Origin of the sequence: Sulfitobacter sp. AS92, assembly GCF_038900015.1 — a bacterium.
In the GTDB taxonomy this organism is placed as follows: domain Bacteria; phylum Pseudomonadota; class Alphaproteobacteria; order Rhodobacterales; family Rhodobacteraceae; genus Sulfitobacter.
The window spans coordinates 1-56,424 of sequence record NZ_JBBMQL010000006.1 but is presented as its reverse complement, the minus strand read 5'-3'; the positions used below and the strand labels follow the sequence as shown (position 1 = coordinate 56,424).

Below are 56,424 nucleotides of genomic sequence, written 5' to 3'. Positions count from 1 at the left end.
GCTGGCCCAACACCGCAAAGAGAGGCCAAAGCGGGCAGCAAGCGCCAAAGCGCGGCACGGTGAAACCATCAATCGACTTGGCAAAGGTCACGCTGCCCGACCGATCACAGACCACCAGACCCGCGCCCAAATCGGGCAGAGACGCCAAGCGCCGCAGCACCCGGCCCATGGGCTGGTCAAGCGCCCGCGCCAGTTCAGCCGGGTCATGGCCCCGCTCTGCGACTGCTCTTTCCAACCGATCCAGCGACAAAGCAGCCGCATCCCGCGCGATTTGTCGCAGCACGCCCGCGGCGATATGCTGCGCGGCTTTGGTTTTCAGCGTTTCCGCCCCGGACACCAGCCCAGCGATGGCATCCTCTGGCGCGCGGGCTTGCTCAAGCGGATCAAAGCGATACTCCTGCGCGGTAAGAAACGCCTCAACCTCCGCCTGCGGAGAATGGACCACCTCACGGGTCTCGGCGGCACTGTCGAAATAAGTCACAAGTGCCTGCGCGCTGTCAGACAAACGGCGGCTGTCTTCGTGGATGTTGGCGTGAAAGCGATCGCGCCACTCGGGCTGCAGACTGTCCGTCTCTGCCAGAATCGCAGCGGTCGAGCGGATCGCCGCAGCGGTGCTGAGTAGCTCATGCATAGAGGTAGCAAGCTGCGGGTCATGGGCCAGCCGGTCAGAAAGCGCCTCAACCGTCTGCTCTAGACCATCGATGCGCCGCTGGCTCGAAGCGAGCACCTTGGCCCAGCCGGGGAAACGCCCGGCAAATTCATCGGCGCGGTCGCTTTCTGGTCCCGCCAGCCCTGCATCCTCCGCAGCCTCTCGCAGCGCAGCAATCAGCGCAGCTTCGGCCCCTTCGGTCAGCGCCTGCGGTTCCACCGCCAGCGCCTGCGCGATGTTAAGCAACAACTTACCGCCGATTCTGCGGCGATTGTGCTCGATCAGATTGAGATAACTGGCCGAGATACCGATCTGCTGGGCCAGTTCGGCTTGCTTTAGCCCCGCCATCACCCGCCGCTCACGAATGCGGCTGCCAGTCAGCCCCTCACGCATGAGGCGACCTTAGGCGGTTTTTCGCCCGTTGTTTCAAGGCCTTTCTGCAGCGCAACATCATGTTATTTACAAACCTCGCAGGACTATTGCGAATATATTTACAAAAATATCGTTTTGATCAAGCATGTTATTGATCGGTTTTCAGTTTCCGCGCCATAGTTTCTTTGCATTCTTGCGCGTCGTGGCATCGGGGGGAGGTTCCGCTGCCACGGCTCATAAAAACATGGGAGGACTTCATGTCGTTTACGAAACTGACACGCCGCGGGCTGATTCAGACCGGCGCGGTTGCTGGTGCAGGGTTGGCGCTGCCGACCTATCTGCGCGCCGAAACGCACTCAGGCTTTACCAACGCCCCCACGGGCAGCACCGTCACGCTGGGCTTCAACGTGCCACAAACCGGCCCCTATGCCGAAGAGGGTCTGGACGAGCTGCGTGCACAGGAACTTGCGGTCGAGCACCTCAATGGCGAGGGCGACGGCGGCATGATGAGCACCTTCAGCTCCAAGGCGCTGAAAGGGAACGGCATTCTGGGCAAGAAGGTCGAATATGTCACCGGCGATACCCAGACAAAATCCGACGCCGCCCGCGCATCCGCCAAGGCGATGATCGAGAAAGACGGCGCGATCATGATCAACGGCGGCTCGTCTTCGGGCGTGGCTGTGGCTGTTCAAGGTCTGTGCCAAGAGGCGGGCGTGATCTTCATGGCCGGTCTGACCCACTCCAACGACACGACCGGGAAAGACAAGAAAGCCAACGGTTTCCGCCACTTCTTTAACGGTTACATGTCTGCCGCCGCCCTCGCCCCGGTGCTTAAAAACGCCTATGGCGAAGACCGCCGCGCCTACCACCTGACGGCGGATTACACATGGGGTTGGACCCAGCAGGAATCCATCGCCGCCGCGACCGAGGCGATGGGCTGGGAAACCGTCAACAACGTGCTGACGCCGCTCGCCTCGACCGACTTTAGCTCCTACATCGCGCCGGTTCTGAACTCCGGTGCTGACGTGCTGGTGCTGAACCACTACGGCGGGAACATGGTGAACTCGCTGACCAACGCGGTGCAGTTCGGCCTGCTGGACAAGGAAGTGAACGGCAAGAAGTTCGAGATCGTCGTGCCGCTTTATTCCGAGCTCATGGCCGCCGGTGCCGGTGCCAACGTGCAAGGCGTTATCGGTTCGATGAACTGGAACTGGCAGCTGCAGGATGAAGGCTCCAAAGCCTTCGTGAAATCCTTTGGCGAGAAGTACGGCCGTCCGCCCTCCAACTCCGCGCACACCTGCTATGTGCAGACGCTGCTCTATGCGGATGCGGTCGAACGTGCGGGCACCTTCAACCCCTGCGGTGTCGTCGAAGCGCTCGAAGACTTTGAGTTCGACGGTCTGGGCAATGGTCCGGTGCTGTATCGCGGCGACGACCACCAGTGTTTCAAAGACGTGTTGGTAATGAAGGGTAAGGAAAACCCGACCAACGAGTTTGATACGCTGGAAATCGTCGAAGTCACGCCACGTGCGCAGGTCGAATATGCCCCCGACCACCCGATGTTCGCCGGTGGTGAGCTGGGCGAGTGCAACCCGGGCGCTTGATCTCCTAAGCCTCGCGGGCGCGCCGACCTGGCGCGCCCCTTTCACCACATGAGGCCCGCCCTCATGTGAACGCATCCCTAACAGGTGGGGTCCATGGACGCTGTTCTTCTGCAAATACTCAACGGGCTCGACAAGGGCTCGGCCTATGCGCTGATTGCGCTTGGGCTCACATTGATCTTTGGTACGCTTGGCGTGGTCAACTTCGCCCATGGGGCGCTGTTTATGATCGGGGCGTTCTGCTCGGTCACGCTGCAACGCCTGCTCACGTTGAGTGTTGAGACGGTCAGCGAGACCCAGAAGGATTTTCTGGGCAACCCGCTCAAGGTCAAAACCCCCTATGTCGAGAATTGGTTTGGCACGGAGACGGGACAGGCCATAATCGATTGGTCGGTGCCGCTGGCGATCCTCTTTGCGATCCCGGTGATGCTGCTGATCGGCTTCATCATGGAACGCGGGCTAATCAAGCACTTCTATAAACGCCCCCATGCAGATCAGATCCTTGTGACCTTCGGCCTCGCCATCGTGCTGCAGGAAGTGGTCAAGTATTTCTACGGCGCCAACCCGATCCCCACGCCTGCGCCTGAAGTCTTCAAAGGCAGCTTTGACTTTGCGCCGCTCTTCGGCTTGGACACCTCGCTGGCCTACCCCTACTGGCGTCTGGTCTATTTCGGCTTCTCCACAGTCATCATCGCTGCGGTCTTTGCCTTCTTGCAATTCACCACCTTCGGGATGGTCGTGCGCGCCGGTATGGCGGACCGTGAGACCGTGGGCCTTCTGGGCATCGACATCGACCGCCGCTTTACCATCATGTTCGGCATCGCTGCTGCCGTGGCGGGGCTTGCGGGCGTGATGTATGCGCCGATTAACTCACCGAATTATCACATGGGCATGGACTTTCTGGTGCTGAGCTTCGTTGTCGTCGTGGTTGGCGGCATGGGCTCCCTGCCCGGCGCGGTGCTGGCGGGGTTCCTTTTGGGCATCCTCGAAAGCCTCGCCTCCATGAATGAAATCAAGAACATCATCTACGGTATCGACCAGATCATCATCTACGTCGTTGCCATCGTGATCCTGCTGGTCCGCCCGCGTGGTTTGATGGGTCGCCGCGGCGTGATGGAGGAATAAGCCATGTTCGGACTGGAAAAACGCGATACGCTTCTCTTGGGGGTCGTAATCGTTCTCACGCTCTTCGCCCCCTTCATCCTCAACCCCTTCCCCGCAAACTCGGCAATGGCGCAATTCAACGCGGGCTATCCCGATCTGATGCAGCGTTTTGTGATCTTCGGCATCTTTGCTATCGGGTTCAACATACTCTTCGGGTTGACTGGCTACCTCTCCTTTGGTCATGCGGCCTTTCTGGGGGTCGGTTCTTACTCTGCCGTCTGGATGTTCAAACTACTGAGCTACAACGTCGTGCCCGCCTTGGTGCTGGCCGTGATCATGGCGGGGCTGTTTTCGGCGCTCATTGGCTTTATCAGCCTGCGGCGCTCGGGCATCTACTTCTCGATCCTGACGCTGGCCTTTGCGCAGATGTCGTTTAACCTTGCCTATTCAGTGCTGACACCCATCACCAATGGTGAGACGGGTTTGCAGATCTACACTTCTGACCCGCAGTACCTTCAAGCCGCAGATGCTCCCGCCTTCCCCAATCTCTTTGGTGCGGCGATGAACTCTTCGACGACGCTGTTCTTCGGCGGTTGGACTTTTACCTTTTCCGTTGGCTACTACTTCTGCGCGATCTTCCTGATCCTCGCCTTCTATCTGGCGATCCGCATCTTCCGCTCGCCCTTCGGCATGATGCTGCGTGCGGTGAAGTCGAACCAGCAGCGGATGAACTACACGGGCCTGAACACTCGGCCCTACACGCTGGCGGCTTTTGTGATCTCTGGCATGTATGCTGGCCTGGCCGGTGGCCTGCTGGCCGCGATGGACCCGCTGGCGGGGGCCGAGCGGATGCAGTGGACCGCTTCAGGCGAGGTTGTTCTAATGACGATCCTCGGCGGCGCAGGCACCCTAATCGGGCCGGTGTTGGGCGCGGGGTTCATCAAGTACTTTGAAAACATCTTTGCCAAGATCAACGACAACGTGCTGCACGGCTGGTTTGCCTTCATGCCCGACGGGCTCGAAAACGCGATGGTCGCGATCATTCACCCTTTCGTTGGCAAAGGCTGGCACCTCACGCTGGGCCTCTTATTCATGCTGGTCGTCATCTTCCTTCCCGGTGGGCTGGTCGAAGGCGGGCAACGTCTGGGCCGCGTCTTCCGTCGCAAGGACAAAAACGCGGGCTCGGTCGAGGCCGATGCCGCCCAACAACGCAACGAAGCTGCTGAATAGGAGAGACAGATGGCCATTCTCGAAGTCAAAAATGTCGGCAAGCGCTTTGGCGGGTTGCAGGCGCTGAGCGATGTAAACCTGAGCGTGGCGGAGAACTCCGTCCATGCGATCATCGGCCCCAACGGGGCGGGCAAATCCACCCTGCTCAACTGTCTGGTGGGAAAGCTGATCCCGGATACCGGATCGGTCATGTTCGACGGGCAATCAGTGCTGGGGCGCAAGCCCTATGAGATCAATCAGATGGGCATCTCCCGCGTCTTCCAAACACCTGAAATCTTTGGTGATCTTACGGTGATGGAGAACATGCTGATCCCCTGCCTTGCCAAACGCGACGGGGCATTCCAGCTCAACGGCTGGTCCCGCGTCGTGGGCCAGCGCGACATGATCGACAAGGCCGAAGAGATGCTGCGCGACATGAACATGATCGACAAACGCCACATGCATGCGGCCTCTATGTCACGCGGCGATAAACGGCGGCTTGAGATCGCCATGTGCCTCGCCCAAGACCCACGTTTGCTGCTGCTGGATGAACCCACCGCCGGGATGGCGCGGGCCGATACCAACAACACCATCGACCTGCTGAAACAGATCAAGGACGAGCGCGACATCACCATCGCCATCATTGAACATGACATGCATGTGGTCTTTTCGCTCGCCGAACGCATCACCGTGCTGGCCCAAGGCACGCCGCTGGTCGAAGACACGCCAGACCGGATCAAAGGCCATCCCAAGGTGCGCGAAGCCTATCTGGGCGAGAGCCAAGACGCCGCCTGATCTATCCTGTTGCCGAACCCCAAGGACACCCCGATGAGCACCGACACGCTAAACAAAAACGCCAACCACGCCCAAACCGCCCCGGCCTTCCTCTCGGTCTGGGACATTCACGCCTATTACGGCGAGAGCTATATTGTGCAGGGGGTGAGCTTTAACGTCCATGAAGGCGAAATCCTCGCCCTGCTGGGCCGCAATGGCGCGGGCAAGACCTCGACCCTGCGCGCCATTGCGCGGATCAGTGACCCAGAGTTGAAACGCGGCGAGATTTGGCTCGACCATCAACCACTGCACAACATGGCCAGCCATCAGGCATCGGCGGCGGGGCTGGCGCTGGTGCCAGAAGATCGGCGCATCATCGCGGGGCTCACGGTCGAAGAGAATCTGAAGCTCGCCCAAATCGCCCCGCCCATCGGCTGGTCGCTAGACCGGCTTTATGACCTCTTCCCCCGCTTGGGCGAGCGTAAGAACCAAGAGGGCACCACCCTTTCGGGCGGCGAACAACAGATGCTGGCAATTGCGCGGGCCTTGGCGCGGGACATCAAGGTGCTGCTTTTGGATGAACCCTACGAAGGGCTGGCCCCTGTGATCGTCGATGAGATCGAGAAAACACTGGCGCTGATTAAGTCTCAAGGCATTACCACCATTCTGGTCGAGCAAAACGCCGTGCGCGCGCTGAAATTGGCCGACCGTGCGGTGATCCTCGATACCGGCGGCATCGTTTTTGACGGCACGGCTGCAGAAGTCCTTGATAACGCAGAATTGCGCGCGGAATACCTCGCGATCTGAACACTTCGCCACCACAGCCCGGCGCGGTTCCAAGCTGATACCGCTTTATCTCCCGCCGGGCCGCATCTGCGCGTCAAAAAACCGATCCTACCCCCTAGACAACAGTTGGCTTTTCATGGCTTTGCCCATGCCCTATAAGCGAGCACAATCAATCGCGCAGCGACGGGCTGTCGGCCTGTCGAAATCTTCGAGGATCCAATGACAAAAAACACCCATGACAGTGACGTGGCCTTCATCAAGGCCCTCGCCGAGCTGCTGAACGAAAACGACCTGACCGAGCTTCAGGTAAAACGCGACTACGCCGAGGACGACAGCCTGAACGTGCGCGTAAGCCGCAAGCCGCCCCAGCAGATCATGGCCGCCCCGCAGCAGCAGTATCAGGCCGCCCCTGCCGCAGCCCCCGCGGCGGCCCCGGCCGGCGCGACTGCGAGCGCCCCAGCGGCTGCCGATTCCGATCCAGCGGATCATCCCGGCGCGGTAACTTCGCCGATGGTCGGCACGGTATATCTCCAAGGTGAGCCCGGCGCGCCTGCCTTCATCTCGGTCGGTGCTTCGGTCTCCGAAGGCGACACGCTGCTGATCGTCGAAGCCATGAAGACGATGAACCACATTCCCGCCCCCCGCGCTGGCACCGTCAAACGCATCCTTGTCGGCGACGGCGATGCCGTTGAATTCGGCGCCCCGCTGGTGATCTTGGAATAAGGGCAGATCATGTTCAGCAAAATCCTAGTCGCCAACCGTGGAGAGATCGCCCTGCGCGTCATCCGCGCGGCCCGCGAAATGGGCATCAAGACGGTCGCGGTGCACTCCACCGCTGACAGTGACGCGATGCATGTGCGCATGGCCGACGAATCCGTCTGCATCGGCCCGCCGTCCAGCCAGCAATCCTACCTGTCGATCCCTGCGATCATCGCCGCCTGTGAAATCACCGGCGCCGAAGCGATTCACCCCGGTTATGGCTTCCTGTCGGAAAATGCAGGCTTTGTGCAGGTGATCGAAGACCACGGTCTGACCTTCATCGGCCCGACCGCCGAGCATATCCGTGTTATGGGTGATAAGATCACCGCCAAAGACACAATGAAGAAGCTCGGCGTGCCTTGTGTGCCCGGCTCTGAAGGTGGTGTGGCCTCGCTCGAAGAAGCCAAGCGTTTGGGTGAGGAGATCGGCTATCCGGTGATCATCAAGGCCACGGCAGGCGGCGGCGGCAAGGGCATGAAAGTCGCCCAAACTGCCAAAGACATGGAACGCGCCTTCCAGACCGCGCGGGCCGAGGGCAAATCGAACTTCGGCAATGACGAAGTCTATATCGAGAAATACCTGACCACCCCGCGCCACATCGAGATTCAGGTCTTTGGCGATGGCAAAGGCAACGCCGTGCATCTGGGTGAACGCGACTGCTCGCTGCAGCGCCGCCACCAGAAGGTTTTCGAAGAGGCTCCTGGCCCTTCAATCACTGAAGAAGAGCGCGCGCGGATCGGTAAGGTCTGTGCGGATGCCGTGGCCAACATCAACTACATCGGCGCGGGCACGATTGAGTTCCTCTACGAGAACGGCGAGTTCTATTTCATCGAGATGAACACCCGTCTTCAGGTGGAACACCCGGTGACCGAAGCGATCTTTGGCGTCGATCTGGTGCGTGAACAGATCCGCGTGGCCGGAGGGCTGCCGATGTCCTTCACCCAAGACGATCTAACCATCAACGGCCACGCCATTGAGGTTCGCATCAACGCCGAGAAACTGCCGAACTTCGCGCCCTGCCCGGGCCGGATCACGCAGTATCACGCGCCGGGCGGCCTTGGGGTTCGGATGGACAGCGCGCTTTACGACGGCTATTCGATCCCGCCCTATTACGACAGCCTGATTGGCAAGCTGATCGTGCATGGTCGTGACCGCCCCGAGGCGCTGGCGCGTCTAGGTCGTGCCTTGGGTGAGCTGATCGTGGACGGTGTCGACACAACTGTGCCGCTGTTCCACGCGCTTTTGGCCGAGGAAGACGTCCAGTCGGGCGGCTATAACATCCACTGGCTTGAGCATTGGCTGGAAACCAACCTCGGCAACGCCTGACGCCTGATGTCGGAGCTTACGCCCGAGATACTGCTGCACGGCTATTCCATCGGGATTTTCCCCATGGCCGAACACCGCGACGACCCAGAGATTTTCTGGGTCGATCCGCGGCGGCGTGGGGTGATGCCGCTCAACGGCTTTCACATCTCACGCTCATTGGCCCGCACCATGCGGCACAGTTCGTTTCACCATACGATCAACCGTGATTTCGATGGTGTCGTCGCCGCCTGTGCAGATCGTGAAGACACGTGGATCAACGAAGAAATCGCCGCCCTATACGGCGCGCTGCACCGCGCAGGCCATGCCCATTCGCTTGAAGTTTGGGACGAAGAGGCACTGGTTGGCGGCGTCTACGGCGTCACGCTAGGCCGCGCGTTCTTTGGTGAAAGCATGTTCTCGCGCCGGACCAACGCCTCAAAAATGGCGCTGGCGGCCTTGGTGGACCGCCTCCGCCGTGCAAACTTTATCCTGTTTGATACGCAATTCCTGACCGATCACCTCGCCTCCCTCGGAGCGCAAGAGATCAGCCGCGCCGATTATCATGCGCAGCTTGATGTGGCCAAACGCGGGCGCGCTGCGTTCAGCGCACCGGCCTTAGACAGTTTTCACGATGTACTACAGCGCAGGACCCAGATGTCATAGCGAAAGTGCTCAAGCGCGTGCAGCGCCGGGGCAGCGGCGATCATCCAGCCAGAGAACAGCGTCCCGGAATCGCCGCTCTCGGTAATTTCAAGCGCTGCGTAGGCATTGGCCGCCGGATCACCCACCGGATAGCGGCAATCAACCATAGTGATCTGTAAATTCCCAAGCGACTGGCTGTCACCTTTGATGATCTCTAGATCAATCGTATCGCCGGAAATCTTATCCAACGCCCGCAAGACGCCGCCCGTAGCACTGGCGACCTGAGGGCCCTCTTGTGCATGAAGTGGCGCTGCCAGCAGAAGCGCGGCGATCAGAAACTTTCTCATGAACCCACCCGGATTGCGTGAAATTTGGGGCCGCACGACAGGCGCGGCCGTCCGATCATTCAGGCTGCCAGGCCTCATAGTCTTTGCGCTCAAGCGGCTCAGCCCGGCGCAGCGACCCTGCGGGCGCATAGGCCATCGCGGTGCCGGTGCGATTCTCGACATGCGCCTTTTCCCACGGTTTGTGGATCAGCGGCTTGTCGGTCGGCGGCTCGTCCCATGTGCGGTGCAGCCAACCGTGCCAATCGGGGCTGACGCGGCTCGCTTCGGCCTCACCGTTGAAGATGACCCAGCGTTTGCTGTCATCGGCGTTGCGGTAATAGATATTGCCCTGCGCGTCTTCGCCCACCTTGCTGCCCTTGCGCCAAGTGAAAAGCTGGGTGTTCAACGTCTGGCCGTTCCACCATGTGACGCTTCGCAGAAGTGAATTGAGAATGCCCATCGAGGTCTCCGTTCCTGTTGTTCGTTATATGCACCATGGAGGCATTGGCGTCCAGCCTCGCCGCAAAGGTGCTTGGCCTGTGCGCGGCCTGTGGCTAAGGTTTGGAAAACAAACGAGGGCAGTGATGATCGAGGCGAATAAGACCCCGTCAGTGGCGGCAGAGTGCCACGGCGTTCGGGTGCCGCAGTCGCCTTTCTTGAACGACAGGCGCATTCAGCGGATCAACGCGGGCCGCTATGAGGGGCAAGAGATCGCCGGTGCCCTGGCCGTGATCCGCCCCGGTGACAGGGTACTGGAAATGGGCGCGGGGCTGGGGCTGGTGGGCGCAATCGCGGCACACAAAGCCGAGCCCGAAGCGGTGCTGTCATTCGAGGCGAACCCAAGCTTGATCCCCCATATCCGCGCGCTATACGATTTGAACGGATTAAAAGACAAGATAACCGTTCGAAATCAGTTGGTTATCAGCGCCTCAGATCGGCCAGAGCAGCTGCCTTTCCACCTGCGCAACTCTTTTCTTGGCTCGTCGCTGATCAACAGTGACACCCGCGAGACGACCGAAGTAGGCGTGCCAACCACCAGCTATTCGGAGGTTCGCCGTACCTTCAGACCCGATGTTCTGTTGATAGATATCGAGGGGGGCGAGTTAGAATTCTTACGTCATGCGTCGCTCGATGGTTTGCGCGCAGTGGTGATTGAGTTTCACCCCGAGGCCTATGGCCGCGAAGGCATGCGCGAATGTAAGAGGATCCTAGAACGTGCCGGTTTTCGCAAATGGCCCGATTATAGCACCCGGCTGGTCTGGACCTGTACGTTTGATCCGGCAGAACGCCCGCCCATGCCCGATGGTGGCTGGTCGACAGAGATTACGACTTTAGACAATGCGCTTGTTCAGCTTCCCGAGAGTGACGGCCTTGTCCAGCCGGGCGGTGTGTTGCAGGGCGATGGCCGCCCCTGCCCGCAGGCCGCACTCTGGCGCAACGGGCGCGCGCTGACCACACCGCCGCAGATGCCAAAAGGCCCGGTCGCCAAACTTGAGGGCAACTGGCTTTGGGGGGGCGTCCTGTGGTTGCACTTCGGGCATTTCTTGGTTGAAAGCACCTCGCGCCTTTGGGCGTTGGACCATCTTGACGACGAAATCGACGGCATCCTTTTTGCTCCAAAACGCGCCCGCCATGGCGGACAGGTATCGGGATACCATCGAGAGTTTCTCGATCTTTTGGGCTGTGACAAGCCGCTGATTTGTATCGACGCGCCTGTGCAGGTGGAGCGGTTGATTGTGCCGGGCCAAGGTTTTGGGCTGGGAAGTCTCATCACAGGCACCGCGCCTTACCGCGCGACAATCGCCCGTCGGTTCGCAAAGGATATCGCGTCCAAGGGGCCGGAAAAGCTCTATATCAGCAGAAGCAAACTGTCCGCCGGGCATGGCAAACTGTTGGGCGAAGAGGCACTGGAAACGCAGCTTGCCGCCCAAGGATACACCATATTCCACCCCGAAAAACACGGGCTTCGCGCACAGATTGAGGTCTACAAGGCCGCGAAACAGATCATTGCCGCCGAAGGCTCGGCCTTGCACCTGCTGGCCATGGTCGCCCGCCCCGAGCAGCAAGTTGCCATTGTTGTGCGACGCCCATCCTCCGCCACGCGTGGGTTAGAGCAGCATTTGCAAAGTTTCGCGGGGATCACTGCTGTCACCCTGTGCCATCTCACCCGCTCATGGAAACCTCTCGGGAAGGCCAAGTCCCGGCTCTGGATGGGAGAACTCGACATGCCCGCCTTGCAAGACAGCCTGCAAGCAACGGGTTTTATTGATGGCAGCGGACCACGATGGGCAAATCTAAGTCCTGCCGATGTTCACGCACGGCTCGGCGATCAATTTGAAATCGCGCCAGAGAAAGGCTAGCCCCCAGCATCCTCGCGCAGCATCGCGGTGACTTCGATTTCAATGCGATACTTGGGATCAATCAGCCCACATTCGATCATCGTTGCCGCAGGGGGATGCGCGCCAAAGACCTCGCGCAGCGGCGGCCAACAGCCCTCGAACTCAGCCGCGTCGGGCAGCATGTAGGTGACACGAACCACATGTTCGAAATCACTGCCCGCCTCCGCCAGCGCCCGCCCAATCGTCGCCAGTGCCGCTGCGCATTGTGCTGTCACATCAGCCCCTTCGCCCACGCAGCCCGAGACATAGACCATGCCGCCCGCGACCACTGCGCGGCTGTAACCGATCTTTTCCTCATAGGCACCGCCCGATGAAATCCGCTTCATGACCGTTCCTTTCATGCAAAAGGGCGGACCTATTGGCCCGCCCCCTATCTTTCTAACTCGCGTCGGGTCTTAGCCCGCGCTTGCCGGTTCTTTGCTTTCGCTGTCGGCGTGGATCATCAGGGGCTTCGCCTCCGACATCACAGCCTCTTCGTTGACGACAACCTCCGTCACCGTGTCCAGCCCCGGCAGTTCGAACATCGTGTCGAGCAGGATGTCTTCGAGGATGGAGCGTAGGCCCCGCGCGCCAGTTTTCCGCTCAATCGCGCGTTTGGCGATCGCGGTCAGCGCGTCGTCGGTGAAGGTCAGCTGCGTGTCTTCCAACTCGAACAGACGCTGGTACTGTTTCACCAAGGCGTTCTTCGGCTCTGTCAGAATGGTGACCAGCGCATCTTCGTCCAAATCTTCGAGCGTTGCCAGAACCGGCAGACGGCCGACGAATTCCGGGATCAGACCGAACTTCAGCAGGTCTTCCGGCTCAAGGTCAGTGAAAATCTCACCGATGCCGCGCGCGTCGTTGTCACGCACGTCAGCGCCAAAGCCCATGGCCGAGCCTTTGCCCCGCGCCGCGATGATCTTGTCGAGACCCGCAAAAGCACCGCCACAGATGAAGAGGATATTGGTCGTGTCCACTTGCAGAAATTCCTGCTGCGGATGCTTGCGCCCACCCTGCGGCGGGACGGAAGCCACGGTGCCTTCCATCAGCTTCAAGAGCGCCTGCTGCACGCCTTCACCGCTCACATCACGGGTGATGCTGGGGTTTTCGGACTTGCGCGTAATCTTGTCGACCTCGTCGATATAGACGATCCCGCGCTGCGCACGCTCAACGTTATACTCGGACGATTGCAGCAGCTTGAGGATGATGTTCTCCACATCCTCACCCACGTAACCGGCTTCGGTCAGCGTGGTCGCATCGGCCATGGTGAAGGGCACATCCAGAATACGCGCCAGCGTTTGCGCAAGCAGCGTCTTGCCGCAGCCGGTGGGGCCGATCAGCAGGATGTTGGATTTCGCCAGTTCGATATCGCCGCCCTTTTGGGCGTGGTTAAGCCGTTTGTAGTGGTTGTGGACCGCCACCGAGAGCACGCGCTTGGCCATCGCCTGACCGATCACGTAATCGTCCAGCACGCCGCAGATGTCGCGGGGTGTTGGCACGCCGTCGGTCGCCTTGAGGCCCGAGGCTTTGGTCTCTTCTCGGATGATATCCATGCACAGCTCGACGCATTCGTCACAGATGAACACGGTCGGCCCCGCAATCAGCTTGCGCACCTCGTGCTGGCTCTTGCCGCAGAAGCTACAGTAGAGCGTGTTTTTGCTGTCGTTGCCGGAATTATTCGCCATCTCAAACCTTTCAGGTCTGTCGTGTATGTCCGCCCCGAACTTGGGGCTGCGATATTTGGCCTCAAGCTTAGGCCAGTGATCCCGGCGCTACAATCGCAAAATATGCAGCACCGGGCTCCTTCTATTACTTGTCTTTCTTGCCCTTGGCGGTGGCTGCGGCGTCTTCCGCCTTGCCGCGGCTCTCGACGATCTCGTCCAAATGGCCCCACTCTTTGGCTTCCTCGGGTGTCATCCAGAGGTCACGGTCGAGCGCCTTTTGCACGACATCCAGCGGCTGGCCGGAGTGTTTGACATAAAGCTGGTACATCCGCTCACGGGTCCGCTCAATATGTCGGGCCGAGATTAGGATGTCTTCGGCCATGCCCTGCGAGCCGCCGGACGGCTGGTGGATCATCACTTCGGCATTGGGCAGCGCGAAACGCATGCCCTTTTCGCCGCCGATCGCGATGACCGACCCCATCGAGGCCGCCATGCCGCAAATGAGGGTCGAGACCTTGGGTTTGATGTATTGCATCGTGTCATAGATCGACAGACCCGCCGTCACCTCGCCACCGGGCGAGTTGATGTACATGCTGATTTCTTTGGTCGGGTTCTCCGCTTCAAGGTGCAGCAGCTGCGCGACGACCAGATGGCTCATCCCGCTGTGGATCGGGCCGTTGACGAAAATGATCCGCTCTTTCAGCAGACGCGAGAAGATATCGTAGGACCGCTCGCCCCGGCTGGTCTGTTCAACCACCATCGGGACAAGCGTGTTCATGTATGTATTGATCGGGTCGTTCATGCGTGCCTGCCTCAGTTCGTGTTCGCGGGACCATACCCGCAAAACTGTTACCCAGAGATTAGTCCCCCCGGTATGGGGGTTCAAGGGGGGCAGGCACGTCAGTTTTCTCTAATCGCCTCAATCACTCCGATGCGTCACGCAGGTAGGCGATCAGCGCTTCGATGTCTTCTTCTTTGCGCACGCCAGGGAAGGACATTTTTGTGCCCTTCATGTAGCCTTTGGGGTCGCTTAGAAAGTTGGTCAATGCATCGTGCGTCCAGACCAGACCACCATCGGCTGCCGCTTCCATCGCTTTGGAATAGCGGAACCCTTCGACCGCGCCCGCCGGCCCGTCGACGATACCGTTCAACACGGGGCCGACGCGATTTTTGGCCTTGGCGCCGATCTGGTGGCAGGATTTACATTTGCGAAACGCCTTCTCCCCCGCTTTGATGAGGGCGGGATCAGCTGCGGGCGCTTCGGCGACTTCAACAGGCGCTTCTGTCGGGGCTGTCTCAGGGGCGGGTGCCGCTTCGGGTGTCGTCGCCTCAGACGCCGCCTCTTCAGTCGCGGGTGCTGGGGTCTCTGCTTCGGCCTTCGCGGCGGCTTCCTTGGCGGCGGTTTCCTCGGGCGTTACGTCCAAAACGGCGGCGCGCATGGTGATTTCGACCGATGGCTTACAGTCGGTCATACACGGCTCGCCCTTAAAGGCGGCAAACTCTACCTCCTCACGATCGTCGGGCTTGAAGGCCTCTTCGTTTGGCAAACGCGCCTCGTTAAAGTTGTCTGACGAGAGCACAAAATCATCATCCACCTCGTCGTTGAGATAGAGCAGATAGGCCGTAATCGCATAGACCTCATCATCGGTCAGCGACTGCGCATCGCCAAAGGGCATTGCGCGGTTGATGTAATCGTAGACCGTTGAAAGGTAAGGCCAATAGCTCCCGATCGTCTTCACGGGTCGAGCGTTGGATAGGCTGCCCTGCCCGCCTGCCAGCACCGGCCAGCGGCCCGTACCTTCGCCAAAGACACCATGACAGGCCGAGCATTTTTCGGTGTAGATGCCGTCACCCGTCATCACATCGCCGCTGCCCTCGGGCAGGCCCAAACCGTCGGGCCGCACGTCGATATCCCAAACAGAGACCTCTTCGGGCGTGGCAGATCGACCAAGGCCCAGAGGCTCGGCAGCAAGGGGGCTGGCCATGGTGCTGGCCAGCAGCGCAAGTTTAAGAAATCTCGACATTTTCGGCCTTTCCGTCAGCGTCAACAGCCCAAGTCTGGATGCCATTGTTGTGGTAGATCGAATTCTCGCCCCGGATCGCGCGCAGGGCATTTTTGGTGGGTTGGACATAGCCGGTGCTGTCATGCGCACGGCTTTGCAACAGCAGCGGTTTTCCGTCCCATTCGAAATCATAGTAAAAGCGGTGCAGCGCCTTGGGCGTGCTTGGCCCGTCCATCCGCGCCTCGTGCCATGTGATGCCGCCATCAAGGGTCACATCCACGCGCGGAATGGTGCCGCGACCCGACCAAGCCAGACCCGTCAGAACAGTCGGCCCTGCGCCGTGGGTGATTGGCGCCTGTGGGCTGGGACTGGTGATGACCGATTTCGCGTCCATCTCCCAAGTAAAGCGCCGTGCCACGCCATCGGCCAGAAGGTCGGTGTATTTGCTTGTCTCTTCGCGGTGGTGCCAAGGCTGGTCGCCGACTTCGAGCCGCCGCAGCCATTTGACCCACATGTTGCCTTCCCAACCCGGCACAACCAGACGCACGGGATAGCCCTGTTCAGGCCGCAGCGCTTCGCCGTTCATTTTGAAGGCGATCAAACAGTCGTCCAGCGCCTTTTCCATCGGAATCGAGCGGCTCATTGCGGCGGCATCGGCGCCCTCGGCTAGCAGCCATTTGCCTTGCGCCTTGATGCCAGCCTCTTCCAGCAGCAGGCGCAGCGGGATGCCGGTGTATTGGACGTTGTGGATCATGCCGTGGGTGAACTGCACGCCGTTCAACTGCGAACCGCGCCATTCCATCCCGGAATTCGCCGCACATTCAAGGAAATAGACGTGGTTTTCGCGCGGGAAGCGCATGAGGTCTTCCATGGTGAAGACCAGCTCGCGATCAACCAAGCCGTTGATCATCAACCGATGTTCCGCCGGATCGACCTTGGCCACACCAGAGTGGTGCCGCTCGAAACACACACCGTTGGGGGTGATGGTCCCGTCAAGCGCATGGATCGGGGTGAAGTTGATCGAGCTCACCGGATCGGCGGTCAGCCATTCCACAGTGCGGCGCTTTACATCGGCCTCATAGGGCGATGGAATGCCATAGGGCGCAACATCAACGCCGTCGCCCAGCTCCTGCATCCAAGGTTTGATCGCAATCGCAGGGTCTGTTTCAGCGCCCGCGCGTCCCGCCAGCGTCCCTGCAGCCACCGCCCCTGCCCCTGTTAGAAAGGCACGGCGCGATGGCCCATTGTGGTTGTCGTCAGTCATGTCGTGGCCCTCACATATTCAAATTCATTTTATTGAATTTGTTTGCGCGTGAGAACCCCTATTCTGCTTTTTCTCAGTCCGGCAGAACGATTTCCACCGGTGTGCGCGCACCATCGGAAACCGTTCCCAGTTTCGAGATATGGCTTTCCACCACATCCCAAATCGGCGGCCCTTCGGTGCCCTCGTTGACCGAGGCCCAACCCGCGACCACATAGTTCCGCGATGGATCAATCGGCTCGCCCGAACTGAGCAGGGTCATGTCGCTGATCCGCTCGCCCTGCGGTTTGGCGATGTCCATCTTGAAACCCATGCCGCCGACGCGCACCATGTCACCGCCCTGCTGATAGTATGGATCAGGGTTGAAGAGGTTATCGCCCACGTCTTCCAGCACGACTTTCAGGAATTCTCCTGTCATTTCAGTGCGGTACGCGTTGGGATAGGTCATGGAGGTGACGTTAAAAATATCTTCGCGCGTGATGTCTTGGCCCGGCAGGATCGACGGCCCCCAACGGACACCGGGGCTGAGCGCGATCTCGGCGTCGCGCTCACTCAGCAGCGCGTCGCAGATCAGGTCGTCCCATGTACCGTTGAAGTTGCCGCGACGGTAGAGCAGCGCGTCGGACTTGCCGACCACATGGGTCAGATCATCCAGATACGGCGCGCGCTGTGCGTCGATCAATTTGGTGATCTCAGCATCGGGCGTGATCAGATCCGAGAAGATCGGGATCAGCTTGTGCCGGATCCCCATCATTTTGCCATCGCGCACATCCAGATCGACGCGGGAAACGAATTTCCCGTTTGAGCCAGAGGCGATGATATGGGTCTCGCCGATCAGCACCGGCTCGGGCAGCGCGTCATGGGTGTGACCCGACAGGATCACGTCGATCCCTTTGACGATCCCGGCCATCTTCTTGTCGACGTCAAAGCCGTTGTGGCTCAGGCAAACGACGAGTTCAGCGCCCTGAGCGCGGACCTCATCCACCATCTGCTGCATATGTTCATCGCGGATGCCAAAGGAGTATTCCGGGAACATCCAACCGGGGTTGGCGATCGGCATATAGGGGAAGGCCTGACCGATCACGGCGATCTTCACGCCGCCGCGCTCGAAGAATTCATAAGGTTTAAAAAGTTCGGCAGGCTCATCCCACTCCGCGTCAAAGATGTTTTGGCCAAGGGCCGCGAAGGGCAACCCCTGCACGATCTCCTGCACCCGCTCAGACCCCAGCGTGAACTCCCAATGGAAGGTCATCGCATCAGGCTTCAGCGCGTTCATCACGTTGACCATGTCCTGACCTTCGGTCTTGAGACAGGTCATCGAGCCGTGCCACGTATCACCGCCGTCCAGCAGCAGCGCATCGGGGCGATCGGCGCGGATGGCGTTCAGCACGGTGGCCACACGGTCCAGCCCGCCGACTTTGCCGTAAGCCTGCGCATGGGCGACGAAATCATCATAGGTCAGCGCGTAATCCAGCGGCGTGCCGCCGCCGATGCCGTAACGGATGCGGAAATCCTCACCGGTGATATGAGGCACCTTGCCACGATTATCGCCCACGCCGATGTTGACCGATGGCTCGCGGAAATAGATCGGTTTCAACTGCGCGTGGATGTCGGTCACATGCATCAGGGTGACATTGCCAAATTTCTCAAACTCCAGCAGCGCGTCCTGATCAAAGCGGTCCTGCGCGGCCAGTCGCGCCCAGTTGCCGAAGCCCGAGCCGCCATAGATGGAGGCCGCAGCCATGGACATTTGCAGAAAATCACGGCGAGACAGCATGTTATGGCTCCGTCACTTGAAAACAGGGAAAGGCCCCGCCCCCTGTTATAGGGGCGGGATCAGGTCAGGCAAAATGCCCGGATGTTAAATTAGTTGCGTACCGATGGCGCTTCGACCGAGAGGCCGTTGCCGCGGCTGGCGACGTAAAGCTCAAGAGCCACAAACTCGGGGCTGCCGGGCTTGAAGGTCTCTGCACGGGTGTCGCGAATACAACCTTGAAAACGCGCGTGGCTGCCGTTGAGCTTGGTGTTCTTCAGACGATACACCGGAAAGCCGTTGATCTGGCCTTGGCTCAGGTGGTCAGCCCGGATCATGTTGCCGTAGTTGTCTTCATGACAATTGGCGCAGCTCAGCTCAAGCTGACCGTAGCGGGTGTAATACATCTCTTTGCCCTGCTCCCACGTGCTTTGGGCTGGGCCGTCGATGGCGACATTCACCGGCATGCCGCGCGACTGGACTGAGATCAGCGCCTCCATCGCGGTCATCTCATTGCCAGTGTATTTATAGGGCTCGGCCCCCATCTGGTTTTCGCGGCAGTCGTTGATCTGCATCGCCAGCGTGCGAACTTCGCCCGCCTCTTCGTTCCATTTGGGATAGACGGCGCGAACACCTTCCATCGATTCCACGTCATTGTGACAAGACGCGCAAGATTTGCCCTCGCTGCCCTCTGCCGTGTCCCAAGCCGCCTGGGCTTGGTCGACAAAGATCATGCCGGGGTTGTCGAAATCGTCCATCTGCGTTTGCTGTGTCTCATCCGAGCGGAAGCGCCAGCCAGACATGATTTCCGGCAAAGCCCCCTCAAGATGCGCAGGCGCGTCGGTTTTGGTCACCATCTCGATCTCGCCGTTGACGACAAGCTCGGCCTCCTCATCGGCCATCCCCAACATGGGGGCGGCCACCAAAAGCGCCGCAACAGCGGTCATTGCCTTGAATTTCATGTCTTTCCTCCCTGTTCCACGCGCGGTGTCGGCTGACGCCGGATCAGCCGATCGCGATGGATTTGACTTCTTCGTAGACCGAACCGTCATCATCGTACCATGTGAATTTGAAGTCGCCGGCCTCGGGCACGGTGGCGTCAAATTCGAAATAGGGGTTGGTCGACATTGCCGGTTCCATCTTCACGTCGATCACGCTTTCGCCGTTAAACTCAGCCGTAAAGCGGTTGATGATCGAACGCGGGATGACATTGCCGTCGCCGTCTTTGCGCTGGCCCGATTCCATCGGGTGGCTGATCAAGGTCTTGATCGTGATGACCTCACCTGCCTCGGCGCTTTTGGGGACTTTGACGCGAGGGGTTACACCTTCTGCCATTTTTTAGAACTCCTGTATTTGGGGCGCGCGGACTTAACCGCCGCAGCCGCCGATTGTAACTTTGATTTCTGCACTGGCGCGGGCAAATGTGCCGTCTTCCAGCTTGGCGATGGCAACGACGTCTTGGGTCGTGGCCAAACGAATGCGGGTCGATGCGCTGCGCGAACCGGCCAGCGGGCCGAAGTTGAACGTGCCCACGGGCGGTGTCGGGTTGCCGGTGGCCAGCACCATGATCGCGGATGCGCCGGGTGCTTCGACCGAGATTGGCACGGTGTTGCCGTTTTCGGCAATCTCAGGTGCTGTCAAGGTCACACCGGTGTCGGCCATATCGGCACCGCCAGTGAATTCCGCGATCAGTTCGTCGACCGTGGCGGCAGAGGCTCCAACAGGCAGCATGGTCAGCGCTACGGCACCAAGGCCGAGGCCGAAAGTTTCACGTCTTGAGAAGTTCATCTCTCATCTCCTTATGCGTCAGCGGCGCTCTGCGCCGTCATTCATTTCCGCGGTGCGTTGACCGCGATGATCTGTCAAACCGCGCACCGCCATCGGCGGCAGCGGTGTTGAATTACTCTTTCAGCGTCGCCAAGAAGGCGACGACATCTTCGATTTGCTGGGCATCCAGCAGAGGCGGCAGCGGCTCAGACCCGGCCTTGCCGGTGAAGCCGTCGCCGGGGCGCACATAGCCGCTGGTTTTGTAGTAGGAGGGCATCATCGACCCTTCAAAGGTCATCTTGCTGTTGGCGACGATGCCGCGCAGCTCTGCCTCATTCCAGCGGTCGCCTGCCCCGTCGAGCATCGGGCCAATCTCGCCTTGGAAGGGCACATCGCTCAATGCGCTGACCTGATGACAGGCCACGCAGTTGCCCGCTTTCTTATTGCCGACGATGGCAGCGCCATTGGCAGCATCGCCGGGCGTTCCTGTCAGCGATTCCTCAACCGACCCATAATCGTCAAAGCTGACATCAGTCGGCGTCACAGGTTCGGCGGCGGCCAGAACAGGTGCGCCGGACACAACTGCGGCGACAATCCATTTCATCATCGAAAACTTCCTCCCAGTGCCGATCACGTTGATGTGTGATCCGGTTATCCTGACCCTAAGGCAGGGATGCGGCGCGGCGCAACAACAAATTCAAACTTTTGAATAGCTTTACATCCGCGCCACTGTTTTTCACGGCTTAATCCGTGCTGCCGTTGTTGCGCTCTTGGATCATTCGCGCGTGGTAGCGCTGGAAATCCTCGACGCCTTCAAGGGCGTAGCGTTCTTCGTTGACCCATGTCAGCATGTCCAGCGTTGTGCCCTTGCCGAAAGCACCCGGCATCACCGCCACTGCCGCCTGCGGTGCTGTCGCATCTTCGGACACCTCTTGGGGCAGAAACATCAGCGTCGGGGTAAAGAGCATCCCCCATTTCCGCGCCATCTGCTTTTCCGAGAGGGTCTCACCATCGAAATCGGTGACTTCGATGTCCCCATGCAGGTTCAACTGCACGACAAAGTAATTCTCTTCGATGTACTCGCTGATCTCAGAGGCCGGATAGACCTCCTCGTGCATCTTGGTGCAATAGACGCAGCCGCGCTGCTCAAACATCAGCATCAGGCGCTTGTCCTCGGCGTTGGCCTCCTCCAAATCCTCACGCAGGTCTTTGAAGGTGTCGCGCATCCACGACGTCTTGTGCAGACCGTCGTCGCCCAGTTCCGCTGCGGCCAATGGCCATGCCAGCAGCACTGCGGCGGCTGCAGCTCCTATCCTTGAGATAATCATCTTGGCGTCCTCCCTGTTGCGCCTACCCTAGCGTCGTGAAGCTGGGGAACCAACGGATCATTGCATCCGCGATCAATTGCACCCCGCCCGTCACGATCAACACGGCAAAGAGGATCAGCATGACCCCCATCGCCTTTTCGACCTTTTGCACCAGTGCCATATGCCGCGCGGCCCAGTTGAGAAACGGCTTGGCAAAGAGTGCCGCCACCACGAAGGGCGCGGTCATCCCGACACCATAGGCGAACAACAGCAGCCCTCCCCGCGTAATATCGCCCATGCCCGAGGCAATCATCAAGATCGCCGCCAGCGCCGGGCCCACGCAAGGCGTCCAGCCAAAGCCAAAGGCCAGTCCCATCACATAGGCACCCCAGATCGACGTGGGCTTGCCGCCCCCCTCCAACCGCGCTTCGCGGTAGAGCAGCGGCACTTTGATGACGCCCAGAAAATGCAGACCAAAGACCAACAAGATCGCCGCCGCCACCCAGCTAAGCGGCTCAAGGTATTGGGTAAACACCTGCCCCAAGGCCGTAGCCCCCATGCCCAGCAGCACGAAGATCGTCGACACCCCAAGCGCGAATAGCACCGAAGACAGCACCAGCCGCCGCTGCGCCCCCGGCGCAATCGCGCCATCGCCGCGCAATTCGGTCACGCTGAGCCCTGCCATATAGCTGAGGTAAAAGGGCACCATCGGCAGAATACAGGGGGTAAAGAAGCTGAGCAGCCCCGCCAGAAGCGCGCCTGCATAGGTGATGTCGAACATGTTACCCCCTCGCCCGCGCCGACGAAAGCCGCCGCGCTTGAACAATTCACATATTCAAATTACGTTGAGTGTCATCTAAACGTCAATCAGGCAAGCCAATGATCCGCACACTGACCGCCCTGAGCCTCGCGGCCTTTACCGCCCTGCCCGTTTGGGCGGTGGAACTGGTCATGGTCGAACAACCCGGCTGTATCTATTGCGAACGCTGGGACAAAGAGATTGCCCCCGCCTACCCCAAGACTGCCGAGGGGGAATTTGCCCCGCTGCGCCGCGTCGATATCTCTGAGGTTGAAGACAGCGTCACCCCCCAGCGCGCGGTGGTCTTTACCCCAACCTTCCTATTGGTTGAAGACGATCATGAACTGGGCCGCCTCGAAGGCTACCCGGGTGCGGAATTTTTCTGGCCCATGCTTGATATGCTTTTACGCGACAAGACCGATTTCGAGGAACCGACCGAATGACAGCCCTGCCCGTGATTACCCCCGACATGTCCGAAGAGGACATGGACCGGATGCTGACCAATGCCGTGACCGCGTCGAATTTCCTCAAGGCGATCAGCCATGAGGGGCGGTTGATGATCCTCTGCCACCTTGTGTCGGGTGAGAAGTCGGTAAGCGAGTTGGAAGCGCTGCTCGCCACGCGACAGGCCGCTGTGTCTCAGCAACTCTCACGGCTCAGGCTCGAAGGGCTGGTGACGCCGCGCCGGGACGGTAAAACGATCTACTACAAGCTGGCCGATGACCGCCCGCGCAAGATGCTGGAGCTGGTCTACGAATTGTTCTGCAAGGATGATTGAACTACTGGGCCAGCCGCTGACCGCCGCCCTCTTGGGTGGATTGGGCGGCGTATTGCTGGGCCTTGCCGCACGATTGGGGCGGTTTTGCACATTGGGCGCGATCGAAGACATGCTCTATGGCGGCTCCAGCCACCGAATGCGCATGTGGGGCTTGGCGATCGGCGTTGCCATCGTGGGCAGTTTCACCCTTGGCGGGTTTGGCCTGATCAACATCGACCGCGCCTTTCATCTGACCGTCGCTTTCTCTTGGGCACCTGCGATCTTTGGCGGGCTGATCTTCGGCTATGGTATGGCGCTGGCGGGCACCTGCGGTTTTGGCGCGCTCGCGCGGCTTGGTGGCGGTGACCTGCGTGCATTTGTTATCGTGGTGGTCATGGGGCTTGCGGCTTTTGCCGTGCTCTCCGGCCCCCTCGCCCCGGCGCGGGTTTTTCTCTTCCCCCGGCAGTTGAACGTGGGCCCGCCCGATGGCATCGCTCATGCGCTTTCTGCACTCACAGGCGAACCAGTGGCAATGATTGGGGTGGCTCTAGGGTTGGTGATCTGTGCCTTCATGCTGAGCGCCCGCGCCTTTCGCCGTGATTTCCGTATGGTCTTTTGGAGCGTGATCGCCGGTCTCGCCATTGTCTCGGGCTGGGCGGGCACGGCGTGGCTGGCACAAACCGGCTTTGGCACACAGACGCTCATGTCTCACAGCTATGCCGCCCCCGTGGGAGAGACACTGCTCTACGCCATGCAAGGCTCAGTCCGCCCGCTGAGCTTTGGTATCGGCTCCGTCTCGGGCGTTTGGGTCGGCGCGTTCCTCGGCTCCCTCTGGCAGGGGCATTTCCGTTGGGAAGCTTGCGAAGACCCGCGCGAGCTGCGGCGTCAGATATTTGGTGCCGGGCTCATGGGCGCAGGCGCGGTGATCGCCATAGGCTGCACCATTGGGCAAAGTCTGTCGGCCATATCGGTCTTGGCCTTCAGCGGGCCGGTAACCTTGGCCTCAATCATTGCCGGAGCAGCGATCGGTCTGCGCCAACTGATCGTCGGATTTCGCAGCAATCCGGTATAGCACGTCATAAAACCGTGACAGTTCTAGTGCATATACAGGGCAAATAAGACACCAAAGGAGGCATGATAACCCGGCGCGGCATTCTCATCGTCCTTGCCATCGGTCACACAGCCCAAGCCTTCGAAGCTTTAGACGACATCCCCGCCAATAAGGGCGGCGACAAGATTTCGGTCTGATCCACATTTAATACAATTAATTTTAGCACGTAAGATGTGGTGCAGCTTTCCGGCTGCACCACTTTTCTTTGTCGGGACAGTCCCCAATCAATCTGACAGGCAATCGGCCATATTCTGCGCCATCCCCCGCAGCAGATCAGCATAGAGAGCGGCGCCCGGGACCAGATCGGCGCCCAGCGGGTCAAGCGTTCCGGTCCCGGTGCCCTGCCCCTCGGTCACAGCGGCAATTAGGCCGGGATTGAACTGCGGCTCGGCAAAAACGCATTTCGCACCGCTATCTGCTACCACGCCCCGCAATTCGGCTACGCGGGCCGCTCCCGGCGCACGGGCGTCATTCTCGCTGATGGCGCCAAGTGCCTCAATGTCGAAACGCGCTTCGAAGTAATGGTAAGCATCGTGGAAGACGATGAAGGGGCGATCTTTAACCGGCGCGAGGGTTTCTGCGATGTCGTCTTCCAACGCGGCAAGCGCAGCCTGCGCGGCCTCTGCATTCTCCCGGTACTGCGCGGCATTTTCAGGGTCCAGCTTGATCAGGGCTTCGGCGATTTGACCCAGCCAAAGCTGACCGTTACGTGGATCAAGCCAAACATGCGGATCCTTGCCGCTATCGACGTGACCGTGCCCGCCGTTATCATGAGCCTTATCGCTCAATACGTCCTGATCATGGCCGTAATCGTCGTGTACCTTGCTCTTATGCTCGTCGCTATCATCGTGCTTATGCACGTCGCTATCATCGTGCTTATGCACGTCGCTATTATCGTGCTGCTCTGCGTGATCATGATCACCGTGCGTTTCTTGCTCCTCATCCCTATGGTCATGGGCCTCAAACATAGCTCCTTCGCGGAAGGGCAACACTTGGGTGCCGGGCTGTTCCATCAAGGCCAGATGGCTTGCGCTTCCTGCCAATGAATTCAGCGGGTCGGCCAACCACGGGGTCAGCAACGGCCCTACCCAAACAACCAAGTCAGCCCCGTTCAGCGCGCGTGCCTCTGAGGGGCGCATCGCATAGCCATGGGGCGAGCTGCGCGGCGGCACGATCAGGTCAGGCGTACCAACCCCTTCCATCACCTGAGACACCAGCGCATGCACCGGCGCGATGTCCGTGGCGACGGCAGGCACATCAGCCCAAAGCGGCGACGAGATACCGGCAATAAGAGCAGCAGAAAGAGAAGAACGATACATGGCAGACCTTCAAAATGTTATAGTATTACCTTGCTAGCATCGTTGTTATAACATATCAATGACCAAACGAATTGAGGTCCCCCATGAGCGCCATCGAGTTTCGCGATCACGACCATGCCGCCTGTATGCGCAGCACCATGCAGGCCGCCGAAGCGCAATGCGCCGCGCGCGGGCTGCGGCTGACCCCGGTGCGCCGTCGTGCGTTGGAAATTTTGCTGTCAGAGCACCGCGCTTTGGGCGCCTATGACCTCTTGGCCCATCTCTCGGCCGAAGGCTTGGGCGCGCAGCCCCCTGTGGCCTACCGCGCGCTGGATTTTTTGGTCAAAGCCGGGCTGGCCCATAAGATCGAAGCGCTTAATGCCTATGTCGGCTGCGTGCATCCGGGCGAAGACCACGCGCCCGCCTTCCTAATCTGCCGCAGCTGCCGTTCCGTGGCAGAAGCCGAAACCTCGCCGACCAAAAGCCGCCTTGGCGATGCCGCCCGCGCCGCAGGTTTCCGCATCGAGCGTAGCGTCGTCGAAGCCGAAGGTCTTTGCCCCGCCTGCCAAGAGACCGGCGCATGAGCCTGATTGAGACCCGCGACCTGACCCTGCGCCACGACGGGCAAGTCGCGCTGCGCGATGTGAACTTTAACATCGAGGCAGGCGAGATTGTAACCATCGTCGGCCCTAACGGCTCGGGCAAATCCAGCCTGCTGCGCGCGCTGATCGGGGCGCTAAAACCAGCGGCGGGCAGAGTGATCCGCAAGCCGGGGCTGCGCATCGGATATGTGCCGCAGAAGCTGCAGATTGATGCCACCCTGCCGTTGACCGTGCGGCGTTTCGTCAACCTGCCGCGCCGCCAAAAGCCCGAGGCGATCCGCGATGCCCTTGCCACCGCTGGCGTGCCGGAATTGGCCGAGCGGCAGATGGTCGACCTCTCTGGCGGGCAGTTCCAGCGCGTGCTGCTGGCCCGCGCCCTGCTGGAGAAGCCCGATCTGCTGATCCTTGATGAGGCGACCCAAGGGCTCGACCAACCCGGCTCTGCCGCGTTTTATCGCCAGATCGAAGCGGTGCGCCAAGACCTCGGCTGTGCCGTGCTGATGGTCAGCCACGATTTGCATGTGGTGATGGCCGCCAGTGACCGGGTGCTGTGCCTCAATGGTCATGTCTGCTGCGAAGGCACGCCAGAAGCCGTGGCCGATGCGCCCGAATACCGCGCGCTGTTTGGCAGCGGCACCCAAGGGGCGCTAGCGCTCTATCGTCACGATCACGACCACCATCACCACCATCACACGCACCACCACGGCGACGCCTGTGATGGACAGCACGAAGAGACCTAGAATGCTTGACGATTTTATTCTGCGCGCAGCACTTGCCGGGCTTGGCGTGGCGCTGGCTGCCGCACCGCTGGGCTGCTTCGTGATCTGGCGGCGCATGGCCTATTTCGGCGATGCCACAAGCCACGCCGCCCTTCTGGGCGTTGCGCTGGCGCTGGCGACCGATCTGCCGATCACCGCAGGCGTTCTGTTGGTAGCCTTGGTGATGGCGCTGGTAATCAGCACACTGTCGGGCCGCAATGTTAGTGCAGACGCGCTGCTTGGCGTCATGGCCCATTCCGCGCTGGCGCTTGGGTTGGTGGCCGTGTCGCTGCTGCCGGGGCAGCGGGTTGATCTGTCGTCTTACCTCTTTGGGGAAATCCTTGCCGTTACCCGCTTTGATCTTGCCGTGATCTGGGGCGGGGCCGTGGCCGTGGCGTTGCTATTGGCATGGCGCTGGTCGGCGCTGCTCGCCGCCACGTTGAACCCAGACCTCGCGCAGGCCTCTGGCGGCAACCCAAAGCGCGAGCAGTTGATCCTGACGTTGGCGCTGGCGATCATGGTGGCTGTGGCGATTAAAGTGGTCGGGGCGCTGCTGATCGCCGCCATGCTGATCATCCCCGCCGCCACCGCGCGCCCCTTTGCCCGCACGCCTGAGACTATGGCGATTTGGGCGATGGGACTGGGCGCTTTGGCAGCCCTAGGTGGGCTGATGGCATCGCTGAAATTCGATACGCCGACGGGGCCCAGCATCGTCAGCATCGCCGCCGCACTCTTTGCGCTGTCTTCGGCGCTGGCCCCACTGCTGCGCCGGGCATAGGCCCTTGCCCGCCCGGCCCTGCGAGGGCCGCGCGGGTCATCTTATCGATGCGGCGCGCTTAGCGCTTGATCACCGCGTCGGCTTCGATCTCAAGCTTGGCCTCGTCTTCGACAAGCCCTGCAACCACAACCATGGCCATCGCCGGGAAATGTTTGCCCATAACCTCACGGTAGGCGCGACCCACGTCCTTTTGCGCGGCAAGATATTCTTTCTTATCCGTTACATACCATGTCAGGCGCATGATATCTTCGGGCGTGCCACCCGCCGCTTCGACCACTGCGCGGATGTTTTGCAACGCCTGTTTCATCTGACCGATAAAGTCATGGCACTCAAATTTCTGGTCCGCAGTCCAACCAATCTGACCGCCCACAAACAGATGGCCATCGGCGCTGAGCATACCATTTGCATAGCCCTTGGCAGGCGCCCAACCTTCGGGCTGGATAGTCTGATGCGACATGTCGTGTTCCTTTTTATTAACAGTCACACGCCGAGAAACTGATCGGCGATTTGGGAATCGAGCGCGGGCATCGGGCCAGTCCAGACCGAGCGTCCACGTTCGAGAATAACGGCGTGATCCGCGACGCGGCGCAGCTCGGCGAGAGATTTATCCACCACCAATAGCGCCAGCCCGCTGTCACGTTTCAACTGCGCCACGGCGGACCAGATTTCTTGGCGCACCACGGGGGCAAGCCCCTCTGTCGCCTCGTCCAGCAGCAGCAGTTTGGGGTTCGTCATCAGCGCCCGGCCAATGGCCAACATCTGTTGCTCGCCGCCCGAAAGCGAGCCTGCCGCCTGATCGCGCCGTTCGCCCAGACGGGGGAAAAGCGCGACAACCCGCGCCTCGTCCCATTCACCGGGACGCGCGGCGGCGATGAGGTTTTCATGCACTGTGAGCGGCGCAAAGCATCGCCGACCTTCCGGCACCAGCCCCACCCCGGCCTGTGCGGCGCGGAAACTGGGCAGACCGCCAATGTCGCGCCCGTCAAACGTCACGCTGCCGCCACTGTGCTTCAGCATCCGGCAGATCACTTTGATGGTCGAGGATTTACCCATCCCATTGCGCCCCGTCAGCGCGCAGACCTCGCCTTCCTTCAGCACCAGATCGACGCCGAACAGCGCCTGCGTCGGGCCATAGGACGCGGTGATGCCCGTGAGTTCAAGCAAGCTCATGCCGCGTCCTCCTCACCCAGATAGGCGACACGCACCTGTGGGTCTGCCTTGATCTCGGCCGCGGTGCCGCTGGCGATGATCTGACCATAGACGAGCACCGAAATACGATCTGCGAGGGCGAAAACCGCATCCATGTCATGCTCCACCAACAAGATCGGCGCTTCTTGCCGGAGCGTATCAAGAAAGCCTGTCATTTCCTTTGAACCACTCGCCCCAAGGCCCGCCATCGGTTCATCCATCAAAAACACCTTTGGCCGCAGGGTCAGCGCCACGGCGACTTCCAACTGACGGCGTTGCCCATGGGACAGGTCCGCCGTGCGCTTGGCCGCGTGATCCGCCAGCCCCACCAGTTCCAACGCGCGCATCGCTTCGGCCCGCAGTTCTGCCTGTCGCATCACCGGCCCGAAGAAGCGCATCACCCGCCCCGATTGCCCAAGCGCACCCAGCACCGCGTTTTGCAGCACGGTATATTCCATCGCCAGCGAAGATATTTGAAACGTCCGCCCCAGCCCCGCCCGCGCACGCTGCACGGTGCTCAGCGGCGTCACGTCCTGCGCCGCGAAATGAACCGTGCCACTGTCAGAGCGTAGCCCGCCAGCGATCTGTTTGATCAGCGTCGACTTGCCCGCACCATTGGGGCCGATCAGTGCGTGAATTTCACCTTTGCGCAGGGTTAGCGATACATTGTCAGTCGCCTTCAACGCACCAAAGCTTTTGTGCAGGTTGCGTATATCCAAAAGCGCCTCAGTCATCTGTTCGGGCATCTGTTCAGTCATGGGCCACCTCCCGTCCGGCAATCAGGCCAATCATGCCGCCACGGGCAAAGAGCACGACCAGCAGCAACAGCAGCCCCAGATAGATGTGCCAGAACTCGCTTAAGCCCCCCAAAACATGCTCAAGCAAGATAAACAGCGCCGCCCCGGCCACGGGACCAAAGAGCCGCCCCACCCCGCCGAGGATCACAAAGACCATGATTTCCCCGCTCGTCTGCCAAGAGAACATCGTCGGGCTGACAAAACGGTTGAGGTCAGCAAAAAGCGCTCCCGCCAGCCCCGTCACCGCGCCAGAGATCACAAAGGCCACCAGTCGCAAACGGAACGGGGCAAGGCCCACGGCCTCTACCCGCTCGGCGTTTTGCCGCGCCGCCGACAGCGCCAGCCCGAAGGGTGCGCGAGCCAGTCGACCGACAAAGAAAAGGACCACAGCTAGGATCGCAAAAGCAACAGCAAAAAACGTCAGCGGATCAAGCGTGTTCAACCCCGGAAACCCGTTGCGCACATAGATCGACAGACCATCTTCGCCGCCATAAGCAGGCCAAGAGATCGCAAAATAGAAAAGCATCTGCCCAAAAGCGAGCGTGACCATGATGAAATAGACGCCTGAGGTTCGCAAAGAGAGCGCGCCGATTAGCAGCGCCGCGAGAGCGGAGACCGCCAGCGCCAGCAACCAGATCACCGGCATAGACTTGGTGCCCTCAATCAAAATGGGGTTTTCCATCAGCGGCGTATAACTCTGCGCGTGGGCCGCCAGTATGCCCATGGCATAGCCGCCAAGGCCAAAGAATGCCGCGTGGCCAAAGCTGACCAGCCCGCCGAGGCCAAGCGCGATGTTCAGCCCAACCCCCGCCAGCGCAAGGATTGCAGCCTTGGTCGCCAGCGTGATGATGAACGGCTCATCCAGTGCAAAGGCCGCAAGCGCCGTGGCGGGCAGCAGCAGAAAGAGGAAGGTGTTAAGAATGGTTTCGCGGGTCATCTCACGCCTCCCCAAAGAGGCCGGTGGGTTTGAACAGCAATACCCCCGCCATCAAAATATAGATCGACATGGATGCCAGCGAAGAGCCCACGGATGTCGCCGCCGACGCCTCCATGAAATTGGCAAAGAATATTGGCAGCAGGACTGACCCCAGCGTGTCTGTCAGCCCCACCAGCAGCGCCCCAATCAGCGCGCCTTTGATTGAGCCGATACCGCCGATGACAATGACCACAAAAGCGAGGATTAGCACCGGCTCGCCCATGCCCACCTGCACCGATTGAATGGCCCCCACCAGCGCACCGGCAAGCCCGGCCAGCGCCGCGCCAAGTGCGAAGATCAGTGTGTAGAGCTTGGCAATATCAACACCAAGTGCTGCGATCATCTCGCGATCCGCCTCGCCTGCGCGTATTTGAATGCCGATGCGCGTCCGCGCGATCAGCAAAAACAGCCCCGCGGCAATCACCAACCCGACACCGATGATGACCAAACGGTACAGAGGATATTGAATGCCCCCTGGCAGCATCACCGGTCCGGACAGCGCCGAGGGAATTTCGAGAAACAGCGGGAATGAGCCGAACAGAAACCGCGTCCCTTCCGAGAAAATCAGGATCAGCGCGAAGGTGGCCAGCACTTGATCAAGGTGGTCGCGGTCATAAAGCCTGCGGATCACCGTCATCTCAATGAGACAGCCAGCCAAAGCAGACGCCGCTAAGGCCGCCACCAGCGCCAGCAGGAATGACCCCGTCGCCGCGGCCACAGCCGCAGCCACAAAAGCGCCGACCATATAAAGCGATCCATGAGCGAGGTTAATCAGCCCCATCACCCCGAAGATCAGGGTGAGGCCCGCAGCCATCAGGAACAGCATGACCCCGGATTGGACCCCGTTTAACACCTGTTCGATGAGCAGGATGAATGACATTTAGCAAAATCTCCCGGCGCGCCGGACACGTGGTGGCCCGGCGTGTAAGTGGTGAAATGTCGGCCCCGGCGCGAGATCAGCGTCGGGGCCGCGCGGGATTACATTTTGCAGTCAGCCGCGTAGGCGTCAGCGTGATCCGTCAGCGAAGGGCCAACAAGCTTGTTGGTGTAGACATCGCCCTCCTTAACCACTTCACGCACATAGAAGTCTTGGATCGGGTGCTGGTTGTTGCCAAAGCTGAACTTGCCCCGCACGGAGGCAAAATCCGCTTCCTTCAGGGCTGCTTGGAAAGCGTCAGCGTCAGAGACATCGGCCTTGCCCATCGCGCTCAGCAGCAGGTTCGCGGTGTCGTAGCCTTGGCTCGCATAAAGCGATGGCAAACGGTCGTATTCTTCTTGGAACGCGGCCACGAACTCTTTGTTCGCCTCGTTATCCAAGTCCTTGTTCCATTGGCTGGTGTTCTTGATGCCAAGTGCGGCCTCGCCCACGGCCTGCAAGATACCCTGGTCAAAGCTGAAGGCCGGGCCCACGACAGGCAACTCAACGCCGGAGTTGGCGTATTGCTTGAGGAAGGAAATCCCCATGCCGCCGGGCAGGAAGAAGAACACGCTGTCGGCACCCGAGGCACGGATCTGCGCGATCTGGGCGGCATAGTCGGTCTGGCCCAGATCGGTGTAAACCTCACCCGCAGCCTCACCCTCATAGGTGCGTTTATAGCCTGTCAGTGCGTCCTTGCCCGCCGGATAGTTCGGCGCCAGCATGAAGGTGTTCTTGTATCCTGCGTCATTGGCGTAAGCGCCCGCGGCCTCGTGCAGGTTGTCGTTCTGCCATGCCACGTTGAAATACAGTGGGTTACACCCTTTGCCCGCCAGCGCCGAAGGGCCAGCATTGGGCGACAGATAGAATTTACCCTGCGCGGTCGCCGACGGTACCACAGCCATCGCAAGGTTCGACCAGATGATCCCAGTCAACACGTCGACCTTTTCGGACTGGATCATCTTATCGGCCAGCTGCACGGCGATATCAGGCTTTTGCTGGTCATCTTCGACCACAACTTCGAGGTTCTCATTCCCGGCCATTTTGGTGGCCAGCATGAACCCGTCGCGCACATCAATGCCAAGGCCGGCGCCGCCGCCTGATAGGGTGGTGATCATACCGACCTTCACCTTGCCGCCTTCGGCCCATGCGCCGCCCGCCGCCAGTGCCGCGACCGAGGCCGCCATCACGAATGACTTCATCTTCATTTCTTTCTCCCTTGGTTGGTTTGGGCCTCTTTATCGGGCCCGTTCTGTTGGGTCGTTGCGCCAGCTTAGCGAGGGGAATTGACCCTGTCAGGTCACCCTCGCGCGGGTCTTGTATTTTTCGTCATCCCAAAGCCGATTTTCCATCACATCGCGGATAATCGCGACGGCTTTGGATACGTCGGAGGCATCGAGATAAAGCGGCGTGAAGCCAAAACGCATGATGTCCGGCGCGCGGAAGTCGCCGATCACGCCTCGGTCAATCACGGCCTGCATCGCGGCATAGCCTTCTTCAAAGCGGAAAGACACTTGACTGCCGCGCTCCGCACTGTTGCGCGGGCTGGCGAGTGTCAGCTGCGGCGCGTCACGCTCAATCTCTTCGATGAACTGCTCCTGAAGCGCGATCGAGGCGGCGCGTAGGTCTTGCATGTCCACATCGGCCCAAAGTTCCATCGCCACTTCCAGCGCGGTCAGTTGGATCACCGGCGGCGTGCCAACCCGCATCCGTTCAATGCCCTGCCCGGGTTTGTACTCAAGATCAAAGGCAAAGGGCTGACGGTGCCCCAGCCACCCGGCCAGTGCCGGTTGCACCTCATCCGCCAGATCAGGCCGCACATAGATGAACCCCGGCGCGCCCGGCCCGCCGTTGAGGTATTTGTAAGTACAGCCGACCGCAAATTCGCAATTGCTGCCCGCCAGATCAACCGGCAACGCGCCCGCGGAATGCGCCAGATCCCAGATCATCACAGCGCCACTGGCATGGGCCAGCTCGGTCATCGCTTTCATGTCATGCTTGCGCCCCGTGCGGTAATCGACCTCGGTGAGCATTACAGCGGCGATGTCTTCGTTTATGGCATCCTTCACCTCTTCGGGTGCCACGCTGCGCAGCTCATAGCCTTGTTCCAGCAGCCCCACCAAGCCTTCGGCCATATAAAGGTCCGACGGGAAGTTGCCCGTATCCGACAAGATCACCTTACGACCGGGCCGCAGTTTGACCGCCGAGGCCAGCGCTTGAAACACTTTGATCGACAGCGTGTCGCCCATCACGACCGACCCTTCCGGCGCACCAACGATCCCAGCGACCATATTGCCGACGCGCGTGGGCTGTTCCATCCAACCGGCTTGGTTCCAGCCGCGGATCAGCATTTCACCCCATTCGTCGGTAATCATCTCCTGCACCCGCGCGGCGGCCGCTTTGGGCAACGGCCCCAGCGAGTTGCCGTCGAGGTAGATCACGCCCTCAGGCAGGATAAACTGATCTTTCTTCAATACGTCAGACACTTACAGTGCTCCTCTCACATGCCAAAGCTCTGGGAAAAGCTCCACTTCAAGCATTTTACGCAGATAGGTCACGCCCGACGTGCCCCCGGTGCCGCGCTTGAAACCGATAATGCGTTCCACGGTGGTGACGTGGTTGAACCGCCAGCGGCGGAAATAATCCTCGAGATCGACCAGCTTCTCGGCCAATTCGTAGAGTTCCCAGTGGGTTGTCGGGTCTTCGTAAACCTTTTTCCACAGCGCTTGAACTTCGGGTTTGGGCTCCCAGGCCTTCGGCTCTGGGCTGCCTGCCAACGACGGCGCGCCCATCCGTTCACAGAGCAAATCAATCGCCACCTGATAAAGGCTGGGCTGCTCCATCTCGGCCACCAGTGCTGCATGGGGTTCTGGCGTATGCTCATGCAGCTTGGTCAGCGCGGCGATACGGTTGCCAAGTAGGTACTCAATCAAGCGGTATTGATAGGACTGAAACCCCGAAGACGCACCCAGATACGGGCGGAATTGGGTGTATTCGCTCGGCGTCATCGTACGCAGCACGTCCCACGCGGAGTTGAGCTGCTCAAAGATCCGCGCAACACGGGTCAACATCTTGAAACTCTGCCGCAATTCCCCGGCTTGCAGCGCCTTACGGCAGGCGGTCAGTTCATGGATCGCAAGCTTCATCCACAACTCTGACGTCTGATGCTGGATAATGAACAACAACCCGTCATGCGCCATATCCAGCGGGTTTTCGGTGGTCAGAATTTGGTCCAGCCCCAGATAATCGCCATAGGATTTATCCTTTGCGAAACTCATCTTCGCGCCTTTGGAGGCTTCGTCAAACGTGCTCATTTACCCTCTCTCAGCGCGAAACGCTGGATCTTCCCGGTCGCAGTCTTGGGCAGTTCCTTGATAAAGCGAATGTCACGCGGGTATTTATAGGGCGCGATCGTCGCTTTAACGTGGTCCTGCAATGTTTTGATTGTATTGGCATCTTCTGGCGCGCCGTCAACCAGAACCACATGCGCCTGTACGATAGACCCACGCGCTTCATCCGGCGCGGCGACGACGCCGCATTCGCTCACCAGCGGATGGCTCAGCAATGCCGCTTCAACCTCCGGCCCGGCGATATTGTAACCGGAACTGATGATCATATCGTCGTTGCGCGCGGCGAAATGGAGGTAGCCGTCCTCATCCATTGTGAAGCTGTCGCCGGTGATGTTCCAGCCATCCTTGACGTAGTCAGCCTGCCGCGCATCGCCCAGATAGCGACAGCCGATAGGCCCGCGCACAGCCAAACGCCCTACTTCGCCGCGCGTCACCTCGTTGCCATCGGCGTCGATCACCCGCGCCTCATAGCCCGTGACAGGTCTCCCGGTACAAGCAGCGCGGTGGTCATCAAACCGGTTGGAGATGAAGATATGCAGCATTTCCGTGGCGCCGATCCCGTCGAGCATGGGTTTGCCTGTTTTCTCCTTCCACTCATGATAGACCGGTGCGGGCAGTGTCTCCCCCGCAGAAACAGCGGCGCGGAGACTGCTGAGGTCCGCGCCCTCTTCCATCGCCTGCAACATGGCACGGTAGGCCGTGGGCGCGGTGAAACAGACGGTTGCCTTATACTTCTCAATAATCTCAATCATATTGGGCGGACTGGCGGTTTCCAGCAGCGTTGCCGCGGCCCCGAAACGAAGCGGGAAAACCGCAAGCCCACCAAGGCCGAAGGTAAAGGCCAAAGGCGGCGAGCCGACAAAGACATCCTCAGGGGTGACCCCCAGAACCTCACGCGCATAGCCGTCCGCAATAATCAATAGATCGCGGTGAAAATGCATTGTTGCTTTGGGGTTACCGGTTGTTCCTGAAGTAAATCCAAGCAGCGCCACGTCGTCCTGCGCGGTATCGGCGGCCTCAAACTGCACCGGCTTTTCGAGCGCCAAACGGTCAAGCTCTGCATCATGGTTGCTGGTGCCGTCAAAGCCCACGACCGTTTTCAGAAATTTCGACGATTTCGCGCAGGTCGTCATCTCATCCATCAACCGGGTGTCGCAAAGCGCGTGGCTGATCTCGGCCTTATCGACAATCGCCGACAACTCGCCTGCGCGCAGCATCGGCATGGTGTTGACGACCACCGCGCCCGCCTTGGTCGCGGCCAGCCAGCAGGCCACCATCGCCGGGTTGTTCGCCGAGCGGATGAGCACCCGATTGCCCGGCTTTAACCCCAGATCATCTACCATGGCGCGGGCCAGTCGGTTGGTCCAATCGGCGAGTTCTTTGTAGGTGCGCCGCCGCCCATTGCCGATCAACGCTGTGTGGTCCCCAAACCCTTTTTCGACCATTGAATCAGTTAGTTCAACGCCTATATTCAAGCGCTCAGGATACTCGAACTTCGCAAGCAAAAGGTCCGGCCATTGGGCAAACGGCGGCAGGTTGTCACGGGCGAATGTGTCTTCATGCCCGGTTGGGTGCAGCTTCATGTCATGGCTCCCAATGTCTGGCGCGCGATCACAACACGTTGCACGTCTGACGCGCCTTCGTAAATGCGCAAGGCCCTGATTTCACGGTAAAGGCGCTCGACGGCCTCACCATGCCGCACGCCGTCGCCGCCGTGCAATTGAACGGCTGTGTCGATGACCTTTTGCGCCTGATCGGTGGCAAAGAGCTTGGCCATTGCCGCCTCCCGCGTCACACGCGGTGCGCCGCTGTCTTTGGTCCAAGCAGCGCGGTAAACGAGCAGTGCCGCTGCATCGACGTCCACGGCCATGTCAGCGATATGGCCCTGAACCAGCTGCAACTCACTCAGCGGCGCCCCCTGCACATGCCGACTGGTGACACGCGCCAGCGCTTCGTCCAGCGCACGGCGGGCAAAGCCCAGTGCGGCAGCGGCCACGGTGGAGCGAAAGACATCCAACACCGACATGGCGATGGCAAAGCCGCGTCCCGCTTCGCCCAAAAGCGCGGAGCCGGGCAGCTTCACCCCGTCAAAATGCAGCGTAGCCAGCGGATGCGGCGCCATAACCTCGAGCCGTTCCTCGACCTTCAGGCCCGGCGTATCGGCGGGCACGATGAAGGCCGACAGTCCCTTGGCCCCCGGTGCCTCTCCGGTTCGGGCAAACACGGTGTAGACATCCGCGATGCCGCCATTGGAAATCCACGTCTTGCGCCCGTCGAGGACATAGCCGTTGCCTTCGGCCTTGGCCGTCATGGTGGAGTTTGCCACGTCGGATCCAGACTGCGGTTCGGTCAATGCGAAGGCCGAGATCGCCTGCCCCGAGCGCGTCTTGGGCAGCCATTCGGCCTTTTGCTTATCCGTCCCGAAAAGCGAGATCGCCCCGGTGCCAAGCCCCTGCATCGCAAAGGCGAAATCAGCCAGCCCGTCATGACGTGCCAGCGTCTCACGGATCAGACAGAGGGTGCGCACATCCAGCACCTCATCGCCCTCGGCGCCGCTGTGGCGCAGCCAGCCGTCTTGGCCCATCATCGTCACCAGATCGCGGCAGGCGCCATCGGTGTCGCCGTGATCCACGTTCTTCAGTTCTTGCCCAGCCCATTCATCGAGCGCCAGCGCCAATTCCTTGTGGCGCGGCTCAAAGAAGGGCCAGTCGAGAAAACTTTTGTCAGCCATGGTTTACGCCTCCCCGCGTTGTTTTGTCATTTGGCGTGTTGTTATTGGCTCAGTCCCCTTCAAAGACTGGGCGTTCCTTCGCGACGAAAGCGTTGTAGGCGCGCTCAAAATCGCCGGTCTGCATGCAGATCGCCTGCGCCTGCGCTTCGGCTTCGATGGCCTGTTCGATGGACATGGCCCACTCCTGCGCCAGCATGGTCTTGGTCATCATATGCGCGAAATTTGGGCCCGCTTGAATTTTCTGCGCCAGTTTCAGCGCTTCCTCTTCCAATGTGTCGCCTGTCACCAAGCGGTTATAGAAGCCCCAGCGTTCGCCTTCCTCGGCGGACATCGCCCGCCCTGTGTAGAGGAGCTCGGCAGCCCGCGTCTGGCCGATGATGCGCGGCAGGATCGCGCAAGCGCCCATGTCGCAGCCTGCAAGGCCCACGCGGGTGAAAAGGAAGGCCGTCTTGGCTTCCGCCGTTGCCAGCCGCAGGTCCGAGGCCATGGCAATGATCGCGCCCGCGCCGACGCAGACACCGTCGACGGCGGCGATCACCGGCTTGCCGCAGTTCACAATTGCCTTGACCAAATCTCCGGTCATCCGGGTGAAACGCAGCAGTTCCTTCATGTTCATCCGGGTCAAAGGCCCAATGATATCATGTACATCGCCGCCGGAGCTAAAGTTACCTCCGTTGGAACCGAAGATCACCACATCGACATCATCGGCATAGACCAGATCGCGGAACCAATCGCGCAGCTCAGCGTAGCTGTCGAAGGTCAGCGGGTTTTTCCGGTCGGGCCGGTCCAGCCGCACGGTAGCGATCCGGTCGTTAATCTCGCATTGAAAGTGCTTCACATCACTGCGCATGGGCTTTTTCCTCTTTTTCCGTTTCTGCGGCGAAAGCCTGAAGGCGGGCCGCCATAGCGCGGGCTTCCTCGGGGGAGACTCCGCGCAGTTTTTCGTTGATCCAGTCTTCATGTGCCTGCGCTTGAAGCGCAAATTCGGCGGTGCCTTGGGGTGTCAGCCGCAGCATCATCGCGCGGCGGTCGCCGGGCACGGGGATGCGTTCCACCAGGCCCTCTTCGCTCAGCCGGTCGGCGATGCCCGTGACATTGCCATTTGATACCCGCAACACGCCCGAAAGCTGGCTCATCTTCAGCCCCTCCGGATGCCGCGAGAGCGCCGACATCACATCGAAGCGCGGCAGCGTGGTATTGTGTTCGCGGCGCAGCGTGTCGCGCAACTCCTGCTCAAGGCCGCGCACGACTTTCAGCAGCCGCAGCCAGAGGCGCACGCGATCCTTGGCCGCGCTGCTCACACCTCGCCCCCCGACAAAGACAGCGCGTGGCCGTTGACCGAAGCGGCGGCGTCCGACAGCAAGTAGAGCGCTGCGGCGGCGACTTCCGAGGTTTCTACGAAGCGGTTTTGCGGGCTGGCGCGCTTCAGGATGGCGCGGGCCTCATCTGCGCTTTTGCCGGTGGTGGCAGTGATGTTCTCGACCGAACGCTCCAGCAGTGGCGTGTCAATGAAACCGGGGCAAATGGCGTTCACGGTGATGCCGGAGCGTGCCACTTCCAGTGCCAGCGCGCGGGTCAGCCCGACCACGCCGTGTTTCGCCGCGACATAGCCCGCGACATAAGGATAGCCCTTAAGCCCGGCGGTGGAGGCGACGGCGATGAGCCGGCCATGTTTGGCCTCTCTCATCTCGGCCAGCGCCGCCTGCCAGACATTGAAAACGCCGGTGACGTTGACCGCCAGCATGTCGGTCATGTCCCGCGCGGTGATCTTGTGGAAGGGCGCCGAATGGGCGGCCCCTGCATTGGCGATGACGCCAGTGATGGGGCCATTTTCCGCACGGGCGGCGGCGAAAGCATCCGCCACGGCCTGTGCATCGGTCACGTCACAGGTCTGGAACGGCAAGCCCTGTTCGCGCAGGGGCGCTTCACGGCGGCCCATGATGGTCACTTTCGCGCCGCTGTCGGCCACGGCGCGGGCGATCTCTGCCCCCACGCCAGAGCCGCCGCCGGTGATGATGATATGGCTCATACTTTCTCCATTTCAGCAGCGCGATCTGCGAGACGCCAAGCCTGATCGCGGCCCGGCCCGTAAGGCAGCGGCCAGTCGGCATGGCGGTCGCCAATCGCGGCGGCGGCATGAAGCGTCCAATAGGGATCGGCCAAATGCGGACGGGCAAGGCAGACCAGATCGGCACGGCCGGCCATCAAGATCGAATTGACGTGGTCCGCTTCAAAGATGTTGCCCACCGCCATGGTCTTGATCCCGCCGTCGTTGCGGATGCGGTCGCTGAAGGGGGTCTGGAACATGCGGCCATAGACCGGCTGGGCTTGTTTCGAGGTTTGGCCCGCGGACACATCGATGATATCGGCCCCGGCTTCGCTGAACATGCGAGCGATTTCAACGGCTTCTTCAGGCGTGACGCCGTCTTCTTCAACCCAGTCGTTGGCGGAGATACGCACTGCCATCGGCTTCCCTTCGGGCCATGCGTCGCGCATCGCTTTGAAGACCTCAAGCGGATAGCGCATCCGGTTTTCCAGGCTGCCGCCGTATTCATCTTCGCGCTGGTTCGACAGGGGCGAGATGAAGGACGAAATCAGATAACCGTGGGCCGCGTGCAACTCAACCATGTCGAAACTGGCGCGCTCGGCCATGCGGGTGGCCTCGACGAATTCGTCGCGGATCGTATCCATGTCATCGCGCGTCGCGGCGCGTGGCACGGCGTTGTTTTCCGACCACGGGATCGCGGAGGCCGATATGATGTCCCAGTTCCCGGCTTTCAGCGGCGCGTCCATCTCTTCCCAGCCGAGCTGTGTCGAGCCTTTGCGCCCCGAGTGGCCGATCTGGCAGCAGATTTTGGCATCCGTCTCGGCATGAACGAAATCGGTCAGGCGCTTCCACGCGGCCTCGTGCTCGGGCGCATAGAGGCCCGGACAGCCCGGCGTGATCCGACCCTCGGGCGAGACGCAGGTCATCTCGGTATAGACCAGCCCCGCGCCGCCCTTGGCGCGTTCGGCGTAGTGGATCAGGTGCCAATCGGTCGGGCAGCCATCGACGGCCTTGTACTGCGCCATGGGCGAGACGACGATACGGTTCTCGAGCTTCATGTCACGCAGTTGAAACGGCGCGAACATCGGCGCGCGCACCGGGCCGTTGCTGTCGGCGCCCGCCTGTTCGAGGAACCATTTCTCGGCCCCTTCCAACCACTTGGCATCACGTTCGCGCAGGTTTTCATGGCTGATCCGCTGGCTGCGGGTCAGCATGGAGTAGTTCAGCTGCACCGGGTCAAGATCGAGATAGCGCTCCACGTCCTCAAACCATTCGACCGAGTTGCGCGCCGCCGATTGCAGACGCAGCACTTCGAGCCGGCGGGCTTCTTCGTATTTCTCAAAGGCGGTGGGCAGGTCCGCATCATCGCTAACGTGCTTGGCCAGCGAAATCGCGGATTCCAGCGCCAGTTTCGTGCCCGACCCGATCGAGAAATGCGCCGTGGCCGAGGCATCGCCCAAGAGCACGACATTCTCATGGCTCCACTTTTCGCAGAGTACGCGGGGGAACTTGATCCAAGCTGAGCCGCGGATGTGGCTCGCGTTGGTCATCAGCTTGTGGCCGCCGAGGTGGTCTTTGAAGATCTCCTCGCAGATCGCGATGGTCTCTTCCTGGGTCTTTTCGCCGAAGCCGTAAGCGTCAAAGGTCTCTTGGCTGCATTCCACGATGAAAGTCGCCGTGTCCTTGTCGAACTGATAGGCGTGGACCCAAATCCAGCCTTTGTCGGTCTTCTCAAAGATGAAGGTAAAGGCGTTGTCGAACTTCTGATGCGTGCCGAGCCAGACAAAGGGGCAGCGGCGCACGTCGATGTCGGGTTGGAACGTATCTTCGAACTCCATCCGGGTTTTGGAGTTTAGCCCGTCGGCAGCGACCACCAGATCGTAATCGTCCATATAGTCAAACGCGGCTTTAACTTCGCTTTCAAACTGAAGGTTCACCCCCAGTTCGCGCGCCCGTTCTTGCAAGATCAGCAGCAAACGTTTGCGCCCGATGCCACAGAAACCGTGGCCAGTGCTGTGGATCACATGGCCCTTATGGTGTAGGGCAATATCGTCCCAATAGGCAAAATGGCTGCGGATCTCTTTGGCCGAAACCGGGTCGTTGGCCTCAAGGTTATCGAGCGTCTCATCCGAGAGCACAACGCCCCACCCGAAAGTGTCATCGGCGCGGTTACGCTCCATCACGGTCACATCGGCGTCAGGCTGGCGCAGTTTGAGCGAGATCGCGAAGTACAGCCCCGCAGGACCACCGCCAAGACAGATTGCACGCATCGAAATTCCCCTCTGGTTCGGTTTGGAGGGAGCCTAGGCCGAGTCGCTTTTTCGTTCAAGAGTAAATATTTTAGGCTTAAAGTAATATTGGCAAGACGACGGGCAGAAGGATTGAACCCAATGGTCACAGGGCCTATGGCAGACAGGAGATTCACGACGAAGGGCGGCAAAATGACAGATGTGAGCAAGGCAGACTGGCTGGCCGTAGAGGTAGAGGAGACGCGTTTGAACCTCTGGGCGATGCAGGGCAGCTCAGTCCTTGAGACCGCTACAACGGATGGCGACGCCGCGCAGCAGTCCTCCGTTGAGGAGTTCGACGCGATACTGAAAACCCTCACCGCTCCGTGGCGTCTGACCCGCCTACCGACATTTGTTGCGGGGCTCTCTGCGGGCTGGGCCAATGCCACCCCCCGCGCGGTTCCTTGCAATGCAACTGCCCAAGCAACAACGCCCAATGCAACAGAAAACTTCGACCTTCAGATTATCCCTTCCCTGCGCCAGCGTGAGCCAAGTGGGTTGCTGCAAGGGGCGGAGACGCGGATCGCAGGTTTTCTGAACCTCAATAAAGATTGGGACGGTGTCATCTGCCTGCCGGGAGCGACTTCGGTTTGGGCCCAGATCAGCGCAGGCGAAGTGGTTAGCTTTCAGACCTTCCTGACCGGAGAATTGCTGGGCCACTTGGGCCAAGGCACCCCCGCCGAGGGCACCGCGCTGGACGACACGGCCTTCGACGACGCCCTCAGCGATGGGCTGTCGCGCCCAGAGCGGCTGGCGGGGCGGCTGGCCTCCATCCGTGCCGACTTGACATTGGGAGAGGTTCCGCACCCCACGGCGGAAGCGCGGTTGGCTGGTACGCTTATCGGCGCGGAACTGGCGGCAGCGCGCCCCTATTGGTTGGGGCAAACCTTGGCGGTGATCGGCGCAGGCGGCGCGGCGCAGCTATACCTGCGGGCCTTGTCGCAGCAAGGCGCGCCCGCGACCGAAGCTGACGGCAGCCGCATGGCATTGGCTGGGATTTGCGCAGTGCGGCGGGCGGTCAACGGGGGCTAAGCACCCTGCCCGTCAGTCTTTCTTCTGCCCATCAGTCTTTTTCTGCATATCCAAATTGACGAGGTCTTCGAGCATATCCAGCAGGTCTTCCATCCGCTGCTTGCCGAAACGCGCTTCAAAATCGGAAAACAACGCGGCGGCATCACCCGCGTGGTCTTGCAAAATTTGCTGCCCCTGATCGGTAATCGTGACAATAGATTTGCGCCCGTCGTCTGGGTCACTTGCGCGGCTGAGCAGTCCCTCTTGCTCCATCGCGCGTAGCATACGGGTCAGGCTGGGCAGCAAAAGGCAGGCTTCTTGCGCCAGTGCAGTTTGCTCCATCGGGCCGGATTCTTCGACCACGCGCAGCACGCGGAACTTCTGTTCCGAGATGCCGCTTTCATTCAGGATTTCCCGGATCGGTCCCATTACCCTTTCGCGGGCGCGCAAGAGCGCAATCGGCAGGGAACGGGCCGTGCGGCGCAGGGGGGGCATTGTGGCCATTCTTGACGGTTTCCTGATCGCTACTTACCAAGTCAAACACCGCCCCTTAGGGCGTGACGATCACCATAACCGCTGTAGTGGCATTCTTGAAGAGGCGATGCAGAGCGGAACAATAGTGAGACAATACAACAACAAGGGGCAGGAAATGCGCAACAGAACCAAGACAAAGAACCACGGGAGCCGCGCATGAATTGGGAAGATTTCCGCCATTGGGGCCGCCGTGCCGCCGACTGGGCCGCAGATTACCACGCGGGCCTGCGCAGCCGCCCGGTGCGCGCACAGGTCACCCCCGGCGCGGTGCTCTCTGCCCTGCCCGACGCCCCGCCCGAAGGGGCCGAGGCGATGCAGGCAATCTTTGACGATTTTGAGCAGACCATTATGCCCGGCATGACCCATTGGCAGCACCCCCGGTTCTTTGCCTATTTCCCCGCCAATGCGGCCCCGGTGTCAGTGCTGGCGGAGTATTTCGTTTCAGCCATCGCGGCGCAGTGCATGCTGTGGCAGACCTCTCCGGCGGCGACTGAGTTGGAGACCCGCGTCTGCGATTGGATGCGCCAAGCCATTGGCTTGCCAGATGGGTTCACCGGGGTGATCCAAGACAGCGCCAGCTCTGCCACGCTTTGCGCCGTACTGACCATGCGCGAACGAACGTTAAATTGGCAGGGCAACAAAGCGGGGCTTTCCGGTCAGCCACGCCTGCGGGTCTATTGCTCAGCAGAGGTCCACACCTCCATCGACCGGGCCATCTGGATCGCGGGACTGGGCGAAGAGAACCTTGTGCGCATCCCGACCCAAGGCCCAACCCGCGCGATGGATGCAGACGCCTTGCGCGCAGCCATCGCTGCCGACCGCGCAGCAGGGCATCTGCCTGCGGGCATCATCGCCTGCACGGGCGGCACCAGCGCGGGCGCAAGCGACGACATCGCCGCCGTAATGGATGTGGCCGAGGCCGAAGGGCTTTACACCCATGTCGACGCGGCATGGGCCGGATCGGCGATGATCTGCCCTGAGTTCCGCACCCTCTGGGCCGGGGTGGAACGTGCCGATTCCGTGGTGATGAACCCCCATAAATGGCTGGGTGCGCAGTTTGATTGCACGACCCACTTCCTGCGCGACCCCGAAGATTTGGTCCGCACGCTGGCGATCCAGCCGGAGTATCTGAAAACCCACGGCGCGGACAGAATCGTGAACTATTCCGAATGGTCGGTGCCACTGGGCCGCCGCTTTCGGGCGTTGAAACTATGGTTCTTGATCCGTGCGCATGGGCTGGAAGGGCTGCGCGAGATGATCCGCAACCATGTGACATGGGCGCAGGATTTGGCCGCACGGCTTGAAAGGACGGAAGGCTTTGAGATTGTCACGCAACCGATGCTATCGCTCTTCACCTTCCGCCATATTGCGACCGCAAACCTAGATGCGCATAACCAAGGCCTGCTCAATCGCATCAACGACGATGGCCGCATCTACCTCACCCAAACCCGCATCGACGGGGCGCTGGTCATCCGGTTCCAAGCGGGCGCTTTCACCGCCACGGCCGAGGATGTGGCCATGGCCTATGACGTGATCACCGAATTGGCCGGTGCAGACTAAGCCTTAGGGCGTGATAAAGGTGACACCCGGCATGGCGCGGATGATCTCGACATCCGCGTCATAAAGCGCAGTCATCCGCTCGACCAACTCTTCGGTCCAGCCGGGCATGTCGAGCTCTTCTTCGATCTCTTCTTCGAGCGCGTATTTGTCGAGAAAAGCGGTAATTACCCGCCGTTTCTGCGCCTCAGACATCTCAGGGTGCGTGTCGACATAGCTGCGGAAACGCCGCATCCCCTCTTCGGACATGATGGCGTGCAGAAGATCAAAGCCGCCTTTGATCTTGGTCTCCGGCGCCAATCCGGCCATGTCGCGGATGATCTGCGCCCAGATCAGCGGCGCATCCTCGTTGCACCAAATTGTAATTGGGACATCCGGTGCCGCCTCGCGCAGCTGGCTTATAGTTTCGGACCATCGCAGGTCTTCCGGGCCCCGCTCGCCCCAGAACGCCGCCGAGGTTTTATCTGCCGCTTTTTCATAAAGCACGGGCACCAGCGACGCAGGGTTTCGAATCGCCATAAAGATGCTGATCTCATCTTCGGGGAAAAGCTGTGCCATACGCATCATCCGTACAGGCGCTGCCGAATATAGCATCCCCTGCTGCAGGGCCGTCGCCGGCGAGCGGAAGAAATTCGCATCCGACAGGATCACACGGCTTGCCGTCCCATCATCCAGAAACGCATCCAGCAATACGTCACGCGCCACGCCCGACGGCTCGGCTTTGTGCATGGCGTTGAGTGTGTCGCGAAACAGGTTGCGGTAGGTGCTGGGTCCCGGCACCTTGATCCCCGCCTTGGCAAGATCATCTTGGTTACGCAGCAGGCACTTAAGCAGCCGCTCGTCTTCTGTGAAATGGACACCTGTGTGCAAAACGAGCTGCATGATACTCCGCTCAACCGCTAAAACCTTGGCGTTGAATAGCCCGTCCCGTGGCCCGTGTAAAATCCGAAAGAATCCCGCATTTCCCCTCTTGCACCCCCCGCGTCCTTTCTCTAAATGAGCCCCCAGTGCCCCTATAGCTCAGCTGGTAGAGCAACTGATTTGTAATCAGTAGGTCCGCGGTTCGAGTCCGTGTGGGGGCACCACTTCTTCTGAATAATTTCAAACGCCCTATGCTGAGACCTGCCTCGCGTGTTGATGATCCGCGCGACGTTTTCGGCCTTACTTTGCTATTGAGGGCAAGGCCGGGCGGCTTATGGAGCCTTCCGGCGAAAGCCCAAGCGTACGCTTAGGTTTTAACCGCGGCGCCGCTCTTGCGTGTCGAAAAGACAGCTAACAGTCAGTCAGCACCTGCTGCGCGCGGCTTTTGGGCGACGTGCCCCGAGGCGATCTTTTGCGCTAGGCCAAGCGCGAAAGCCCTCCATGCCCCACCTGTTAGGCATCACTTACCACTTGAAATCTGCACGTCGGCCTTAAATTTGGCCATAGTGGAGCCCGTCAGTGGACCATCAAAGGAGCGCGCGATATGAATGCCACCCCCCTGGAAATGTCCCCTGATGAGGCGTTGAACCTTTTCACTGCGACCCGCAGCCGGACGCAGGCATTGGCGGCACCGCTCTGTCCCGAAGATATGATGCTGCAAAGTATGGAAGACGCCTCTCCGGTGAAATGGCATCTGGCGCATACGACGTGGTTCTTTGAAGAGTTCATCCTCAAACCGCGGGTTGCGGATTACAGGTCACCGGATGAACGTTTCGCCGTGCTGTTTAACTCTTACTATGTCCAAGCCGGGCCGCGGCATGCCCGTGACAAACGCGGATTGGTGTCGCGCCCGGACGGAGGGGCCGTGCGGGCCTACCGGGATCATGTCGAAAACAGTTTGAACGATTTGATGAACGCCAGCCGCGACGATTCTCATGAGATCGCGCATTTGGTCGAACTGGGCTGTCACCACGAAATGCAGCATCAGGAGCTTTTGATCACGGACCTGCTGCATGGGCTGAGCTTTAATCCCCTCCTGCCGACCTATAAAGACCCCGAGCCGCTTGTGGTGACTGATCAAACCCCGCTCAATTTCACGCGCCACGCGGGCGGCCTTATCGAAATTGGTCATGACGGAGACGGCTTTGCGTATGATTGCGAAGGACCGCGGCACAAGACGTGGCTTGACCCCTTTGAGATTGCCGACCGCCCGGTGACCAACCGCGAATGGATCGCTTTTATGGAGGATGGCGGCTACAGCGACGCGCGGCTTTGGCTAATGGAAGGTCATGCAGTTGCGCAGCGCGAAGGCTGGGAGCATCCGCTATATTGGTGGCGGCAGGATGGCGAATGGTGGACCTTCAGCCTGCGCGGCCCCCAGCCCGTAGCGCTTGACGCGCCCGTCGTACATGTCAGCTACTATGAGGCCGAAGCCTTTGCCCGTTGGGCCGGGGGCCGTTTGCCCACCGAAGCAGAGCATGAGGTCGCCTTTCGCGACGTGGCGATGGGCGGCAACTTGATGGGCGATGCGGGTGATCTTGGGCCGCTCCGGCCTTTGCCTGGACAGGGCATTTGGGGCGATGTTTGGGAGTGGACATCCTCTGACTTTGCCCCCTATCCCGGTTTCCGGCCGCCTGAAGGCGCTTTAGGTGAATACAACGGCAAGTTCATGGTCAACCAGCGCGTGCTGCGCGGTGGTTCCTGTGCCACGCCTAAAGATCAGCTCCGTCCCAGCTACCGGACGTTCTTTTATCCGCATCAACGCTGGCAGATGATGGGCCTGCGATTGGCCCGCGATGCGCGCTAGGTTTGGCTTAGCAAAATGGATGCGCCCCGATACGGGATATAGGTACCGGTCCTGCTATTGAATCCCCACCCTGAACTGCACGGCCCCGGTTTCTCCAGGTAACATTTGCCCCGTGCAGTTCCACTCGATCGCACCTGCATAGCTCGCCACATTGCTTGCAGGTCGCACCAGATCACAGTTGAGATTGGGCGACACCTGCTGCGGATCGACAATTGGCTCTGAAAGGCTCGTATAGGGCGGTGTCATATCATAGATTTTGACGTTTGAGGCTTGCGTGGTCGCCTTGTTGCGCAGGTAAATCCGGTAGAGCAGGATATCATTGACACTGCCGAGATTGGTGGTCCCTTCCAGCGTACCTTGGGTCTCATTCTCCACCGTTTTGCGCAGTTCAATCTGGGTGGATTGCCCGCCGACCGAGATTTCATCGGTGTTGCTGACTGAGCTTGTAACCGTGGTGCGCGCAAATGCAGTCGCGGCCAGCACTTGATAAACATAGGTGCTGCCCTGCCCAGCGCCCGATCCCGCAGAGACGCGCGAGACGATGCAGATGGTTTGCCCCGTGGTGACTGCGATGGGACCGGTGATCGGTCCGTCAAGGCTGTCGTCACAACTGACATCTTGATAGAGCGCTGCGCTGAAAGCGCCGGTCGGGGTCGATGTGGCCCCGGCGAAGGAGAAGGTCACCTGCCCTTCAGACGTGGCGGTGTAGATATGCGGCAAGGTGGCCACTTGGCCTTGTGCGACCGTGGTGGTCCGATCATTCGTCAAGCTGGGCAATTGCAGAAGGCCGATGTCCAACCCCATGCGATTGCCAAAGGCTTCGGGCGTGAAGGTAAATTCACCATCATGCGGATTCGCGTCCACCAGGTCGGGAAGTCCGCTCGTTGCTTCTGAGATCGCGCGGTAGTCATTGGCTGGTATTGCACGGATTGTGATGGCCCCGCTGTAGGTGCCTGAGAGCCCATAGCTCCAAGTTCCATCGGCCGCCACACCGGGCGTGGCCAGCACTGTGCCACTGCTGTCGAGGATCTCAAGAACTGCGGATGAGGCCCCGCTTTCGCTGCCGTTGCGCAGCGCGTCATGCGCAGTGCCGCCGCCTGCCCCGTTATCGATAAAGACCTGGCCCGACAAGATCCGCTCCCCCGTTACCAAGTTCACCGAATAGGACGCCTCATCATCATCGGGGAGTTGGTCAAAAAGGTCATCGGTCAACGGCCCGGTGTTGGGATCGCTGTCAGGATCGGGTAGCGAGCTATAGATAATCTCGGCCTGATTGGTAAAATCGCCGCTGCCCAGCACCGCGGTGGTAATCGTCAGCGTCTCACTGGCACCGCTGAGCAGCTCATCCACAAACCACAAGCCAGTATTGGGGTCATAGGTGTCACCAGTGGCAGGGGCATCGTCGGAAACATAGGCAAACCCACTGGGAATCTGGTCAATCACCTTGACGCCAGAGGGTGAGCCGCCGCTAACGTTGGTTATTGTGATAATCCAATCAATCGTGTCGCCTTCGGATACATTTGTGATGGGTGTGGTGGTGCCAGTTGCCGCGGCGATTTTGGTAAGTTCAAGATCGCTTCCCGCCGGGTCAAAGCCAAAGTCTTGATCTGTGGTAACGCTATTGCCAGAGACCGCCACGCCAATCAGAGGATTTGAGGTGCCGATGGTCAGCCCTGAGGGCAGATCCGGGTCCGCCTCATCCAGCGCCACACGGTAGGTCGTGTTTACCATCAGATCACCCACCGCGTAGGTGCCATCGGCCAGCGTATCGGTTGTCACTAGAAACACGTCATCGGCAGTGTTGGCTGGGGTGCCATTGTCGGCATAGACCGAGATGCCCACACCTGCGCCGAAATTTGTCTCTCCGTTATCCTTCACGTCAGAGGCATCTGCATCCTCGTAGATATTGCCGGATATGCCTCCCAGCGGGATCGGCGCCGGCCCCCGGCAGGAGATGCCATCGCTCTGATCGCCTTCATCACCAGGGATGTTCGAAACCAGTCGCGGCACACCCGTCGCGGTGGAAATAATGAAAAGATTGTTGGTGGTGTTTGAATAGCCATAGAGCCTGCCATCGCGGTCAAACCACAATGCATCGAACATTCCGGCATAGACTGCAGGCCCAATCGCTTGCGGTGTCACGCTCCCCGGTGTGCCGTTGTTGACTGCCGCGCGGAACAAAAAGCCGGAGTTTCTGTCGATCCCATACATGATGCCGTCAACAGGGTTAAAGGCCAGGTCTTCCGGATTAACGCCGATGGTGAGGTTGATTGTTCCCAATGCGATCGGCGCGGCAGGGTTGGTCAGGTCAACGATCTGCCAAGTATTTTGGTCTACTTCGTAGATCAGCCGACCATTGGGCAGAATATCCCCCGCATTCAAGGCATCGTCCGCCCCAGAAATATTGCCGAAGTCCGTGATACTCCCAGCCCCATCGATCCGATAGAGCCTCCGGGTGTTCGAATCCACGCCATAGATATAACCGTCCAGTGCGTTGTATCCCCACGCCCCATCCCGGTTATCCCCCGTTGAAGCCGAAGAATTCACCGTGGTGGCATAGCTGCCCCCGCCATCGCGAAAGGTCATTCGCACAAGTGTGGAAGGGCTGTCTACGATCGCATAAAGCGATGCATCGCAAACGAGCGGCGGCGGATCACTGGAGATGGTGAGCGCGTAGTCTTCCACTTCGCCCTCAAAGGCGGTGTTAAGGCCGGCATTGTCCGTAGACCAGCGAAAGCGGGCATAGGTCGGCAGGGTTGTGGCCCCGGCAGGAACCGCCACCTCAAATAGGATCGACCCATCGGTGGCGCCATCCTTATCAAGCGGGTCGCCGTCTTGCAGGTTCAGGGCGACCTGCTCCCCCACTTGGCCAAAGGTACCATCGCCATTAAAGTCAATGAAAGCCTGAAGATACGACGACCTTGTTGCGCCGCTTCGGTCGTTCACCGTGACTGCAATCTCGGCCAGCCCCCCGCGATAGAACTGCGGCAGGACCACCCCGTCTTCGTCATCAGACCCATCGGCGTCGTCGCCCGTAGCCCCGATAGAGTTCTGTGCCAGCAGATCAATATCAGGCGGGACCGTGCCAAGATAGACCTCAGGCGCGCCGGGGCCTTCGATGATATGCTGTGGATCGCCATAGCTGGCCGGGGCATCGCCACGGTCAGCGTCGGGCGGCGTCTTGATGGTGATGCCGTAGTCCTCGACTTCCCCGTCGGGTGCAGCGGTAAGGGCACCCACCCCGGCCGCCGACGACCAACGCAGGCGGACGAATGTCGGCGTCAGTACCGCCGTCGCCGGAACACTTATGGGAAAGGAAATCTCTCCGTTCACCGCGCCGTCGAGGTCTTGGGGGCCACCGTCTTGGATGTCGGTCGCCACCTGATCCCCAAGAAAGAGGCCATCGCCCCCGAAATCGACGAAAGCCTGTAGATAGCCACTGCCCGGGGACGGCTCATTCACAACCACCGTGGCCGTGCGGGTCAGATCGCCATAGAGCTGCGGAAACGCCTCTTCGCTTTCGTCGTCGTTGCCGTCCAAGTCATCGCCCGTCCCGTCGACCGAATGCTGCGCTGAACCGTCGCCATCGCCATTGAGCGCGCCGATCCAGTATTGCGAGGTGTCGGCATGTTGCGGATCACCATAGGTGATCGGCGCATCGCCCCGGTCGGGGCCGGATCCGGCGTAGATCGTGGTGGGATCGTCGCGCCCTGCTCCCGGCCCGTTCGAGGGGGTGCCATCCCCATCGCCGGGGTTTTCCGAGTCGGAAAGATCAGACACAACCGTCCCCCCCGGCGTTTGCGCGGTCACCTCCGCCTGATTGGAGATCGTGGTGTCCAAATCTTCGGGCACCAGCGTGTAGGTCGCCGTATAGACGGCCCTTTCCCCGACCAGCAGCGTGCCTTCGGGCGACAACGATGTTGCGGCCTGAAAGGTAATTACCGGCGGCACGCCCTTGCCGCTGAACTGCGTCTCGGCAAGCTGCACATTGGTCAGATCGACATTGCCGAAGTTTTCTGCGGTGAAGACATAGGCGATCGTCTCCCCCGCGTCGGCATAGCCGTTTAGGTTTGTATCCACCAACTGCGCGAGTTTCAGCAGACCGACAGAGCCCACATCGATAGAGACCTGCGCCGGGGCAGAATAGGCCTGCGGTTCGTTGGGCAAGACGATGGGCGACTGATAGCGGTAGTTGATTGGTGTCGGCGCTGCGAAAAAGGCTGCGAAAGGGGTGAAGGTCAACTCTCCGGTCAGATCATCATAGCTCCATGTTCCTTCCCCTAGCACATCAAACCCGACCCGGTGGCCTTCGGAATCGGTCACAATGTTAAGCGCACCTGTGGGCGGGATCAGATCAACGGCCTGTTTGGCATATTCGCTCGGCTCACCGGAATTATTTGCGGGGGCGTTGTTGTTCTCTGTCGCGACGCTGTCGTTGAAGAGGATGTTCAACACAACCGGCTCACCCAGAACCTGCTCTTTCAGGTCGTCTTGCAACACGGGCGCTTTGAAATCGCCACATTGAAGGTCATAGGTCTGCGTTTCGTCATAGGTCGGATTGGACAGCAGAACGAGAAAGCCGTTGTTCGCGGTCCGGCCAAAGTTGAAGGTCGATGTCTGCGGATAGAAAATTTCCAGCCCAGAAACCGGCTGGTTGCTATAACCTTGATCCCCGGCGAGATAGAAAACCTCTGTCCCGAGGTTCGCATCCGGCCCCTCAATATAGCCCCGATAGGTTGTCGCACTTCGATCAACCCGAACGAATTCGACAGTGCCATCGCAGATATTGACATAGACCTGTTCGTTGACGGGCCCATCAATGTCGTTAATTTGAAAAAATACATCCGCGACAACCGGCACACCGCCAGAGTTGGTCGTAATATCATGGGTGCCCGCCTCATAGAGGTAGAAGTCCATAAAATGCGGATCCTGCCCCGTCGACGTGATCTGGATCTGGCCGTTGCCGGTGGTAAAAACATGGTCCCTGCTGGCAAAGGCCATCTCAGCGACGATATCGACGGCCACGCCGCCCACGGTGCCGGCGTTGGACCACAATGCACGCTCTCCGATACCGGCACCCACAACGGTTGGCGCCCCGACAGTGTTCAGAATCAACTGCTGCGCAAATGCTGCTTTTGTCGTGAAAACCAGAGGCAAAAGCGTGGCGCAGAGAATCCTCAAGCCAAGCGCCGCGCCCCCGCGTCCCCGTCGGGCCACCGAGAAGAAACCGCTAAAAATGCGTTCTAGAAAGACGCCTATAAAATTCAGTTCAAAATGCATATTCGTGCTCACTACCTTTTGACACAACTTACCGACGAAGCGAGTTGGAAGCAGTTGCGCAGAAAGGTATTAAGATATGCTTCCGAATAGCGATGCAGCGCTCATGACGCCCAGATATCCTGTAAAATAGGCTATTTCGCCCAAAGCGATCTGCGTTCTGGGCTGATCGCTGGCGCGCTCTTCAGGTCATTCACCACGATTCTCCCTTTCCTACTCCGCCCGTTTTATTTGTGAAATAGGCCCTTGACCCTCCAGTGGCTGGAAGCCCCATATGAGGGTTATCAATGAAAGAGGCTCAAAAAATGGACGATGCGGATACACTCACCTTTGGGGTGCAAAATATGAGCTGCGCGTCTTGTGTGGGACGTGTGGAAAAGGCGGTGAACGCGGTTGAAGGCGTTCGCGAAGCGCGGGTGAATTTGGCTGCGGAAAACCTGCGTGTGAGCACAGCCCCCGGTTTCGACGCGGCGAAGGTCGAAGCGGCGTTAACCCAAGCCGGCTACCCAGCCCGCAAGACGACTCATCGGTTAAAACTTTCCAATATGAGCTGTGCCTCCTGTGTGGGTCGGGTCGAGCGTGCTCTTTCCGCGGTGCCCGGCGTGCTCTCGGCCTCTGTTAACCTTGCGACAGAAGAAGCGCAGGTTGAGACCTTGGAGGATGCGAACCTGCTCACAGCCCTGCGCGATGCCGCAGCTCAAGCAGGCTATCCCGCGACCCTTGATACGCCAGGCACCCCCGGCCCAGATGCCGCCGCCCGAAAAGAAGCGGAAGCCGCGCAGCTTAAGCGAATGACGTTGCTCGCAGCGGCCTTAACAATTCCGGTTTTCGTGCTGGAAATGGGCGGTCACCTGATCCCGGCGTTCCACCACTGGGTACTGACGACCATCGGGATGGAGACAAGCTGGGTCATTCAATTCATCCTTACAACACTCGTGTTGGCGTGGCCGGGGCGGCATTTCTATACCAAGGGGCTGCCTGCCCTGCTGAAGGGCGCGCCGGATATGAATTCACTGGTGGCGCTCGGCTCGGGGGCGGCTTGGCTTTTCTCGGTGACTGCCCTTTTTGCGCCGGGTCTGCTGCCAGACGGCAGCCGCGTGGTGTATTTCGAAGCGGCGGCGGTGATCGTGACGCTGATCTTGCTGGGCCGCTATCTTGAGGCGCGCGCCAAAGGGCGCACCGGGGCGGCCATCACCAAATTGATGGGTCTGCGCGCGCGCAGTGCGCGGGTTGAGCGTGACGGAGCAATCGTTGAGCTTGCCATAGATGATATCGTGGCGGGGGACATCATTCACCTCCGCCCCGGTGAGAAGATCGCCACAGATGGTGTTGTCACCGAAGGCCAATCCTACGTGGATGAGAGCATGATCACGGGCGAACCTGTACCAGTTGAGAAAGCCATCGGCACAGAGCTTGTCGGCGGTACAGTCAATGGCACCGGCAGCCTCACGTTCCGCGCAACCAAAGTTGGCGGCGACACGATGCTGGCGCAGATCATCCGCATGGTCGAAGAGGCCCAAGGCGCAAAGCTGCCCATCCAAGACTTGGTAAACCGGATCACCCTGTGGTTTGTTCCTGTGGTGATCGCCGTAGCATTAGTGACCTTTGGTGTCTGGCTGGCCTTTGGCCCGTCGCTTGGCCACGCTCTGGTGGCGGCGGTGGCGGTGCTGATCATCGCCTGCCCCTGTGCGATGGGTCTGGCCACGCCGACCTCGATCATGGTCGGCACCGGACGGGCGGCGCAATTGGGCGTGTTGTTCCGCCAAGGAGATGCGTTGCAAACGTTGCAAAGTGTTAAGACCGTGGCCTTGGACAAGACCGGCACGCTGACCAAGGGCAAACCCGAACTCACCGATCTGGTGCTGGTGGGCGATCTTACCGAAGACGAGGTGCTGCCCCTGATTGGCGCGGTCGAGGTGCGTTCAGAGCATCCAATCGCCCAAGCCATCGTGCGCCGGGCTGAGCTTGCGGGCAAACTGCCCAGCGACCTGCGTGATTTTCAATCGCACACCGGCTATGGGGTCAGTGCCACGGTGTCAGACCGCAAAGTTATCTTGGGGGCTGACCGTCTTATGCTCCGCGAAGGGATCGATCTGGACACCAACGGGCCGATCGCGGCAGACTTGGCCAAAGCGGGGAAAACCCCGCTCTATGCCGCAATTGACGGCCAGTTGGCCGCTGTGATTGCCGTCGCCGACCCCATCAAGCCCGGCACGCCAGAGGCCATCGCGCGCCTCCATGACCTCGGACTTCAGGTGGCAATGATCACCGGTGACAATCGTGGCACGGCAGAGACCATCGCCGCGCAACTGGGCATCGATCGCGTCGTCGCCGAAGTACTGCCAGACGGCAAAGTGGCCGCCATCGACAAGCTGAAAGAGGGCGGCAACCGTATCGCCTTTGTCGGTGACGGGATCAACGACGCCCCAGCACTGGCGCAGGCCGATGTGGGCCTTGCCATCGGCACGGGCACAGATGTGGCGATTGAGGCCGCGGATGTGGTGCTGATGTCGGGCGACCTGCGCGGCGTGGTCAATGCCATCGACGTGAGCCAGCGGAGCATGGCCAACATCCGCCAGAACCTCTTCTGGGCCTTCGGCTATAACGTGCTGCTGATCCCAGTCGCGGCGGGCGCCTTCTATCCGCTGACCGGCTGGCTTTTGTCGCCCGCATTGGCCGCCGGCGCGATGGCCCTGTCGAGCGTTTTTGTCCTCAGCAACGCGCTGCGTCTGCGCTGGATTGCCGCCCCCTTGGCCGAAAGCACCACCCCACAAAATGAACCACGGGCTGCCGCCCCCGTGGCCGCAGAATAGGAGCGCAACATGAACATCGGAGAAGTCTCACAGCACACCGGCCTGCCGCCGAAAACCATCCGCTATTACGAAGATATCGGGCTGGTCAAACCCCTGCGCGACGCCAATGGCTACCGCGCCTTCCGCGAGAGCGAGATGCACAAGCTGGCCTTTTTGGGCCGCGCCCGAACCTTGGGGTTCAGCATCGAAGATTGCCGCAACCTGCTGGCGCTTTGGGAGGATAAGAACCGCGCCAGTGCGGATGTGCGCGCGATTGCGAAAGAGCATTTGGCGCAGATCGAAGCCAAGATCAGCGGCTTGCAAGATATGCGCGACACGCTGAGTACACTGGTCCGCGACTGTGCTGGGGACGACCGGCCCGACTGTCCGATCCTCAAGACGCTTGGCACAGCGACGGCGTCATAGGCATCATTCCGAAAACAAACGGCGCCGCCCAGTCAAGCTGGGC

General features: G+C 60.1%; 53 protein-coding genes and 1 tRNA gene (1 of these 54 only partly in view). 21 read left to right on the top strand and 33 right to left on the bottom strand.

Features of this window, described 5'->3' with window-relative positions; translation table 11 throughout:
* Positions 1-1,042 carry the 5' portion of a helix-turn-helix domain-containing protein gene (locus WNY61_RS12210; RefSeq protein ID WP_342851703.1) on the bottom strand. The gene continues 251 nt to the left of window position 1, outside the view, so the window shows 1,042 of its 1,293 coding nt (coding positions 1-1,042); the start codon lies at positions 1,040-1,042; its stop codon lies beyond the left edge, outside the window.
* A gap of 236 nt (positions 1,043-1,278) precedes the next feature.
* Here WNY61_RS12210 and WNY61_RS12205 point away from each other — a divergent pair, with 236 nt between their 5' ends.
* The 8 genes from WNY61_RS12205 to aat all read left to right on the top strand — a co-directional run bounded on the left by WNY61_RS12205 (position 1,279) and on the right by aat (position 9,222).
* Complete coding sequence (locus tag WNY61_RS12205; RefSeq protein ID WP_342851702.1) at positions 1,279-2,625, top strand: substrate-binding protein; 1,347 nt, start codon at positions 1,279-1,281, stop codon at positions 2,623-2,625.
* A 93-nt stretch (positions 2,626-2,718) separates the two neighbouring features.
* On the top strand, positions 2,719-3,747 hold the full coding sequence (locus WNY61_RS12200) for a branched-chain amino acid ABC transporter permease (RefSeq protein ID WP_342851701.1): 1,029 nt from the start codon (positions 2,719-2,721) through the stop codon (positions 3,745-3,747).
* Between the two features lie 3 nt (positions 3,748-3,750).
* Complete coding sequence (locus WNY61_RS12195) at positions 3,751-4,956, top strand: branched-chain amino acid ABC transporter permease (protein WP_342851700.1); 1,206 nt, start codon at positions 3,751-3,753, stop codon at positions 4,954-4,956.
* Between the two features lie 9 nt (positions 4,957-4,965).
* Complete coding sequence (locus tag WNY61_RS12190) at positions 4,966-5,730, top strand: ABC transporter ATP-binding protein (protein WP_007119992.1); 765 nt, start codon at positions 4,966-4,968, stop codon at positions 5,728-5,730.
* Between the two features lie 33 nt (positions 5,731-5,763).
* Positions 5,764-6,516, top strand: coding sequence for an ABC transporter ATP-binding protein (locus tag WNY61_RS12185; RefSeq protein WP_342851699.1), 753 nt, complete (start codon positions 5,764-5,766; stop codon positions 6,514-6,516).
* Between the two features lie 198 nt (positions 6,517-6,714).
* Complete coding sequence (accB, locus tag WNY61_RS12180; protein WP_007119994.1) at positions 6,715-7,218, top strand: acetyl-CoA carboxylase biotin carboxyl carrier protein; 504 nt, start codon at positions 6,715-6,717, stop codon at positions 7,216-7,218.
* Between the two features lie 9 nt (positions 7,219-7,227).
* Positions 7,228-8,580 (top strand): acetyl-CoA carboxylase biotin carboxylase subunit, encoded by a 1,353-nt coding sequence (gene accC / locus WNY61_RS12175; RefSeq protein ID WP_342851698.1) that lies wholly within the window; start codon positions 7,228-7,230, stop codon positions 8,578-8,580.
* A 6-nt stretch (positions 8,581-8,586) separates the two neighbouring features.
* A complete protein-coding gene (aat, locus tag WNY61_RS12170) occupies positions 8,587-9,222 on the top strand; it encodes a leucyl/phenylalanyl-tRNA--protein transferase (RefSeq protein WP_342851697.1) in 636 nt (211 codons plus the stop codon).
* Here the strand turns inward: aat and WNY61_RS12165 are convergent.
* Together WNY61_RS12165 and WNY61_RS12160 are read right to left on the bottom strand one after the other, a co-directional pair.
* Positions 9,186-9,548, bottom strand: a complete 363-nt coding sequence (locus tag WNY61_RS12165; RefSeq protein ID WP_342851696.1) for a DUF2155 domain-containing protein — start codon at positions 9,546-9,548, stop codon at positions 9,186-9,188. The genes aat and WNY61_RS12165 overlap by 37 nt on opposite strands.
* 55 nt (positions 9,549-9,603) lie before the next feature.
* Positions 9,604-9,987 (bottom strand): NADH:ubiquinone oxidoreductase subunit NDUFA12, encoded by a 384-nt coding sequence (locus WNY61_RS12160; RefSeq protein WP_007119998.1) that lies wholly within the window; start codon positions 9,985-9,987, stop codon positions 9,604-9,606.
* 124 nt (positions 9,988-10,111) lie between these two features.
* On the opposite strand from WNY61_RS12160, the gene WNY61_RS12155 reads away from it, so the two are divergent.
* A complete protein-coding gene (locus tag WNY61_RS12155) occupies positions 10,112-11,887 on the top strand; it encodes an FkbM family methyltransferase (protein ID WP_342851695.1) in 1,776 nt (591 codons plus the stop codon).
* Here the strand turns inward: WNY61_RS12155 and WNY61_RS12150 are convergent.
* The 12 genes from WNY61_RS12150 to WNY61_RS12095 all read right to left on the bottom strand — a co-directional run bounded on the left by WNY61_RS12150 (position 11,884) and on the right by WNY61_RS12095 (position 22,441).
* The gene (locus WNY61_RS12150) at positions 11,884-12,252 is read right to left on the bottom strand and encodes a RidA family protein (protein ID WP_342851694.1); all 369 of its coding nucleotides are present in this window, start codon (positions 12,250-12,252) and stop codon (positions 11,884-11,886) included. The two genes, WNY61_RS12155 and WNY61_RS12150, sit on opposite strands and share 4 nt — an antisense overlap.
* Positions 12,253-12,321: 69 nt before the next feature.
* A complete protein-coding gene (gene clpX / locus WNY61_RS12145) occupies positions 12,322-13,590 on the bottom strand; it encodes an ATP-dependent Clp protease ATP-binding subunit ClpX (RefSeq protein ID WP_007120001.1) in 1,269 nt (422 codons plus the stop codon).
* 124 nt (positions 13,591-13,714) lie between these two features.
* A complete protein-coding gene (locus WNY61_RS12140) occupies positions 13,715-14,371 on the bottom strand; it encodes an ATP-dependent Clp protease proteolytic subunit (protein ID WP_007120002.1) in 657 nt (218 codons plus the stop codon).
* Positions 14,372-14,492: 121 nt separating this feature from the next.
* Positions 14,493-15,593, bottom strand: a complete 1,101-nt coding sequence (locus tag WNY61_RS12135) for a c-type cytochrome (protein WP_342851693.1) — start codon at positions 15,591-15,593, stop codon at positions 14,493-14,495.
* Positions 15,577-16,836 carry a sulfite dehydrogenase gene (soxC, locus tag WNY61_RS12130; protein ID WP_342851692.1) on the bottom strand — a complete coding sequence of 420 codons (1,260 nt, stop codon included), beginning with the start codon at positions 16,834-16,836 and terminating at the stop codon, positions 15,577-15,579. Before soxC ends, WNY61_RS12135 begins: the two co-directional genes overlap by 17 nt.
* A 73-nt stretch (positions 16,837-16,909) precedes the next feature.
* On the bottom strand, positions 16,910-18,610 hold the full coding sequence (gene soxB, locus WNY61_RS12125) for a thiosulfohydrolase SoxB (RefSeq protein WP_342851691.1): 1,701 nt from the start codon (positions 18,608-18,610) through the stop codon (positions 16,910-16,912).
* A gap of 89 nt (positions 18,611-18,699) precedes the next feature.
* Positions 18,700-19,548, bottom strand: coding sequence for a sulfur oxidation c-type cytochrome SoxA (gene soxA / locus WNY61_RS12120; RefSeq protein WP_342851690.1), 849 nt, complete (start codon positions 19,546-19,548; stop codon positions 18,700-18,702).
* 43 nt (positions 19,549-19,591) lie between these two features.
* A complete protein-coding gene (gene soxZ, locus WNY61_RS12115) occupies positions 19,592-19,921 on the bottom strand; it encodes a thiosulfate oxidation carrier complex protein SoxZ (RefSeq protein ID WP_342851689.1) in 330 nt (109 codons plus the stop codon).
* A 33-nt stretch (positions 19,922-19,954) separates the two neighbouring features.
* Positions 19,955-20,374 (bottom strand): thiosulfate oxidation carrier protein SoxY, encoded by a 420-nt coding sequence (gene soxY, locus WNY61_RS12110; RefSeq protein ID WP_007120008.1) that lies wholly within the window; start codon positions 20,372-20,374, stop codon positions 19,955-19,957.
* A 112-nt stretch (positions 20,375-20,486) separates the two neighbouring features.
* Positions 20,487-20,957, bottom strand: coding sequence for a sulfur oxidation c-type cytochrome SoxX (gene soxX, locus WNY61_RS12105; RefSeq protein WP_342851842.1), 471 nt, complete (start codon positions 20,955-20,957; stop codon positions 20,487-20,489).
* Positions 20,958-21,096: 139 nt separating this feature from the next.
* Positions 21,097-21,681 carry a thioredoxin family protein gene (locus tag WNY61_RS12100; RefSeq protein WP_342851688.1) on the bottom strand — a complete coding sequence of 195 codons (585 nt, stop codon included), beginning with the start codon at positions 21,679-21,681 and terminating at the stop codon, positions 21,097-21,099.
* A 22-nt stretch (positions 21,682-21,703) separates the two neighbouring features.
* Positions 21,704-22,441: a cytochrome c biogenesis protein CcdA gene (locus WNY61_RS12095; RefSeq protein ID WP_342851687.1), complete on the bottom strand. Its 738-nt coding sequence runs from the start codon at positions 22,439-22,441 to the stop codon at positions 21,704-21,706.
* Positions 22,442-22,539: 98 nt separating this feature from the next.
* Between WNY61_RS12095 and WNY61_RS12090 the strand changes: the two genes are divergently transcribed.
* From WNY61_RS12090 to WNY61_RS12080, 3 genes are read left to right on the top strand one after another with little or no spacing between them, the layout of a single operon-like run.
* On the top strand, positions 22,540-22,902 hold the full coding sequence (locus tag WNY61_RS12090; protein ID WP_342851686.1) for a hypothetical protein: 363 nt from the start codon (positions 22,540-22,542) through the stop codon (positions 22,900-22,902).
* Positions 22,899-23,237 (top strand): metalloregulator ArsR/SmtB family transcription factor, encoded by a 339-nt coding sequence (locus WNY61_RS12085; RefSeq protein ID WP_342851685.1) that lies wholly within the window; start codon positions 22,899-22,901, stop codon positions 23,235-23,237. Before WNY61_RS12090 ends, WNY61_RS12085 begins: the two co-directional genes overlap by 4 nt.
* The gene (locus WNY61_RS12080; RefSeq protein WP_342851684.1) at positions 23,230-24,288 is read left to right on the top strand and encodes a YeeE/YedE family protein; all 1,059 of its coding nucleotides are present in this window, start codon (positions 23,230-23,232) and stop codon (positions 24,286-24,288) included. The genes WNY61_RS12085 and WNY61_RS12080 overlap by 8 nt, the downstream gene beginning before the upstream one ends.
* Positions 24,289-24,551: 263 nt before the next feature.
* Here WNY61_RS12080 and WNY61_RS12075 read toward each other — a convergent pair whose 3' ends face one another.
* A complete protein-coding gene (locus tag WNY61_RS12075; RefSeq protein WP_342851683.1) occupies positions 24,552-25,646 on the bottom strand; it encodes a zinc ABC transporter substrate-binding protein in 1,095 nt (364 codons plus the stop codon).
* Between the two features lie 83 nt (positions 25,647-25,729).
* On the opposite strand from WNY61_RS12075, the gene WNY61_RS12070 reads away from it, so the two are divergent.
* Genes WNY61_RS12070 through WNY61_RS12060 form a run of 3 tightly spaced genes read left to right on the top strand, consistent with a single transcriptional unit; the run spans position 25,730 to position 27,763 of the window.
* Complete coding sequence (locus WNY61_RS12070; RefSeq protein WP_067628380.1) at positions 25,730-26,209, top strand: transcriptional repressor; 480 nt, start codon at positions 25,730-25,732, stop codon at positions 26,207-26,209.
* Positions 26,206-26,967 carry a metal ABC transporter ATP-binding protein gene (locus tag WNY61_RS12065; protein ID WP_342851682.1) on the top strand — a complete coding sequence of 254 codons (762 nt, stop codon included), beginning with the start codon at positions 26,206-26,208 and terminating at the stop codon, positions 26,965-26,967. The genes WNY61_RS12070 and WNY61_RS12065 overlap by 4 nt, the downstream gene beginning before the upstream one ends.
* 1 nt (position 26,968) lies before the next feature.
* The gene (locus WNY61_RS12060) at positions 26,969-27,763 is read left to right on the top strand and encodes a metal ABC transporter permease (RefSeq protein WP_342851681.1); all 795 of its coding nucleotides are present in this window, start codon (positions 26,969-26,971) and stop codon (positions 27,761-27,763) included.
* A 58-nt stretch (positions 27,764-27,821) separates the two neighbouring features.
* Here the strand turns inward: WNY61_RS12060 and WNY61_RS12055 are convergent, their stop codons facing one another.
* The 14 genes from WNY61_RS12055 to WNY61_RS11990 form a co-directional block, all read right to left on the bottom strand.
* Complete coding sequence (locus WNY61_RS12055) at positions 27,822-28,220, bottom strand: RidA family protein (protein ID WP_007120020.1); 399 nt, start codon at positions 28,218-28,220, stop codon at positions 27,822-27,824.
* Between the two features lie 23 nt (positions 28,221-28,243).
* Positions 28,244-28,933 carry an ABC transporter ATP-binding protein gene (locus WNY61_RS12050; protein ID WP_342851680.1) on the bottom strand — a complete coding sequence of 230 codons (690 nt, stop codon included), beginning with the start codon at positions 28,931-28,933 and terminating at the stop codon, positions 28,244-28,246.
* Positions 28,930-29,685, bottom strand: coding sequence for an ABC transporter ATP-binding protein (locus WNY61_RS12045; RefSeq protein ID WP_342851841.1), 756 nt, complete (start codon positions 29,683-29,685; stop codon positions 28,930-28,932). Before WNY61_RS12045 ends, WNY61_RS12050 begins: the two co-directional genes overlap by 4 nt.
* Before the next feature lie 16 nt (positions 29,686-29,701).
* Positions 29,702-30,685 carry a branched-chain amino acid ABC transporter permease gene (locus tag WNY61_RS12040; protein WP_342851679.1) on the bottom strand — a complete coding sequence of 328 codons (984 nt, stop codon included), beginning with the start codon at positions 30,683-30,685 and terminating at the stop codon, positions 29,702-29,704.
* Position 30,686: 1 nt separating this feature from the next.
* Complete coding sequence (locus WNY61_RS12035; RefSeq protein ID WP_342851678.1) at positions 30,687-31,604, bottom strand: branched-chain amino acid ABC transporter permease; 918 nt, start codon at positions 31,602-31,604, stop codon at positions 30,687-30,689.
* Positions 31,605-31,702: 98 nt separating this feature from the next.
* The gene (locus WNY61_RS12030; RefSeq protein WP_342851677.1) at positions 31,703-32,848 is read right to left on the bottom strand and encodes an ABC transporter substrate-binding protein; all 1,146 of its coding nucleotides are present in this window, start codon (positions 32,846-32,848) and stop codon (positions 31,703-31,705) included.
* 87 nt (positions 32,849-32,935) lie between these two features.
* Entirely contained in the window at positions 32,936-34,126 is a 1,191-nt protein-coding gene (kynU, locus tag WNY61_RS12025; protein ID WP_342851676.1) for a kynureninase, read from the bottom strand.
* Positions 34,127-34,954 (bottom strand): tryptophan 2,3-dioxygenase family protein, encoded by an 828-nt coding sequence (locus WNY61_RS12020; protein WP_342851675.1) that lies wholly within the window; start codon positions 34,952-34,954, stop codon positions 34,127-34,129. It lies immediately after the preceding gene.
* On the bottom strand, positions 34,951-36,573 hold the full coding sequence (locus WNY61_RS12015) for an AMP-binding protein (protein ID WP_342851674.1): 1,623 nt from the start codon (positions 36,571-36,573) through the stop codon (positions 34,951-34,953). Before WNY61_RS12015 ends, WNY61_RS12020 begins: the two co-directional genes overlap by 4 nt.
* A complete protein-coding gene (locus WNY61_RS12010; RefSeq protein ID WP_342851673.1) occupies positions 36,570-37,721 on the bottom strand; it encodes an acyl-CoA dehydrogenase family protein in 1,152 nt (383 codons plus the stop codon). Before WNY61_RS12010 ends, WNY61_RS12015 begins: the two co-directional genes overlap by 4 nt.
* A gap of 49 nt (positions 37,722-37,770) precedes the next feature.
* Complete coding sequence (locus tag WNY61_RS12005; RefSeq protein WP_342851672.1) at positions 37,771-38,571, bottom strand: enoyl-CoA hydratase family protein; 801 nt, start codon at positions 38,569-38,571, stop codon at positions 37,771-37,773.
* A complete protein-coding gene (locus WNY61_RS12000; RefSeq protein ID WP_342851671.1) occupies positions 38,561-39,022 on the bottom strand; it encodes a MarR family transcriptional regulator in 462 nt (153 codons plus the stop codon). The genes WNY61_RS12005 and WNY61_RS12000 overlap by 11 nt, the downstream gene beginning before the upstream one ends.
* Positions 39,019-39,750, bottom strand: a complete 732-nt coding sequence (locus WNY61_RS11995) for an SDR family NAD(P)-dependent oxidoreductase (RefSeq protein ID WP_342851670.1) — start codon at positions 39,748-39,750, stop codon at positions 39,019-39,021. Before WNY61_RS11995 ends, WNY61_RS12000 begins: the two co-directional genes overlap by 4 nt.
* Positions 39,747-42,038, bottom strand: a complete 2,292-nt coding sequence (locus WNY61_RS11990; RefSeq protein WP_342851669.1) for a bifunctional salicylyl-CoA 5-hydroxylase/oxidoreductase — start codon at positions 42,036-42,038, stop codon at positions 39,747-39,749. Before WNY61_RS11990 ends, WNY61_RS11995 begins: the two co-directional genes overlap by 4 nt.
* A gap of 171 nt (positions 42,039-42,209) precedes the next feature.
* Here WNY61_RS11990 and WNY61_RS11985 point away from each other — a divergent pair, with 171 nt between their 5' ends.
* Complete coding sequence (locus WNY61_RS11985) at positions 42,210-43,088, top strand: 2-dehydro-3-deoxygalactonokinase (RefSeq protein WP_342851668.1); 879 nt, start codon at positions 42,210-42,212, stop codon at positions 43,086-43,088.
* A gap of 12 nt (positions 43,089-43,100) precedes the next feature.
* On the opposite strand, the gene hpaR is transcribed toward WNY61_RS11985, so the two are convergent.
* On the bottom strand, positions 43,101-43,571 hold the full coding sequence (gene hpaR / locus WNY61_RS11980; RefSeq protein WP_243264820.1) for a homoprotocatechuate degradation operon regulator HpaR: 471 nt from the start codon (positions 43,569-43,571) through the stop codon (positions 43,101-43,103).
* A 186-nt stretch (positions 43,572-43,757) separates the two neighbouring features.
* Here hpaR and WNY61_RS11975 point away from each other — a divergent pair, with 186 nt between their 5' ends.
* Positions 43,758-45,161 (top strand): pyridoxal-dependent decarboxylase, encoded by a 1,404-nt coding sequence (locus WNY61_RS11975; protein WP_342851667.1) that lies wholly within the window; start codon positions 43,758-43,760, stop codon positions 45,159-45,161.
* Positions 45,162-45,164: 3 nt separating this feature from the next.
* On the opposite strand, the gene WNY61_RS11970 is transcribed toward WNY61_RS11975, so the two are convergent.
* Complete coding sequence (locus WNY61_RS11970) at positions 45,165-46,040, bottom strand: hypothetical protein (protein WP_342851666.1); 876 nt, start codon at positions 46,038-46,040, stop codon at positions 45,165-45,167.
* 127 nt (positions 46,041-46,167) lie between these two features.
* Here WNY61_RS11970 and WNY61_RS11965 point away from each other — a divergent pair.
* Positions 46,168-46,243: transfer RNA gene (locus WNY61_RS11965), tRNA-Thr, on the top strand.
* A gap of 380 nt (positions 46,244-46,623) precedes the next feature.
* On the top strand, positions 46,624-47,886 hold the full coding sequence (gene egtB / locus WNY61_RS11960) for an ergothioneine biosynthesis protein EgtB (RefSeq protein ID WP_342851665.1): 1,263 nt from the start codon (positions 46,624-46,626) through the stop codon (positions 47,884-47,886).
* Positions 47,887-47,940: 54 nt separating this feature from the next.
* Here the strand turns inward: egtB and WNY61_RS11955 are convergent, their stop codons facing one another.
* Entirely contained in the window at positions 47,941-53,166 is a 5,226-nt protein-coding gene (locus WNY61_RS11955) for a GEVED domain-containing protein (protein WP_342851664.1), read from the bottom strand.
* 284 nt (positions 53,167-53,450) lie between these two features.
* On the opposite strand from WNY61_RS11955, the gene WNY61_RS11950 reads away from it, so the two are divergent.
* Positions 53,451-55,976 (top strand): heavy metal translocating P-type ATPase, encoded by a 2,526-nt coding sequence (locus tag WNY61_RS11950; protein WP_342851663.1) that lies wholly within the window; start codon positions 53,451-53,453, stop codon positions 55,974-55,976.
* Between the two features lie 9 nt (positions 55,977-55,985).
* Complete coding sequence (gene cueR / locus WNY61_RS11945; RefSeq protein WP_342851662.1) at positions 55,986-56,381, top strand: Cu(I)-responsive transcriptional regulator; 396 nt, start codon at positions 55,986-55,988, stop codon at positions 56,379-56,381.
* Positions 56,382-56,424 lie beyond the last annotated feature (43 nt).

Coding starts and splice junctions, on each gene's coding strand:
- WNY61_RS12205 (WP_342851702.1), top strand. CDS start 1,279: ATGTCGTTTACGAAACTGACACGCCGCGGGCTGATTCAGACCGGCGCG.
- WNY61_RS12200 (WP_342851701.1), top strand. CDS start 2,719: ATGGACGCTGTTCTTCTGCAAATACTCAACGGGCTCGACAAGGGCTCG.
- WNY61_RS12195 (WP_342851700.1), top strand. CDS start 3,751: ATGTTCGGACTGGAAAAACGCGATACGCTTCTCTTGGGGGTCGTAATC.
- WNY61_RS12190 (WP_007119992.1), top strand. CDS start 4,966: ATGGCCATTCTCGAAGTCAAAAATGTCGGCAAGCGCTTTGGCGGGTTG.
- WNY61_RS12185 (WP_342851699.1), top strand. CDS start 5,764: ATGAGCACCGACACGCTAAACAAAAACGCCAACCACGCCCAAACCGCC.
- accB (WP_007119994.1), top strand. CDS start 6,715: ATGACAAAAAACACCCATGACAGTGACGTGGCCTTCATCAAGGCCCTC.
- accC (WP_342851698.1), top strand. CDS start 7,228: ATGTTCAGCAAAATCCTAGTCGCCAACCGTGGAGAGATCGCCCTGCGC.
- aat (WP_342851697.1), top strand. CDS start 8,587: ATGTCGGAGCTTACGCCCGAGATACTGCTGCACGGCTATTCCATCGGG.
- WNY61_RS12165 (WP_342851696.1), bottom strand. CDS start 9,548: ATGAGAAAGTTTCTGATCGCCGCGCTTCTGCTGGCAGCGCCACTTCAT.
- WNY61_RS12160 (WP_007119998.1), bottom strand. CDS start 9,987: ATGGGCATTCTCAATTCACTTCTGCGAAGCGTCACATGGTGGAACGGC.
- WNY61_RS12155 (WP_342851695.1), top strand. CDS start 10,112: ATGATCGAGGCGAATAAGACCCCGTCAGTGGCGGCAGAGTGCCACGGC.
- WNY61_RS12150 (WP_342851694.1), bottom strand. CDS start 12,252: ATGAAGCGGATTTCATCGGGCGGTGCCTATGAGGAAAAGATCGGTTAC.
- clpX (WP_007120001.1), bottom strand. CDS start 13,590: ATGGCGAATAATTCCGGCAACGACAGCAAAAACACGCTCTACTGTAGC.
- WNY61_RS12140 (WP_007120002.1), bottom strand. CDS start 14,371: ATGAACGACCCGATCAATACATACATGAACACGCTTGTCCCGATGGTG.
- WNY61_RS12135 (WP_342851693.1), bottom strand. CDS start 15,593: ATGTCGAGATTTCTTAAACTTGCGCTGCTGGCCAGCACCATGGCCAGC.
- soxC (WP_342851692.1), bottom strand. CDS start 16,836: ATGACTGACGACAACCACAATGGGCCATCGCGCCGTGCCTTTCTAACA.
- soxB (WP_342851691.1), bottom strand. CDS start 18,610: ATGCTGTCTCGCCGTGATTTTCTGCAAATGTCCATGGCTGCGGCCTCC.
- soxA (WP_342851690.1), bottom strand. CDS start 19,548: ATGAAATTCAAGGCAATGACCGCTGTTGCGGCGCTTTTGGTGGCCGCC.
- soxZ (WP_342851689.1), bottom strand. CDS start 19,921: ATGGCAGAAGGTGTAACCCCTCGCGTCAAAGTCCCCAAAAGCGCCGAG.
- soxY (WP_007120008.1), bottom strand. CDS start 20,374: ATGAACTTCTCAAGACGTGAAACTTTCGGCCTCGGCCTTGGTGCCGTA.
- soxX (WP_342851842.1), bottom strand. CDS start 20,957: ATGAAATGGATTGTCGCCGCAGTTGTGTCCGGCGCACCTGTTCTGGCC.
- WNY61_RS12100 (WP_342851688.1), bottom strand. CDS start 21,681: ATGATTATCTCAAGGATAGGAGCTGCAGCCGCCGCAGTGCTGCTGGCA.
- WNY61_RS12095 (WP_342851687.1), bottom strand. CDS start 22,441: ATGTTCGACATCACCTATGCAGGCGCGCTTCTGGCGGGGCTGCTCAGC.
- WNY61_RS12090 (WP_342851686.1), top strand. CDS start 22,540: ATGATCCGCACACTGACCGCCCTGAGCCTCGCGGCCTTTACCGCCCTG.
- WNY61_RS12085 (WP_342851685.1), top strand. CDS start 22,899: ATGACAGCCCTGCCCGTGATTACCCCCGACATGTCCGAAGAGGACATG.
- WNY61_RS12080 (WP_342851684.1), top strand. CDS start 23,230: ATGATTGAACTACTGGGCCAGCCGCTGACCGCCGCCCTCTTGGGTGGA.
- WNY61_RS12075 (WP_342851683.1), bottom strand. CDS start 25,646: ATGTATCGTTCTTCTCTTTCTGCTGCTCTTATTGCCGGTATCTCGTCG.
- WNY61_RS12070 (WP_067628380.1), top strand. CDS start 25,730: ATGAGCGCCATCGAGTTTCGCGATCACGACCATGCCGCCTGTATGCGC.
- WNY61_RS12065 (WP_342851682.1), top strand. CDS start 26,206: ATGAGCCTGATTGAGACCCGCGACCTGACCCTGCGCCACGACGGGCAA.
- WNY61_RS12060 (WP_342851681.1), top strand. CDS start 26,969: ATGCTTGACGATTTTATTCTGCGCGCAGCACTTGCCGGGCTTGGCGTG.
- WNY61_RS12055 (WP_007120020.1), bottom strand. CDS start 28,220: ATGTCGCATCAGACTATCCAGCCCGAAGGTTGGGCGCCTGCCAAGGGC.
- WNY61_RS12050 (WP_342851680.1), bottom strand. CDS start 28,933: ATGAGCTTGCTTGAACTCACGGGCATCACCGCGTCCTATGGCCCGACG.
- WNY61_RS12045 (WP_342851841.1), bottom strand. CDS start 29,685: ATGACTGAGGCGCTTTTGGATATACGCAACCTGCACAAAAGCTTTGGT.
- WNY61_RS12040 (WP_342851679.1), bottom strand. CDS start 30,685: ATGACCCGCGAAACCATTCTTAACACCTTCCTCTTTCTGCTGCTGCCC.
- WNY61_RS12035 (WP_342851678.1), bottom strand. CDS start 31,604: ATGTCATTCATCCTGCTCATCGAACAGGTGTTAAACGGGGTCCAATCC.
- WNY61_RS12030 (WP_342851677.1), bottom strand. CDS start 32,848: ATGAAGATGAAGTCATTCGTGATGGCGGCCTCGGTCGCGGCACTGGCG.
- WNY61_RS12020 (WP_342851675.1), bottom strand. CDS start 34,954: ATGAGCACGTTTGACGAAGCCTCCAAAGGCGCGAAGATGAGTTTCGCA.
- WNY61_RS12015 (WP_342851674.1), bottom strand. CDS start 36,573: ATGAAGCTGCACCCAACCGGGCATGAAGACACATTCGCCCGTGACAAC.
- WNY61_RS12010 (WP_342851673.1), bottom strand. CDS start 37,721: ATGGCTGACAAAAGTTTTCTCGACTGGCCCTTCTTTGAGCCGCGCCAC.
- WNY61_RS12005 (WP_342851672.1), bottom strand. CDS start 38,571: ATGCGCAGTGATGTGAAGCACTTTCAATGCGAGATTAACGACCGGATC.
- WNY61_RS11995 (WP_342851670.1), bottom strand. CDS start 39,750: ATGAGCCATATCATCATCACCGGCGGCGGCTCTGGCGTGGGGGCAGAG.
- WNY61_RS11990 (WP_342851669.1), bottom strand. CDS start 42,038: ATGCGTGCAATCTGTCTTGGCGGTGGTCCTGCGGGGCTGTACTTCGCG.
- WNY61_RS11985 (WP_342851668.1), top strand. CDS start 42,210: ATGACAGATGTGAGCAAGGCAGACTGGCTGGCCGTAGAGGTAGAGGAG.
- hpaR (WP_243264820.1), bottom strand. CDS start 43,571: ATGGCCACAATGCCCCCCCTGCGCCGCACGGCCCGTTCCCTGCCGATT.
- WNY61_RS11975 (WP_342851667.1), top strand. CDS start 43,758: ATGAATTGGGAAGATTTCCGCCATTGGGGCCGCCGTGCCGCCGACTGG.
- WNY61_RS11970 (WP_342851666.1), bottom strand. CDS start 46,040: ATGCAGCTCGTTTTGCACACAGGTGTCCATTTCACAGAAGACGAGCGG.
- egtB (WP_342851665.1), top strand. CDS start 46,624: ATGAATGCCACCCCCCTGGAAATGTCCCCTGATGAGGCGTTGAACCTT.
- WNY61_RS11955 (WP_342851664.1), bottom strand. CDS start 53,166: ATGCATTTTGAACTGAATTTTATAGGCGTCTTTCTAGAACGCATTTTT.
- WNY61_RS11950 (WP_342851663.1), top strand. CDS start 53,451: ATGAAAGAGGCTCAAAAAATGGACGATGCGGATACACTCACCTTTGGG.
- cueR (WP_342851662.1), top strand. CDS start 55,986: ATGAACATCGGAGAAGTCTCACAGCACACCGGCCTGCCGCCGAAAACC.